General features: G+C 54.0%; 46 protein-coding genes and 1 tRNA gene (1 of these 47 running past the window's edge). 29 read left to right on the top strand and 18 right to left on the bottom strand.

All coding sequences use genetic code 11. The features are described from left to right. From WKJ04_RS10155 to vapC, 24 genes are all read left to right on the top strand, one after another. Positions 1 to 976, top strand: the 3' portion of a protein-coding gene (locus WKJ04_RS10155; RefSeq protein WP_337880323.1) for a GspE/PulE family protein. Its footprint begins 764 nt before the window's first position; the window shows 976 of its 1,740 coding nt (coding positions 765-1,740); its start codon lies beyond the left edge, outside the window; it ends in the stop codon at positions 974 to 976. Beyond that, positions 976 to 2,193: a type II secretion system F family protein gene (locus tag WKJ04_RS10150; protein ID WP_337880322.1), complete on the top strand. Its 1,218-nt coding sequence runs from the start codon at positions 976 to 978 to the stop codon at positions 2,191 to 2,193. The genes WKJ04_RS10155 and WKJ04_RS10150 overlap by 1 nt, the downstream gene beginning before the upstream one ends. A 103-nt stretch (positions 2,194 to 2,296) precedes the next feature. After that, positions 2,297 to 2,911 (top strand): prepilin-type N-terminal cleavage/methylation domain-containing protein, encoded by a 615-nt coding sequence (locus WKJ04_RS10145; RefSeq protein WP_337880321.1) that lies wholly within the window; start codon positions 2,297 to 2,299, stop codon positions 2,909 to 2,911. Between the two features lie 30 nt (positions 2,912 to 2,941). Further along, a complete protein-coding gene (locus WKJ04_RS10140) occupies positions 2,942 to 3,511 on the top strand; it encodes a prepilin-type N-terminal cleavage/methylation domain-containing protein (protein WP_337880320.1) in 570 nt (189 codons plus the stop codon). Between the two features lie 24 nt (positions 3,512 to 3,535). After that, positions 3,536 to 4,060, top strand: coding sequence for a type II secretion system protein (locus WKJ04_RS10135; protein WP_337880319.1), 525 nt, complete (start codon positions 3,536 to 3,538; stop codon positions 4,058 to 4,060). Next, positions 4,054 to 4,599, top strand: a complete 546-nt coding sequence (locus WKJ04_RS10130) for a type II secretion system protein (RefSeq protein WP_337880318.1) — start codon at positions 4,054 to 4,056, stop codon at positions 4,597 to 4,599. Before WKJ04_RS10135 ends, WKJ04_RS10130 begins: the two co-directional genes overlap by 7 nt. Then, on the top strand, positions 4,599 to 5,423 hold the full coding sequence (locus tag WKJ04_RS10125) for a type II secretion system protein (protein WP_337880317.1): 825 nt from the start codon (positions 4,599 to 4,601) through the stop codon (positions 5,421 to 5,423). Before WKJ04_RS10130 ends, WKJ04_RS10125 begins: the two co-directional genes overlap by 1 nt. Further along, positions 5,413 to 5,865 (top strand): hypothetical protein, encoded by a 453-nt coding sequence (locus WKJ04_RS10120; protein ID WP_337880316.1) that lies wholly within the window; start codon positions 5,413 to 5,415, stop codon positions 5,863 to 5,865. The genes WKJ04_RS10125 and WKJ04_RS10120 overlap by 11 nt, the downstream gene beginning before the upstream one ends. Before the next feature lie 13 nt (positions 5,866 to 5,878). Continuing rightward, entirely contained in the window at positions 5,879 to 10,732 is a 4,854-nt protein-coding gene (locus tag WKJ04_RS10115) for a DUF6701 domain-containing protein (protein ID WP_337880315.1), read from the top strand. Between the two features lie 228 nt (positions 10,733 to 10,960). After that, positions 10,961 to 12,004: a rod shape-determining protein gene (locus tag WKJ04_RS10110; protein WP_046521342.1), complete on the top strand. Its 1,044-nt coding sequence runs from the start codon at positions 10,961 to 10,963 to the stop codon at positions 12,002 to 12,004. A 19-nt stretch (positions 12,005 to 12,023) separates the two neighbouring features. Then, positions 12,024 to 12,911, top strand: coding sequence for a rod shape-determining protein MreC (mreC, locus tag WKJ04_RS10105; protein WP_337880314.1), 888 nt, complete (start codon positions 12,024 to 12,026; stop codon positions 12,909 to 12,911). Further along, on the top strand, positions 12,911 to 13,393 hold the full coding sequence (gene mreD / locus WKJ04_RS10100) for a rod shape-determining protein MreD (RefSeq protein ID WP_337841472.1): 483 nt from the start codon (positions 12,911 to 12,913) through the stop codon (positions 13,391 to 13,393). The genes mreC and mreD overlap by 1 nt, the downstream gene beginning before the upstream one ends. Before the next feature lie 8 nt (positions 13,394 to 13,401). Further along, positions 13,402 to 13,965 carry a Maf family protein gene (locus WKJ04_RS10095; protein WP_337880313.1) on the top strand — a complete coding sequence of 188 codons (564 nt, stop codon included), beginning with the start codon at positions 13,402 to 13,404 and terminating at the stop codon, positions 13,963 to 13,965. After that, positions 13,962 to 15,434, top strand: a complete 1,473-nt coding sequence (gene rng / locus WKJ04_RS10090) for a ribonuclease G (RefSeq protein ID WP_337841470.1) — start codon at positions 13,962 to 13,964, stop codon at positions 15,432 to 15,434. Before WKJ04_RS10095 ends, rng begins: the two co-directional genes overlap by 4 nt. 21 nt (positions 15,435 to 15,455) lie before the next feature. After that, positions 15,456 to 19,427, top strand: coding sequence for a YhdP family protein (locus tag WKJ04_RS10085; RefSeq protein ID WP_337880312.1), 3,972 nt, complete (start codon positions 15,456 to 15,458; stop codon positions 19,425 to 19,427). Continuing rightward, a complete protein-coding gene (locus tag WKJ04_RS10080; protein ID WP_337880311.1) occupies positions 19,420 to 20,256 on the top strand; it encodes a carbon-nitrogen hydrolase family protein in 837 nt (278 codons plus the stop codon). Before WKJ04_RS10085 ends, WKJ04_RS10080 begins: the two co-directional genes overlap by 8 nt. Further along, positions 20,253 to 21,692, top strand: a complete 1,440-nt coding sequence (gene tldD, locus WKJ04_RS10075) for a metalloprotease TldD (RefSeq protein ID WP_337880310.1) — start codon at positions 20,253 to 20,255, stop codon at positions 21,690 to 21,692. Before WKJ04_RS10080 ends, tldD begins: the two co-directional genes overlap by 4 nt. A gap of 99 nt (positions 21,693 to 21,791) precedes the next feature. Continuing rightward, the gene (gene pssA, locus WKJ04_RS10070) at positions 21,792 to 23,135 is read left to right on the top strand and encodes a CDP-diacylglycerol--serine O-phosphatidyltransferase (RefSeq protein WP_337880309.1); all 1,344 of its coding nucleotides are present in this window, start codon (positions 21,792 to 21,794) and stop codon (positions 23,133 to 23,135) included. Between the two features lie 898 nt (positions 23,136 to 24,033). Continuing rightward, on the top strand, positions 24,034 to 24,543 hold the full coding sequence (locus WKJ04_RS10065) for a hypothetical protein (protein ID WP_337880308.1): 510 nt from the start codon (positions 24,034 to 24,036) through the stop codon (positions 24,541 to 24,543). Positions 24,544 to 25,112: 569 nt separating this feature from the next. After that, entirely contained in the window at positions 25,113 to 25,469 is a 357-nt protein-coding gene (locus WKJ04_RS10060; protein ID WP_337880307.1) for a hypothetical protein, read from the top strand. A gap of 107 nt (positions 25,470 to 25,576) precedes the next feature. Beyond that, positions 25,577 to 25,885: a hypothetical protein gene (locus WKJ04_RS10055; protein WP_337880306.1), complete on the top strand. Its 309-nt coding sequence runs from the start codon at positions 25,577 to 25,579 to the stop codon at positions 25,883 to 25,885. Between the two features lie 72 nt (positions 25,886 to 25,957). Beyond that, positions 25,958 to 26,434 carry an NYN domain-containing protein gene (locus WKJ04_RS10050; protein ID WP_337880305.1) on the top strand — a complete coding sequence of 159 codons (477 nt, stop codon included), beginning with the start codon at positions 25,958 to 25,960 and terminating at the stop codon, positions 26,432 to 26,434. 167 nt (positions 26,435 to 26,601) lie between these two features. Next, positions 26,602 to 26,832, top strand: a complete 231-nt coding sequence (vapB, locus tag WKJ04_RS10045; protein WP_337841462.1) for a type II toxin-antitoxin system VapB family antitoxin — start codon at positions 26,602 to 26,604, stop codon at positions 26,830 to 26,832. Beyond that, a complete protein-coding gene (gene vapC / locus WKJ04_RS10040) occupies positions 26,832 to 27,239 on the top strand; it encodes a tRNA(fMet)-specific endonuclease VapC (protein ID WP_337880304.1) in 408 nt (135 codons plus the stop codon). The genes vapB and vapC overlap by 1 nt, the downstream gene beginning before the upstream one ends. 37 nt (positions 27,240 to 27,276) lie before the next feature. Here vapC and yjgA read toward each other — a convergent pair whose 3' ends face one another. Further along, positions 27,277 to 27,804 (bottom strand): ribosome biogenesis factor YjgA, encoded by a 528-nt coding sequence (gene yjgA, locus WKJ04_RS10035; RefSeq protein WP_337880303.1) that lies wholly within the window; start codon positions 27,802 to 27,804, stop codon positions 27,277 to 27,279. Between the two features lie 128 nt (positions 27,805 to 27,932). On the opposite strand from yjgA, the gene pmbA reads away from it, so the two are divergent. Further along, entirely contained in the window at positions 27,933 to 29,279 is a 1,347-nt protein-coding gene (gene pmbA / locus WKJ04_RS10030) for a metalloprotease PmbA (RefSeq protein ID WP_337880302.1), read from the top strand. Positions 29,280 to 29,320: 41 nt separating this feature from the next. On the opposite strand, the gene WKJ04_RS10025 is transcribed toward pmbA, so the two are convergent. Then, positions 29,321 to 29,773 carry a hypothetical protein gene (locus tag WKJ04_RS10025; RefSeq protein ID WP_337880301.1) on the bottom strand — a complete coding sequence of 151 codons (453 nt, stop codon included), beginning with the start codon at positions 29,771 to 29,773 and terminating at the stop codon, positions 29,321 to 29,323. A 171-nt stretch (positions 29,774 to 29,944) separates the two neighbouring features. After that, the gene (locus tag WKJ04_RS10020) at positions 29,945 to 30,829 is read right to left on the bottom strand and encodes an AraC family transcriptional regulator (protein WP_337880300.1); all 885 of its coding nucleotides are present in this window, start codon (positions 30,827 to 30,829) and stop codon (positions 29,945 to 29,947) included. A 145-nt stretch (positions 30,830 to 30,974) separates the two neighbouring features. Between WKJ04_RS10020 and WKJ04_RS10015 the strand changes: the two genes are divergently transcribed. Beyond that, positions 30,975 to 31,703 carry an SDR family oxidoreductase gene (locus WKJ04_RS10015; RefSeq protein WP_337880299.1) on the top strand — a complete coding sequence of 243 codons (729 nt, stop codon included), beginning with the start codon at positions 30,975 to 30,977 and terminating at the stop codon, positions 31,701 to 31,703. 91 nt (positions 31,704 to 31,794) lie between these two features. Here WKJ04_RS10015 and WKJ04_RS10010 read toward each other — a convergent pair whose 3' ends face one another. The 12 genes from WKJ04_RS10010 to agaR form a co-directional block, all read right to left on the bottom strand. Continuing rightward, entirely contained in the window at positions 31,795 to 32,910 is a 1,116-nt protein-coding gene (locus tag WKJ04_RS10010; protein ID WP_337880298.1) for a serine hydrolase, read from the bottom strand. Between the two features lie 74 nt (positions 32,911 to 32,984). Beyond that, on the bottom strand, positions 32,985 to 33,359 hold the full coding sequence (locus WKJ04_RS10005) for a VOC family protein (protein WP_337880297.1): 375 nt from the start codon (positions 33,357 to 33,359) through the stop codon (positions 32,985 to 32,987). 144 nt (positions 33,360 to 33,503) lie between these two features. After that, positions 33,504 to 35,681: a M3 family metallopeptidase gene (locus WKJ04_RS10000; protein WP_337880296.1), complete on the bottom strand. Its 2,178-nt coding sequence runs from the start codon at positions 35,679 to 35,681 to the stop codon at positions 33,504 to 33,506. Positions 35,682 to 35,853: 172 nt separating this feature from the next. Then, the gene (locus tag WKJ04_RS09995) at positions 35,854 to 37,362 is read right to left on the bottom strand and encodes an ATP-binding protein (RefSeq protein ID WP_337880295.1); all 1,509 of its coding nucleotides are present in this window, start codon (positions 37,360 to 37,362) and stop codon (positions 35,854 to 35,856) included. 2 nt (positions 37,363 to 37,364) lie between these two features. Then, complete coding sequence (locus WKJ04_RS09990; RefSeq protein ID WP_337880294.1) at positions 37,365 to 38,219, bottom strand: transporter substrate-binding domain-containing protein; 855 nt, start codon at positions 38,217 to 38,219, stop codon at positions 37,365 to 37,367. Between the two features lie 85 nt (positions 38,220 to 38,304). Beyond that, positions 38,305 to 39,603, bottom strand: coding sequence for a sugar MFS transporter (locus WKJ04_RS09985; protein WP_337880293.1), 1,299 nt, complete (start codon positions 39,601 to 39,603; stop codon positions 38,305 to 38,307). A 74-nt stretch (positions 39,604 to 39,677) separates the two neighbouring features. Beyond that, on the bottom strand, positions 39,678 to 40,811 hold the full coding sequence (gene nagA / locus WKJ04_RS09980; protein ID WP_337880292.1) for an N-acetylglucosamine-6-phosphate deacetylase: 1,134 nt from the start codon (positions 40,809 to 40,811) through the stop codon (positions 39,678 to 39,680). Then, the gene (locus tag WKJ04_RS09975) at positions 40,811 to 41,740 is read right to left on the bottom strand and encodes an ROK family protein (RefSeq protein WP_337880291.1); all 930 of its coding nucleotides are present in this window, start codon (positions 41,738 to 41,740) and stop codon (positions 40,811 to 40,813) included. The genes nagA and WKJ04_RS09975 overlap by 1 nt, the downstream gene beginning before the upstream one ends. A 2-nt stretch (positions 41,741 to 41,742) precedes the next feature. Continuing rightward, positions 41,743 to 42,882, bottom strand: coding sequence for an SIS domain-containing protein (locus WKJ04_RS09970; protein ID WP_337880290.1), 1,140 nt, complete (start codon positions 42,880 to 42,882; stop codon positions 41,743 to 41,745). An 8-nt stretch (positions 42,883 to 42,890) separates the two neighbouring features. After that, positions 42,891 to 44,147: a class II D-tagatose-bisphosphate aldolase, non-catalytic subunit gene (locus WKJ04_RS09965; RefSeq protein ID WP_337880289.1), complete on the bottom strand. Its 1,257-nt coding sequence runs from the start codon at positions 44,145 to 44,147 to the stop codon at positions 42,891 to 42,893. A 10-nt stretch (positions 44,148 to 44,157) separates the two neighbouring features. Continuing rightward, the gene (locus WKJ04_RS09960) at positions 44,158 to 45,531 is read right to left on the bottom strand and encodes a Gfo/Idh/MocA family oxidoreductase (protein WP_337880288.1); all 1,374 of its coding nucleotides are present in this window, start codon (positions 45,529 to 45,531) and stop codon (positions 44,158 to 44,160) included. A gap of 17 nt (positions 45,532 to 45,548) precedes the next feature. Then, positions 45,549 to 46,328: a transcriptional repressor AgaR gene (agaR, locus tag WKJ04_RS09955; RefSeq protein WP_337880287.1), complete on the bottom strand. Its 780-nt coding sequence runs from the start codon at positions 46,326 to 46,328 to the stop codon at positions 45,549 to 45,551. Positions 46,329 to 46,671: 343 nt separating this feature from the next. Here agaR and WKJ04_RS09950 point away from each other — a divergent pair, with 343 nt between their 5' ends. Further along, entirely contained in the window at positions 46,672 to 49,506 is a 2,835-nt protein-coding gene (locus WKJ04_RS09950; RefSeq protein WP_337880286.1) for a TonB-dependent receptor, read from the top strand. Positions 49,507 to 49,689: 183 nt separating this feature from the next. Here WKJ04_RS09950 and WKJ04_RS09945 read toward each other — a convergent pair whose 3' ends face one another. Next, positions 49,690 to 52,689, bottom strand: coding sequence for an ExeM/NucH family extracellular endonuclease (locus WKJ04_RS09945; RefSeq protein WP_337880285.1), 3,000 nt, complete (start codon positions 52,687 to 52,689; stop codon positions 49,690 to 49,692). A gap of 112 nt (positions 52,690 to 52,801) precedes the next feature. Continuing rightward, complete coding sequence (locus WKJ04_RS09940) at positions 52,802 to 53,617, bottom strand: hypothetical protein (RefSeq protein ID WP_337880284.1); 816 nt, start codon at positions 53,615 to 53,617, stop codon at positions 52,802 to 52,804. 115 nt (positions 53,618 to 53,732) lie between these two features. Here WKJ04_RS09940 and WKJ04_RS09935 point away from each other — a divergent pair, with 115 nt between their 5' ends. After that, a complete protein-coding gene (locus tag WKJ04_RS09935) occupies positions 53,733 to 55,709 on the top strand; it encodes a winged helix-turn-helix domain-containing protein (RefSeq protein WP_337880283.1) in 1,977 nt (658 codons plus the stop codon). On the opposite strand, the gene WKJ04_RS09930 is transcribed toward WKJ04_RS09935, so the two are convergent. Beyond that, the gene (locus WKJ04_RS09930; protein WP_337880282.1) at positions 55,689 to 57,263 is read right to left on the bottom strand and encodes an L-lactate permease; all 1,575 of its coding nucleotides are present in this window, start codon (positions 57,261 to 57,263) and stop codon (positions 55,689 to 55,691) included. The two genes, WKJ04_RS09935 and WKJ04_RS09930, sit on opposite strands and share 21 nt — an antisense overlap. A gap of 217 nt (positions 57,264 to 57,480) precedes the next feature. On the opposite strand from WKJ04_RS09930, the gene WKJ04_RS09925 reads away from it, so the two are divergent. Next, positions 57,481 to 57,557: transfer RNA gene (locus WKJ04_RS09925), tRNA-Arg, on the top strand. Positions 57,558 to 57,671: the final 114 nt, after the last annotated feature.

The raw sequence follows: 57,671 nt of genomic DNA, 5'->3' as shown, positions 1-57,671 counted from the left end.
CGGCCGTTTTCAGATCAAAATCAAAGGTCGCACCATCGACGTGCGGATGTCGACGATGCCGGTGCAATACGGTGAGTCGGTGGTGATGCGTTTGCTGGACCAGTCGGCCGGTCTGCTGACACTGGAACAAACCGGTATGCCGGAGCCGTTACTGAAAAGGCTGCGGCGTATTCTGAAAACACCACATGGCATGATCCTGGTGACAGGGCCCACAGGCTCGGGAAAAACCACCAGCCTGTATGGCATGCTCAGCGAACTGAATCAGTCCGGCAATAAAATTATTACAGTGGAAGATCCGGTGGAATACCGCCTGCCCCGCATCAACCAGGTGCAGGTAAACCACAAAATTGGCCTGACGTTCAGCCATGTTCTCCGAACCAGCCTGCGGCAAGACCCGGACATTATTATGGTCGGTGAGATGCGTGACCATGAAACGGCCGAAATTGGTTTGCGTGGCGCTTTAACAGGCCACCTGGTGTTGTCGACCTTACACACCAATGACGCTGTCAGCAGCACACTGCGTCTGATTGATATGGGGGCGGCGGATTATTTGGTAGCCAGTGCACTGCGCGCCATTCTGGCGCAGCGCCTGGTGCGGCGTTTGTGTCCTCATTGCAAAAAGCCGTACCTGCCGGATGCCGCTGAGCTGAGCTGGCTGGCGCACAAAACTATTGCTGCCAGCCAACAATTCTGGCGCGGTGAGGGGTGTCAGAGCTGCAATCACACCGGCTATTCAGGCCGGATTGGGGTGTTTGAACTGCTGGTGATGAACCGCGAGCTGGCGGATGCATTGCGGCGTCAGGATCTGGATGGCTTTGCGCAGGCGGCCCGTGCCAACGAAGGATTTAAACCTTTGGGGGACATGGCGCTGGAGTATGCCCTGGCGGGCCTGACCAGTCTGGAAGAAGTGATTAAAGTGTCCGAATACCTGGAACTGGATGATGGGCTTGCTGTGAACAGGCTGCAGGCTGACTGATGGCGACTTACAGCTACACAGCGCGGGACCGGCAAGGCCAGTCTGTCAGCGGCACTCTGGAAGCAGGCAGCGAAGCGGCGGCGGCGGATCTGTTGCTCAGACGCAGCCAAATTCCTGTCCGCATCCAGTTGCAGCAGGAAGAGCCAGAAAAAGCCGCCTTTGTCTGGCCCTGGCAGCGGGTCAGTCTGGCCGATTTGATTGTATTTGCCCGCCAGATGTATTCGCTGACCAAAGCCGGCATTCCCATTATTCGTGCCATAGTTGGCCTGGCCGAAAGCACCAGTTCGAAAGCCCTGAATAAGGTGTTATTCGATTTGGCCGAGCAGCTGGAAAAAGGCCGGACTCTGTCTGCAGCTATGGCGCTGCACCCGAAGATGTTCAGTCGCCTGGTGGTGTCGCTGGTGCACGTAGGGGAAAACACCGGCCGGCTGGATGAAGCTTTTTTGCAATTAGCCGGTTATTTCGAGCAGGAGCTGGAAACCCGCAAACAGATTAAGCAGGCCACCCGTTACCCAAGTTTTGTGTTATTCGCCATCGTCGTAGCTATGGTGCTGATGAATATTCTGGTGATCCCGCAGTTTGCAGCTATGTTTGCCCGCTTTGGCACTGAACTGCCCTGGGCCACCCGCTTGCTGCTGGCCAGCTCCGATATGTTTCTAAATTACTGGGAGCTGATGCTGGCTGCGCTGGCAGGCTCGGTGTGGGCACTGAAACTTTATTTGGCCAGTGCTCAGGGCAGTTATCAGTGGAGTTACTGGAAACTGCGGCTGCCACTGATGGGCTCCATTGTCAAACGGGCCACCTTAGGCCGTTTCAGTCGTAGTTTTGCCATGATGCTCAGGGCAGGTGTACCACTGACCTCGGCGTTAACCCTGGTGTCGGAAGCCGTGGACAATGATTATATGGCCGACAAAATCCGTGAGATGCGCAAAAACATTGAACGCGGCGAAAGCTTATTGCGGGTGTCGGTGCAAAGTGAGCTGTTTACGCCGCTGGTGTTGCAGATGCTGGCGGTGGGAGAAGAAACTGGCCAGGTCGATGACATGCTTAGCGAAGTGGCCAGTTTTTATGAGCGGGAAGTGGCGTATGATTTAAAAGGTCTGACGGCCAAAATTGAGCCAGTGCTGATCTGTATTGTGGCCGCCATGGTGCTGGTTTTGGCGCTGGGGATCTTTACGCCCATGTGGGACATGATGAACGCTTATAAAAAAGGTTAGAAAAGTTGCAATTGAATTGAAAGATTTATAACTTTGGTCACAAAGACCAGTTAGAATGCGCAAAAACCATAAATTTATAACCTAGGGGTGTGAAGTGAAAAAGATGAAACGTCAAAGTGGTTTCACTATTATCGAAATTATCATCGTAGTGATCATTCTGGGCTTGTTGGCGGTGACGGCGCTGCCACGTTTTTTAAATGTGACCGAACAGGCGGAAGATGCGTCTATCGACGGTATTGCCGGCGGTTTCGCCTCTGCGGTCGGCCTGGTGCGTGGCCAGTGGGAAGTGGCAGCTCGCCCCAATGGTAACTTTGATAACGGTGGCACTTTATCGCCCAATGGCACTTTTGTGACTGTGGATGGTGTGCAGGTGGCAGTCAATGCGGCATCTGGCACAGGGGTGGTCGCTGGTTTCCCTACGGGCACTCCAAGAGCGGACAGCCGTATCGGCAGCATGGATCATGATCAATGCCGCAATGTGCTGAATCTGATTATGCAAAATGCGCCAACTTCGGTGGCTCAAAACGCTGGCGGAACAGTCACTGTGGCCAATTTGGCGGGAGCCAGCCTCTTTGTACAGGTTGATTCCAGTCAGTGCTATTACTACCAGACCAATGGTTTGTCGGCGATTCCTGCTGCGGGTGATACCAACTTATTAAACGGCTTTATTTACAATCCGGCCACCGGGGCCGTGACAGTATTTAAAAACAAGGCATAACGGTTTTAGTTAATCAGAGGTAGAAGAAGTATGAAAACTATCAATAAAGCTCAACAAGGTTTCACACTGGTGGAACTGATTATTGTCATTGTGATCCTGGGTATTCTGGCCGTGACGGCAGCGCCGCGCTTTTTGAATTTCCAGGGTGATGCCAAAGTATCTGTATTACGTGGTATCGAAGGCAGTCTGCGTGCCGCAGTCAGCCTGGTGGAAGGCAAGGCCATTATTGCCGGCCAAAATACAGCGCCATTGTCTTGTTTTGTCACTGCAACTAATTCAGTGCGTGAGGCCACTACTGCTGAACTGGCTGCTAACCCTGCGACTTGTGCAGCAGGCAGCGTCAATGTAGTGTTTGGTGCTCCAGCTGCCAGTGTTGCGGCTTTGACGGCTGTGGCTGCATTGGATGGTGGCATTGTAGTGCATGACAACACGTCTGGCGCTGCTTTAACTCCAGCCTTAACTGTCACAACGGGCACAGCAATTTTAGGTAACAACCTGCAAGACTTACGTGCTGCCGGTGCAACCTGCCGGGTGACTTACACTGCGGCAACTTCTGCGACAGTGCGCCCAACAGTTGTGGTTGAGCCAACCTGTAGTTAATTAACAGGGGATTAAGGTGAGGGTATGCGAAGCCGGGCTTCGGGGTTCACCTTAATTGAACTGATTATTGTCACTGTAGTGCTGGCCATTTTGGCTGTTACGGCTTTACCGCGTTTTGGCGGTAAGGCCGATGTCGAAGAGCGCGCTGCACAAGACCAACTGATGGCTGCATTGCGTCTGATCCAAAACAGAGCCATGCAGCAAACCAGTGCTTCTTTTTGCCAGCAGGTACTGGTGACGGCCAAACAACTGGGGTCAGCTGCCACGAACCCCTGTACTGCAACTTCTGCGTTTTCAAGCCAACAGGTCAATGCGGCTGATCAGTTTGTGCTGGTAAGCAGCGGTGCCGTCTCCTTGCAGCTATACAATGCGGTCAGTGCCGGCACTGTGCAAAGCCTGCCTTATCGTTTTCGGTTTAATGCACTGGGCCGGCCAGTCACTGATGCTTCACCCGGAGTGCAGTTGTCCAATGGCTTAAGGCTGGTCTTGTCGGGCGCTTTAAATCTGGCAGTTTGTATTCAGGCGGAAGGCTATATTCATCCATGCTGACATACCAGCGCCGCCACTCCGGCTTCACTCTGATTGAAATTATTCTCGGCATTATTGTGCTGGCGACAGCACTGGTGGTGATCACCGGTGTACTCGCACCTTTGTATAAGCAATCGGCTGAGCCCTGGCAGCAGGTGCGGGCTGCTGAGCTGGGACAAAGCTTGCTGAATGAAATTATGGCCCGTTCCTTTGATGAAAACTCCGACCGTGCCGGTGGTCAGTTTCGCTGTGGTGAAAACAGCACCAGCTGCACCAGTTGTACTGCCTTAGGGCCGGAATCCGAGCTCAGGGCTGCTTTTGACGACGTAGACGATTTTCATGGCTTGACCCTTAGTGGCAGCGATATTGTTGGCAGTAGTGCTGCTTTGGCGTTAACCAGCCTGTATTTGGGTTACAACGCGTCGATAGCAGTGAATTGCGCCGAATTGAATGGCAGCAGCTCTACTGCAGCCACAGCTCCGCTAAAACGTATAGTGGTGACTGTTACCACCCCTAATGGTGTGCCTATCCAGTTTTCCGCCTACAGAGGGAATTGGTGATGGGAAAACAAAGCGCTGGTTTTACCCTGCTTGAGCTGATTTTTGTGGTGGTGCTGCTGGGTATCGTATCGGCAGCAACCTTCAGTTATCTGGGCACCGGGGCGAGAATGTATGCCGATGCGGCCGACAGAGAAGAGCTGTTGAGCAAAAGCCGCTTTGCTGTCGAGCGTTTAACCCGCGAACTGCGAAATGTGGTACCAAACAGTGTGAGGGTGTCAGATAACGGTTACTGCATCGAGTTTGCGCCTTTGGTGAAAGCCGGGCGTTACAGCAGCAGTCTGAACTCGGGGACCACCAGCCTGTTCAGCCCTGCCGGTTGGGGGGCTTTGTTTCCGAGCCCCCCACCTACCTTGTTTATGACGGTGTATCCATTGGACGCACAGGCCGACATTTACAACAGAGGCAAAGTGGTTTCTACCGGAGCTGGTCTTTCATTTGCCAGTTACACCCCGCCCAATCCGTCGGTCACAGTGAATTTCACGGCACCTGTGACAGCTTTGTCTTCTGCCAGTCAGCGCATGTACTTTTTTACCGCGCCCGTGGTCTATTGTGTACGGGGCACTGAATTGCACCGGTATCAGCGCACTGCTTTGGTCAGCTCTGCGGCCACGGCAGCCGCTTTAGGGGCAGGGATGCCGATGGCTGCCAACCTGAGCACAGCCAGTAATGGCTTTTACAACAGGAATTCGGTAGCACCTTTTAGCTATAACAACAGCGTAGTGCTGACCCGAAATGCCGTAGTTCAGATGCGGCTGGCTTTTGTTTCGGCACAAAATGACGAGTTGGTGTTTAATCAGGAGATCCATATTCCTAATGTCCCCTGAGCAAATCTCTGGTGTAAGCAAACAACAGGGCAGCAGCCTGATTGTGGCTATTTTCGTGATCGTGATTATGGGGTTGCTGGTGGCCGCACTCTCCCGTTTTCTGCAAAGCAGTGCTGCCGCTATCAGCTATGAAGTGCTGGGTACCCGCGCTTTTTTTGCGGCTCAAACGGGGCTGGAGCAAGGGCTGGTCCAGTTATTCCCGGTGAACAGTACCTCAAGCTATTGCGGTATGACAGGCTCTCAGCTGTCGGCCACTGCACCAGTGCAAAGCAGTCCGGCCAGCATGCAATTGCCTGGCTGCAGCTACAGCCTGAGCTGTATTTCAGGCCGGGAAAACGCGACAGCCACTGCTGTGGTGTATTACCAGTTAACCAGTGTGGGGACCTGTTCGGCGGGAACTGTGGTCAGCGAACGTACCCTCAGCATCGAAGTCTGGCAGTAGTGAGGCAGGAATTATGAAACATCAGGGTTGGCTGATTATTTTCTTGTTGCTGGTGTTGATGCTGACGACGCAAAGTCAGGCCGCTACCCTGAATTTCAATAACAATGGCAGCCTGTCAGCGCTGAACAGCAGCGGCAGTTGCAGCGGTAGCTGGTCACACAGCAACGGGGTTTTTAGCTGCAATGGCCAGGTAAGTTTTGCCAGTGGTGATTTGTTGCGAACTTCAGGTTCCAGTGTCACTATCAGTGCCAATGCCGGTATCAGCCTGAACAACAACTCAGTGGGCACTTCGGGCAACCGTATTAATCTGCAGGCCAGTTATGGTGCCATTCAGGTCAATGGTAGTTCCGCTGTGTTCGGCAATATTCAGAACAGCAGTGGTGGTATTACCGTGCTGGGAACCAGTTCGGCTGCCAGAGCCGCAGTAACGGGAACTATCAGCACCAATGCTGCTCTCAGCCTGACTAACCTGAACCTGACCGGGTCAGCTCAGGGGGATTATGGCGCAGTGACACTGACCAGTGTCAGCGTCAGCGGCAACCTGGCATCGTCCGGCACAGTGTCGTTAAGTGCCAGCGGTGTGACTGGGTCCATCACGACTTCCGGTTCCGGCTCCATCACCAATGGCAGCAGTGTCAATGCGGTCAGTTTTGGCGCCTCTCTCACCAGCAATGGTACAACCTTTAATGGCACTGTAACTGTAACCAACGGGGGCTTAAATACCGCCAACAGCACCTACAAAGGCAACGTCAGCATCAATAATGCTATTACTGCAAATAACGATGTGTTTATGGCTAACCTGACCAGCACCAATGGGTCGCTGGATCTGACTGGTGGTTCGGTCACAGGGCTGATTTATAGCCCTTGCTGTACTTTAACCACGAATAATACCAATCTGGCTGGTGGCGCTACGGTGAAGTCGGGTATCAGCATTACAGGTGGCACTATTTCCGGCGATTACACCATGACGTCTGCCAACCCCGCTGTGGTGAATAATGTCACCATGACCAGTGGTTCCATTACCAGTGCCAGTACTGTCACTATTAACAACAGTACCCTGGGTTCAGACACCTCGCCTGTACTGGTTACTTCCGTCTCTGGCCGGATTGAAGTGAATGACTCGACTGTTTTCGGTGATTTGATTACCCCGGATTACGACAAAGTGTATGTCAATGGCAGCAGTCAGGTAACAGGCTCCTGTATTCCTCTGGATGAGCCGCGGTATGCCTGCGGCGGTGTGGCGACTGTCACCCGCAATGCGTACTGGCGTTTCGATGAAACTTTGTGGAATGGTACTGCAGCCGAGGTCAAAGACTCATCAACCGATGGCCGGCATGGGCGAGCCATCAATGGTGCCGAGGTGGCTGTGCTGACGCCTTCACCTGCATCCTGCAGTTACGGGGATTTTCAGCGCGGCTCGTCTTCCTCGAACAATCCGCATGTTTTTATTGATCGCAACGCCTATTTCCACGATGCGGATAACTTTGGTTTTACGCTTTGGCTCCGAATGACTGCCTCGGCGCAGCCGTCCTCCGGCCGCCAGGTGATTATGGCCTATGGTGATGAAGAGGGGGTGGAGGAAGAAGACGAAGGCCGCTTTGAACTGGTCCGGACTTCGTCCGGCAGCTTAAGGTTTGCAGTCAGAATGCAAAATGAAAACCTGCGATATGTGGAAACCAGCGGCACCACTATCTTTAACGGTCAATGGCAACACATTGCGTTCAGCTACAGCAAAACCAACAGACGAATGCGGCTGTATGTCAACAATGTGCTGGTGACTGATACGCCCAACTCCAGCATTGGCAGTAGCAGCAGCCAGAACACACCGAACGATGGCAATACCGGATTGTCTATTGGTGCGTTGCCGGGCGGGGACTATGGGATCCGGGGTCAGATTGACGAGGTCAGATTTTTTAATTACGAACCTACCTCTGCTGACGTGAAAACCATGTATGAGCAGGCGGCCAGTTGTACCAATGAATGTTTTACCGAAACCTTTGTCAACGATACCAATTGGTACCTGACTCAACGTAACAGCACGCCGCCTTCGCTAAAGACCAGCCCAAGCCGGTTAAGGCTGACAGAAAACCTGACAAGGCAGGCAACGTCCATTACGTTTAAGCGCAGCTTCCCGGCCCTGAATAATAAGCTGGAGATCCAGTTTGATCATTATGCCTATGGTGGTAATGGGGCTGATGGGATAGGGCTGGTGTTATCCGACGCTACCGTAACACCGGTACCCGGCAGTTATGGCGGCAGTTTGGGGTATGCACAGCGCACCAATGTCAATCCCAGCCAGAGTGGCTTTGCCGGTGGTTGGTTGGGTATAGGTTTTGATGAATTTGGTAATTTCTCCCAGCAGTCTGAGGGACGCTCCGGTGGCAATTCGTATGCAACTGCAAACGCAATTGGGGTGCGGGCAGCGGCCAGTACCAATTACGGCTGGATTGGGGGGACAGGAAGCCTGAGCCCTGGCTTGTGGGTCAGCGGCAGCTCTTTGGGGCGTGGCGACAGGTACCGCATTACCCTGGATTCACGGGGCACGAACCCGCAGACGGTGTCGTTTAAACTGGAGCGCCGCCAGGCCGGCAGCAGCAGCTTTTCCACTTTGTTAACCTCGTCCAATTTGTTGAGCCTGGGTCAACCGGCACCGCCTCAGGATTTACTCCTGTCTTACACCGGGTCGACTGGCGATAACACCAATATCCATGAAATTACCAACGTGCAGGTGTGTACGGTAAAAGCCTCAGCTCCGGTGCAAATTGGCGGCCCCAGCGTGCATCATATTGAACTGAGTTATCCGCCTCAGGGCCTGACCTGTGAATCTTCAGCGGTCACAGTGAAAGCCTGTGCGGACGCGACCTGCTCCACGTTATTCAGTGGCGCCATGACAGTGACCTTAGCCGCGACCAATGGAGCGTCTTGGGTGGGGGGCAATCAGGTGACATTAAGTAACGGGCAGGCGACAAAGTACCTGAGTAAAACCAGCAGCGGTGATTCTGTCGTCAGTGTGACGTCGGCCAGCGTGGCATTGACCAACGCTGCAGCCGTCTGTAAAGAGGGCAGTGCGACAGATGCAGCATGCAGCATGAGCTTTCAGAATACTGGCCTGCGTTTCAGTACTATCCCAAATCAGGTTGCAGGGCTTACCAGCCCCAGCAAAGTGAAGCTGCAGGTTGTTCGTACCGATACCAATACCGGTGCTTGTGTGGCCAGAGTGACGCCGTCCAGCGCCGTGAAGTTTGCCTATCAATGTGTCAACCCAACCAGCTGTATTACCGGTCAGAGCTTTACACTGGACGGCAGTGCCGTCGCTGCCAATCCGTCCTCGGCCGTGACCCAATACAGCAGTCAGACCCGCATTTTTAACAGCAGTGCAGAAACTGAGTTTGAAATTAAGTACAGCGATGTCGGGCAACTGAAATTGTATGCCCAGCTGGACCTGGCGGCGTCCGGTAATGAGCCTGCCCTCAGTCTGAGTCAGGAGTCCAATGCCTTTGTGGTGAAACCTGACCGCATTGCAGTCACCGCAGTACAGCGTCCGGATGGCAGCAGTAACCCTGGAACCACTGAAACCGGAACTGGTTTTGTTCCGGCCGGGCAAATTTTCAGGGTGCAGCTTGATGTGCAGAACAGGGAAGGCAACCGTACACCGAATTTTGGCAAGGAGATAACACCGGAGCGGCTGGGGCTGCAAAATACACTGGCTTACCCCACCATCTCAGGTACCAATTGCCAAACAGGAACCAGCCCTTGCACACCAAACCCGGATGTTCAGCTGAGTGCCGCAGGTTTTACCGCGGTCAGCGGTGTAGCAGGACGTTTTGAGAATACGGAAGTCAGTTGGCTGCAGGCTGGGTCTATCAACTTGAGTGGCAAAATCAGTGACAATGATTATTTGGGAGCCGGCGACACGGCTTCAGCCAGCCCTGCTGTATTGGTTGGCCGCTTTTATCCGGACCGTTTTGTGTTGCAGTCCTCGGTCAGTGCAAACAGCTGCAGCGCAGGTAGTTTCAGTTATATGTCACAACCTGCAATAAGCGCCAGTGCAGAACTGCGTGCAGTGGCGACCAATGGCAGCACAGTGCTGACTAATTACAACAACCTTGCCAATAAGTCCTATGCAGGTACTGCTGTTATACAACTCAGAGCGGCCAATGGCGGCACAAGCACAGACTTGTCCGGCCGCCTGGCGGGCTATTCTGCCGCAAGCTGGCGGGATGGTGTCTGGTCCTGGTCACAAACGAACCTGAGTTTTACCAAACAAAGCAGCCTGGTGCCGGATGGCCCGTTGACCTTGTTGCAGCTTGGCTTGTCAGTACAGACTGAGGTGGATAACAGGGGCTTGGCATCTACTATGGCAATAGGTGCAGCTGCAGCAGGCAGCCCGCTCAACCTGAGATTTGGCCGGTTGGTGTTAAGGGGCGGTAATGTTGCTGATGCGGCAACATCAGGGTCCACTGCGGTACCGGTCTGGCTTGGCAGTGAGTATTGGAATGGCTCGGCTTTTGTCAGCAATACAGACGATCACTGCACAGCAATCAATGCAACAGCGCTGAGTTTTGACAGTTCAGGCGCCACGCTCACGGCGTCCGGTACAGCACATAACCTGAACGCAGGGCAGAGCATTGATTACTCCAATCAGAACCCGATAACCAACCCAAACTGGACGCAAGGTTTCCGTGTCAATGTGCCGGCCAACAACACAGGTGTCTGGCCGGTATTTTACACAGCACCAATTTGGCTGAAATACAACTGGCAGACGGAGTCTGGCACCGCGGTTGAAGACGATCCGTCCAGCGAAATCAGCGTTGGCCGCTACCGTGGCAATAAACGGCAAATCTACTGGCAGGAACAGCTGAACTAATGTGGGGTCAGAGTCGTACTCTGACCCCAATTCTTTTTTGGTGCCGACAAAACTTTAAACAACTTTCAGGGTCCATCCTTCGAAACAATTGGCTTTTCAGTGGCTTTGGTTTAATTTGGACAAAAGCAAAGATAAAGCTATGTTCCCGGCCAATTGTTACTTAAAATAAGCAGCATTTTTTGACCGCCTTTGCGTCACCACACCTAGTTAAAAGGATTAGTCTGTTCCATGTTAAACAAATTACGTGGCCTGTTTTCGAACGATCTGTCTATCGATCTGGGGACAGCCAACACCCTGATTTACGTTAAAGACCAAGGTATTGTATTAAATGAACCTTCTGTGGTGGCGATTCGTCAGGAGCGCACAGGGGGGCCGAAAAGCGTGGCTGCTGTAGGTCATGCCGCCAAACGTATGTTGGGTCGTACTCCAGGCAATATCAAAGCCATCCGTCCGATGAAAGACGGCGTGATCGCCGACTTTTACGTGACTGAAAAAATGCTGCAGCATTTTATCAAACAAGCCCACAGCAACAGCTTCTTACGCCCAAGCCCACGGGTACTGGTCTGTGTGCCTTGTGGTTCTACCCAGGTGGAACGCCGCGCTATCCGTGAGTCTGCTCAGGGCGCCGGAGCCCGTGAAGTCTACCTGATTGATGAACCTATGGCCGCCGCCATTGGTGCAGGTTTACCGGTATCGGAAGCCACAGGTTCGATGGTGGTGGATATTGGTGGTGGTACTACTGAGGTTGCCATTATTTCGTTAAACGGTGTGGTGTATTCCTCTTCTGTGCGTATCGGCGGTGACAAGTTTGACGACGCCATCATCAACTACATTCGCCGTAACTACGGCATCCTGATTGGTGAAGCCACCGCAGAACGTATTAAAACCGAAATCGGTTCAGCCTACCCAAGCGATGAAATTCTGGAAATTGAAGTACGTGGCCGTAACCTGGCTGAAGGGGTGCCTCGCAGCTTCACTATGACCAGCAACGAAATTCTGGAAGCGCTGCAGGAGCCACTGGCTGGTATTGTGTCTGCAGTCATGGTGGCGCTGGAGCAATCGCCTCCGGAGCTGGCGTCAGATATTTCTGAGCGTGGTATGGTGCTGACCGGTGGTGGTGCCTTATTGCGTGATTTAGACCGTCTGCTGATGGAAGAAACCGGTATTCCTGTGGTGGTTGCTGACGACCCGCTGACCTGCGTGGCGCGGGGTGGTGGTAAAGCCCTGGAAATGATCGATATGCATGGCGGTGATGTGTTTAGTTACGACTAAACAGCCCGGCGGCTTCTGAATGAAACCTATCTTTGAGCGTGGCCCCTCACTGCCGCTGCGATTGTTTTTTGCAGTGTTGTGCAGTGTCGGGCTGATGGCGCTGGATAAATTTACTGACAGTTCCACACAGCTGCGCAGTTATTTAACGGCGCTGGTCAGCCCGTTGTATTACGTGGCCAACCTGCCGCAGGCGCTGTTGTCAGATGCCTCAGCCCAGTTCAGCTCACACCAGCGCTTACTGGAAGAAAACCAGAAACTGCGCGAAACCCTGTTGCGGCAAAACACCCAGGTGCAACGTTTTCAGTTTCTGCAGCAAGAAAACGACAAACTGCGCTCCTTGCTTGGTTCTGTGCCTGTGACCGAAAGCAAGCGTCTGGTGGCCGAAGTGCTGGCGGTGTACAGCCATCCGTTCAGCAACCAGATCGTCATTAACAAAGGCAGTAACGACGGTGTAGTGGCCCAACAACCTTTGTTGGATGATTTAGGCGTACTGGGGCAAATTGTCAGTGTGGGGCCCACCAGCAGCCGTGCTTTACTGATTTCCGATACCACCCATGCTATTTCGATGCGCATTGAACGCAATGGTGACCATGTGGTGGCTGAAGGCATGGGCCAGTCAGAACAGCTGCGGCTGATCCATTTGCCACACAGTGCCGATATTCAGCAAGGCGACAAACTGATCACCTCTGGCCTGGATGGTATTTTCCCTGAAGGTTACCCTGTGGCCGAAGTGGTGCGCATTAACAAAGACGCCCAACAGCCGTTTTTACAGGTGTATGCCCGGCCTTATGCCCAGTTGGATCGTATCCGTTATGTGTTATTGGTCTGGCCTAAAGCCAAACCTGAAATTGACCAGCAGATAGCACCACCAGAAGTTGAGGCTGGTGCAGCGGCCGGAGGCCATTGATGGATAAGTCCAACCGTTTGTATCTGGTCTATGCCTCGCTGGTGTTTGCCCTGGTGTTGGCCGTGGTGCCTCTGCATTCTATCGTCAAACTATTCCGACCCGATTGGCCTTTACTGGTGTTGCTGTACTGGTCGCTGGCGCTGCCCTTACGGGTCACTATAGGCACGGCTTTTGTCACTGGCTTTGTGCTGGACGTGCTTGCGGGTACCGTGCTGGGGGTGAATGCACTGGCCTATTCGGTGATTATTTATTTCTGCTCGTCGCACCATCTGAAAATCCGTAACTTTTCGGTACTGCAACAAAGTCTGGTGGTTGCACTGTTTCTGGCCTTTAACCATCTGCTGGTATTCTGGCTCAGCCACTTCCTGACCGATGTCACCTTTAACCCAGCGTATTTGTGGCCCGTGCTGACCGGTGCTCTGGTCTGGCCCTGGCTGTTCTGGTTGCTGCGCCGTATCCGCCGGCAATTTAAAATCCACTGAGGTATTCCATGATTGCTCTGGCATCTGCCTCGCCGCGCCGGCGTGAATTATTAACCCAGTTGGGCCTGAATTTTGTGGTGGTCAAAGGCGATATTGACGAAAGTCAGCAACCAGATGAAAGCCCACAAGCTTACGTGACGCGGCTGGCCAAAGCTAAGGCGCAGGCCGGTTATGCCAACCAAAGCGTGCCTTTGCCAACCCTGGGTGCCGACACCATAGTGGAAGTGGACGGGCAGGTGCTGGGAAAACCCGTTGATTTTGCCGATTTTCAGCGCATGATGCAGTTGTTGTCCGGCCGTCAGCATCAGGTGCGTACCGCGGTCGCTTTGTGCACGGGCGCCGTCACTGCCGAAGTGCTGGTGACCACAGAGGTCTGGTTTAAAGCCTTGTCGGAGGAAGACATACGGCAGTACTGGCAAAGTGGTGAGCCGGCCGACAAAGCCGGTGGTTATGGCATTCAGGGCAAGGCAGGCCGTTTTGTCACCCGGCTTTGCGGCAGCTATTTTGCCGTGGTTGGGTTACCCTTGTTTGAAACTGAAACTTTGCTGGCGCAACAGGGAGTGACTGCATGAGCGCAGAATTACTGATTAACGTCACACCCAGTGAAACCCGGGTGGCGCTGATAGAAAACGGTGTGCTGCAGGAAGTGCATATTGAGCGTCAGGCCAAACATGGGTTGGTTGGCAATATTTATATGGGCAAAGTCAGCCGGGTGTTGCCAGGCATGCAGGCTGCTTTTGTCGATATTGGCCTGGACAAAGCGGCTTTTTTGCATGCATCCGACATTATCTCCAGTGAACTGCACATTGCTGAACCTGAGTCCGTCAAACCCAATGCCGTCAAAGATATCCGCCTGCTGGTGCATGAAGGCCAATACCTGCTGGTGCAGGTCGTGAAAGACCCGCTGGGCACCAAGGGCGCCCGCCTGACCACTGACATTACCTTGCCCAGCCGTCATCTGGTCTTTATGCCGGGTTCCGGCCATGTCGGCGTGTCGCAACGCATTGACAGCGAAACCGAACGGCAGCGCTTAAAAGACATTGTCAGCACCTGCCTGGATGATTCCGGTGGTTATATAGTACGGACCGCGGCGGAAGGGGCCGGTGAAGACGAACTGGTGCAAGACGCGCAGTTTCTGAAAAAACTCTGGGCCAAGGTGCAAAAGCGCAAAAAAAACGCCCGCAAAGAAACCATGTTGTACGAAGAGTTGACGCTGGCCTACCGTATTTTGCGTGATTTTGTCGGGTCGGACCTGGAGCGGGTACGGGTGGACAGCAAACTGACCTACCAGCAATTGCTGAGCTTTACCGAAGAGTTTGTGCCGCAAATGACGGACAAACTGGAGTATTACCCGGGCGAGCGGCCAGTGTTTGACCTGTTTGACGTCGAAAACGAAATTCAGCGTGCGCTGGAACGCAAAGTGATGCTGAAAAGTGGCGGTTACCTGATGATCGATCAGACCGAAGCCATGACCACCATAGACGTCAACACCGGCGCTTTTGTTGGCCACCGTAATCTCGAAGAAACTATTTTTAACACCAATATTGAGGCCACCCAGGCGATAGCACGGCAATTGAGGCTGCGGAACCTGGGCGGTATTATCATTATTGATTTCATCGACATGCAAAGCGAAGAGCACCAGAAACGGGTGCTGCACAGCCTGGAAGTGGCGCTGGGGCGCGATAAAACCAAAACCAATATTCATGGTTTTTCAGCCCTGGGTCTGGTGGAAATGACCCGTAAACGGACCCGCGAAAGCCTGGAGCATGTGCTCTGTGGGGAGTGTCCGGTTTGCAAAGGCCGTGGCAGCCTGAAAACGGTGGAAACCGTCTGTTTTGAAATTTTACGGGAAATTGTGCGGGTCAACCGGGCGTACGTGGCCGACAAGTTTATGGTCTATGTGTCGCCTTCAGTGCGCGATATGCTGACCAATGATGAATTTCACAGTCTGGCTGAACTCGAAGTCTTTATTGGCAAACAGATCAGTCTGGTGACTGAACCGGCGTACAGTCAGGAACAATTTGACGTCGTCATGATGTAACAGCGAACAAAGAGAGCCGCAGTGCGAAGTATCCGACAGGCCTTTTGGTATTGCCTGCACAAAGTCTGGATTGTTTTTGCTATCGGTGTGGTGCTGATGGCCGCACTGGTGTCTGCGCTGCGTTTGGGTCTGCCTTATGCGCCCGGCTATAAAACCGATATCGAACACTGGATACAAGCCGAATACGGCACTGAAGTGCGGATTGGTGCTTTGTCTGCAGGCTGGCAGGGCACAGGTCCGGCCTTGGTACTGCAACAGCTGCAGGTACTGGACAGTCAGCAGCAACCCCAGCTGACGGTGGATGAAATTGGTGTGCGGCTGGATTTCTGGCGCAGCCTGTCGAATATGAAACTGACCGCTGCTCATTTTGAGTTGTCCGGTCTGACCTACCATGTTGAAGCCCGCCGCTGGCTCGGGTCCGGTGTCAGCACTCCTGCTGACAACCAACAATTGTTTCAGGCGCTGCAGGATCTGTTTTTTAAACAACTGCGGCAGTTCTCCGTGATCCACAGCAAACTGGTGTTCAGCACAGAGCAGGACGAGGATATTGAGCTGGCTATCAAAGCGCTGAACTGGCAAAACGACTCCGACCGCCATCAGGGCTGGGGCGAAGTCTCTGTGGCCGGTGTGACCGCCAATACGCTGTCTTTTATTGTCGACCTGAATGGCGAAGCCCATGAAGCCAATGGCCAGCTGTATCTGGCCAGCCAGCAGCTCGACTTGCTGCCCTGGTTCCAGCAACTGATGCCACAAACCCGCAAGCTGAACAGCGCCAAGTTAAATTTTGCCGCCTGGGGCGACATTAAAATGGGCAAGCTGCAACAGATAGATGTGGCCTTGTCAGACAACAATGTCGGTTGGCTGAAAGAAGGCGTCTGGAACAAAGTGGCGCTGTCGGATGGTTACCTGCGCTGGAAACCGACCAAAGCCGGCTGGACTTTAACCTCCAGCCCCATGCAACTGAGTAATACCTCAGAGCAATGGCCAGACCTGCAGTTTCAGCTGAGCCGGACTCAGGACAATTACCATGCCTCCTTGCAAAACCTGCAGCTGGCGGTGGCGGAACCTTTACTTCAACTCTTTGCCGACGACTCAGAGCAGCTCAAACAACTACTTGAGTATCAGCTGGATGCCAAAGTCAACCGACTGGATTTACTGCTGGAAGGCGAACACTGGTATTTGTCCACCCACTTTGATGGCCTGACATCGGCCGCTGTGGCGGATGTACCAGGGGTGCGGGCGTTGGCCGGGCAATTGGTCGCGTCGGCTTATTTTGGCGCTTTGGAGTTGAAAGGCAAAGACGCGGAGTTGAGCTGGGGCAATGCCTTCAGTCAAAACTGGCCTTATCAGGGGCTGGAATTGTCGATGGCCTGGCGCAAAAGAGCAGGCCACTGGCAGCTGTTGTTGCCCTCACTGAGTTTATGGCGCGACAGCTTTGGTCTGGAAGCCGAAATGGTGCTGAACCTGGACGAACAGCCGGATATGGATTTAGTGGCCGAGCTGAAGAATGTGCCGGTGCTGGAGGCCGGGCACTTTTTCCCGCTGCGGCATATGCCGCAATCCGTCATTAGCTATTTAAAGCCCGCCTTGCTGTCCGGCGATGTCAGCTCAGGCAAAGTGCTCTGGTCCGGTGAGTTTGCCCAGTACCCCTATGCTGAGCGCAACGGTACTTTCCAGGCGCTGGCCTCTGTGGTGGGCGCTGAGTTTCAGTTTGATCCGGATTGGCCCAGCCTGACGGAGCTGTCGGCAGAACTCTTGTTTGAAAATGCCAGCATGACCATTCAGAGTGAAACCGGCTATCTGGTCGACGCACCAGTGCAGCAAGGCGTCACAGCGCGTATTCCAGACTTATTCAACGCCACAGATTTACTGATCGATATTAAACAGCAATTGCTGGCCGAACAGGTGACGACCCTGATGCAGGCGTCGCCTCTGCACGACTCGGTCGGCGAAACCCTGGCTTATCTGGGCGTGACCGGGCCCGTGAACGGCGATGTCACTTTGTCGATAGGGCTGGACCACCCCGGGGTACAGGTGAAAGGGGATATCGACTTTCAGCACAATGGCCTGAATTTATCCGGCCCAGCGCTGGTGGGGGAAAACCTGACCGGTCGTCTGAGTTTCGACAATGCCCGCATTGAAGCCAATGAGCTGAACATGTTTATTTCCGCCATTCCGGTGCAGTTCAGTCTGAGGGGCGAGCAGCAGGAACAGGGCTATCAGGTGTCGCTGCTCAGTCAGGGACTGCAAAACAGCCAGGAACTGCTGCTGGCACTGGCGCCTGAGTTTGATTCTTATGCGGTGGGGCCGCTGAGCTGGCAGTTCAAACTGGATTTGCAACTGGCCGGAGAAGGTTATCAGTATCAGTCTGATTTAGCGCTGGATTTTGTCGACACTGAACTGAAACTGCCCAGCCCGTTGGCGAAAACGCCTGGGCAGCCGGGGTCCATGTTCCTCTCCACATCCGGCAATCAGGACAGCAGTGTCATGACACTGAATTACCAGGACCTGCTGTTTTTTGATGCCAATTACCAGCATCAGCAAAATCAGGTCAGCCAGGCCCAGTTGAGTTTGGGGCAGCGAATAGAGCCAGGCTCAGCACCGGCCGGTTTCAGCATCAATGCCTCGCTGGCGCACACCGAATTTGTGCCCTGGCTGACGTTGATCCAGCAACAGATCAAAGCGGCCGCCACCGACGAGCCGTCGCCTATGCCAGCGCTGAGTCAGGTGACCGCCAAAGTGGCCACTTTGACTCTGACGGATGATATTCAACTGACCAATCTGCAACTGGAGATGACACCGGCGGATCAACACTGGCAGATGAAACTGCAGTCGGACCAGACCAAAGGCGTTGCTATGCTGGCCAAAGACCTGCAGCAGGGCGGCATTGCGGTAGAGCTGGAGTTTTTAAAGCTCTTCCCGTACGACGCGGCAGCCGCAGAAGCCAAAGCACTGGCTGAAGCAGAAGAGCTGCTGAAACTGAGTAAAGAACAGCAAATTGCCAAAGCGCTGGCCGAAGTGGTGCCGCCGGAGCCGATGCCCTGGCTGGCCGACTTGCCGCCGCTTAGCCTCCATTGTGCTTCCTGCGTGTTTGGCCCTTATGATTTAGGCCAACTGAAGTTGAAGACCCGTTCAGACGGCCAGAGCCTGAGCATCGACCAGTTTGAATCCCGCTATAAAAAGCATCAGCTGAACCTGACCGGCCGCTGGGTGAAAGACGAAGCGGCGGGACGCACCACTGTGGACGCGGAAATTAAAAGCCCGAATTTTGGCGAGCTGATGCAGGACTACGACCTGACGTCAGCCATAGCTGGCAGTGACGGTGAAATTCAGTTTAAACAAATGAGCTGGGCTGGCGGACCGACCCAATTTAACTACGCCACGCTGGGCGGTGATTTGCACTGGCGTTTAGGGGAAGGCTCTTTGTCGGAAGTCAGTGACAAAGGCGCCCGTTTATTGTCGGTGTTCAGCCTGGGTTCCCTGGTGCGTAAGCTGAAACTGGATTTCCGCGATATTTTCTCCAAAGGCTTTTTCTTTACCGAAATGACCGGCGACCTGAAGCTGGACAAAGGCGTAGCCCACACCAATAACAGCAAAGTGGAAGGCGCTGCCGGTAATATTGAAATTCAGGGCTACGCTGATTTAGTCACCCGCCAGCTGGATTACCAGATGGCCTTTTTACCCAAAGTAACGTCCAGCCTGCCGGTGTTGGTGGCGCTGCTGCAGTTTAACCCGGCTACAGGCCTGGCGGCGCTGGCGCTGGATGAGCTGGTGGAGTCGGCGGAAGTGGTGTCCAAAGTGAATTTTGCCGTCACCGGTAATTTTGCAGCCCCATTGGTGACTGAAGTGGCGCGTCACACCACAGAAATTGAAATTCCGCGTTCTGAGCTGTTAAAAGCGGAGCAGGAAAAACGCCGGCAGTTACAGGAGCAACAGCAGCAGAACCAGCCGCCTAAAGCCGACAGCACGAAAAAGGACAAAGCCAATGGCTGAGTGGCGTTTATCGGCGGTACAGCTGACCAGCGGCCCGGACTGGCAGCAGAACCTGGCCAAAGTGCGGGCCTTAATGGCGCAGTTGCCGCGGGCAGCACAGCATTTGGTGGCGCTGCCTGAAGGTGTGGCGCTGTTTGCCGGGCCAGATGGCCTGAACCTGCAGCTGGCCGAGCCGCTCGGCCTCGGGCCTATGCAGCAGGGCTATGCAGAGCTTGCGCGTGAATTTGGCTGTTATTTGCTGGTGGGCACCTTACCGACCCAAAGCGACGATCCACTGAAATTTGCCGCCAGCAGCCTGCTGTACAACCCGGCGGGTGAACTGGTGGCTGACTACCAGAAAATTCATTTGTTCGACGCGTTGGTCAACGACAGCAGCAAGCAGTATCAGGAATCCGCCAGCACGGCGGCTGGCCACAAGGTGACACTGGCCCGTTGCGGCGAGCTTAAGCTTGGCCTGATGATTTGTTACGATATGCGTTTTCCGGGCCTGGCCCAGCAACTGGCGCAGCAGGGCATGAATGTGCTGGCGGTGCCTTCTGCTTTTACCTTAGTGACAGGGCAGGCACACTGGGACCCTTTATTAAGGGCCAGAGCCATCGAGACCCAGAGTTTTGTGCTGGCGCCGGCGCAGGTGGGGACCCATGTCAATGGCCGCCAGACCTATGGCCACAGCCTGATTATCGACCCCTGGGGCACAGTTTTGGCGCAAGGCGATGGCGACAGCGAAATGGTGCTGTCTGTGCTGGTCGACCTGGAGCAATGCCGCCAACTGGCCGACAACATGCCGGTGCGGCAACACAACAGATTCAAAAGTGAGCTGATGAAATGAGCAATGTGGAATTTAACCTGTTAGAGGCCAGCGAGCTGAAAGCAGACGACTTACAGCAAACCTTGGGTTTTTTATTTGCCCATCAGCTGGATTACGCCGACTTGTATTTTCAGTCCAGCGTGCATGAATCCTGGGCGCTGGAAGACGGCCTGGTGAAAGAAGGCTCATTTAATATTGAACGTGGTGTGGGCGTGCGCGCTATCAGCGGTGAAAAAACCGGTTTTGCTTATGCCGACGCTATTTCACTGCAGGCATTAAACCAGGCGGCCAGTGCCGCCCGCGGTATTGCGGCGGCAGGCCAACAAGGCCAGGTAAAAGCCTTTAGCCGGGGCAACACGCCACAAATTTATTTACCGGTGGAGCCGTTACAAAGCCTGGATAACACCGCCAAGGTGGATTTGCTCAAACAAGTGGATGCCTTTATCCGCACTTTGGACAACCGCGCTGAGCAAGTCAGTGTCAGCTTAAGTGGTGTGTACGAAGAAATGCTGGTCGCCGCGTCAGACGGCACCTTCGCCACTGATATCCGGCCTTTGGTGCGGCTGAACTGCTCAGTGCTGTTGCAGCACAATGGCCGCCGCGAACGTGGCAATGCCGGTGGTGGTGCCCGGTTGGATTACCAGTATTTTTATGAAGAGGTAGACGGCGAACCGCGCTGGATGGGGTATGCCCGCGAAGCCGTGCGGATGGCGCAAGTGAATTTAACCGCGGTGGACGCACCGGCCGGCACTATGCCGGTGGTACTGGGCAGTGGTTGGCCCGGCGTGTTATTGCACGAAGCGGTAGGCCACGGCCTGGAAGGCGACTTTAACCGCAAAGGCTCGTCGACTTTTGCCGGCCGTATTGGCGAACAGGTGGCGTCCAGGCATTGCACTATTGTTGACGACGGTACCCTGGCGCACCGCCGTGGCTCACTGAATATTGACGATGAAGGCACGGCCAGCCAGTACAACGTTTTGATCGAAAACGGCATTTTAAAAGGCTACATTCAGGACAAACACAACGCGATGCTGATGGGCGTAGCACCCACAGGCAATGGCCGTCGTGAAACTTTTGCCCATTTGCCAATGCCACGTATGACCAACACTTATATGCTGGCGGGTGATTACGCGCCGGAAGAAATTATTGCGTCGGTGGAAAAAGGCATTTATGCGCCGAATTTTGGTGGTGGCCAGGTGGATATCACTTCCGGCAAGTTTGTGTTTTCGGCCAGCGAAGCTTACCTGATAGAAAACGGCAAAATTACCCAGCCAATTAAAGGCGCGACCCTGATAGGCAATGGCCCGCAGGCGATGCAGCAAGTGTCGATGGTGGGCAATGATTTGCGGCTGGACAGCGGCGTAGGCGTCTGTGGCAAACAAGGCCAGAGCGTACCAGTGGGGGTGGGCCAGCCGACCTTAAAACTGGACGCCATGACGGTGGGCGGCACCGCCTGACGAAAAAAAGCTGGGCCAAAGCGCCGTTTTACGGCAAGATCCTGGGGTCAGAGTACTACTCTGACCCCAAACTTTTTATGGAATGAGAACAGAGCCTGTATGTTACAGACCCTATTAAACCGTCGTCGTCTCGCCCGGTTAGCCAAAACCAATCTGGTGGCTGAAAGCGTTTCGGTGCTGAACTCGGCAGTGGACTACAAACAAAAAGTGCTGGAGCTGATTGGCAGCGCCCAGCAGCGTATTGTGATCACCGCTTTGTATTTGCAGGCCGATGAAGCAGGCGAAGAAGTGCTGCGCGCTTTATTCGAAGCCAAACAGCGCAACCCGCAGCTGGATGTGACTGTTTATGTGGATTACCACAGAGCCCGCCGTGGTTTGATAGGGCAGGAAGGCGCCCGCACCAATAACGATTTTTACCGCGATATAGCCAAAGACTACCCGCTGCCTATTCAAATCATTGGTGTGCCGGTAAAAAAGCGTGAGCTCTTTGGTGTGTTGCATTTAAAGGGGTTTGTGTTTGACCAGACGCTGCTGTACAGCGGCGCGTCGCTGAACAATGTGTACCTGGCGCAACAAGGCCGTTACCGCGCCGACCGTTATTTAGTGCTGAGCAATAAAGCCTTAACTGACGCTGTGGTGCACACCCATCAGCAGTTGTTTGGTGACGCCGAACAAACCCCCTTGTTGTTAAGCGATGAAAGCCTGTTAAAAGATGCGGCGAAAAAACAAAGCCGCAACTGGCTGAAACATGCCAAAACCATGCACTACGGCTTGCAGGACAATGCAGACGAACCGCTGCGCGCGGCCTTGTTAATGGGGCTGGGCCGGCGTGACAACGAACTGAACACCAGCATTCTGGCCATGCTGGCGCTGGCGCAGCGCGACGTGTTTATTTACACGCCTTACTTTAACCCGCCACTGGCTTTGTCCCGTGCGCTGCGTAAGTGCCTGAAGCGTGGGGTGCAGGTGACTATTGTGGTGGGCGACAAAACCGCCAACGATTTTTACATTCCGCCTGGCCAGCGTTTCAGCCGCATTGGTGCTTTGCCTTATCTGTACGAAACCATTTTGCGTAAGTTTCTGCGTGCCAATCAGAAGTTTATCGATGCCGGTTTGCTGACGGTGAAACTGTGGAAACACGAAGACAACAGTTACCATCTGAAGGGCCTGAGTGTGGACGGCGACAAACACCTGTTTACCGGCCACAACCTGAACCCACGCGCCTTCGCGCTGGATTTCGAAAACGGCATTTATGTGGAAGACGAGCTGCAGCAGTTAAAGCCGGTGCTGGAGCAGGAAAAAGCGGTGATTACCGCCCATGCCAAAGCGATCAGCCACTACCGTGAAATCGAAACCTTAAGTGATTACCCGGAAGCGGTACAAAAGCTGCTGGCCCGCATCGGCCGCATCGGTGGCACCCTGGTGGTGAAGCGGTTGATTTAGCGGTCTGCCGCGGTCGGCGGTAGGGGCGCAGTTGACTGCGCCCTTTACTCCCTTTAATGCAGTGCTTTAAACCCTGCACTGGTCGTTGTATTCCCCCATCAGGCGACTGATTTAACCGCCTGCTGACATCTGCGGTAGGGGCGTAGTTTACTGCGCCCTGTAATGCAGTGCTTTAAACCCTGCACTGGTCGTTGTATTCCCCCATCAGGCGACTGATTTAACCGCCTGCTGACATCTGCGGTAGGGGCGTAGTTTACTGCGCCCTTTAATCCAGTGCTTTAGACTGTGCTCTTACGGAAAAGCTTTCGCCTTTGGCGAGGCACTTTCTTTTGCGTCGCCAAAAGAAAGTACCCAAAGAAAAAGCGAGCCCGGTTCAGCTCGAAAGCCCGCTGAAAAATCAATGATTTGAGGCGCTGGAGGTGATTGCCGGTCTTTCAAGACGCAAAGAGTTTTGCGTCTTGCCGCAAGAACACCTTTTACTCTGTAAAAGGCAGGCTCGGCAACGCCTCGCTCAAACACCCTCCAGCTTAAAACCTCAAATCATCGTTTTTCATCGGCTCGCTTCTACGGGCGATTGGTTTTCTTAGCGGATCTTGATTTGGAGAAGAGCTAGTTTGTGCCAAAAGCAAACAGATGCAGATAGGCAATGGTTTCGATAAGGCCCAAAAGCCACTGGTGAAAAAACCAGCCAACCACCATGAGTTAAATTCCGGACAACTCGCGTACAGCGAGTACGTATTTTGCCCGGCTGGCTTTTAGCTGATTCGAAAAAACCGGTTGAAAAATAGGGACTTCGGAATTAACTTGGATTGAGTAAAAATCAGCAAAGAAGGCAAAAAAATTTCCTACTTGCGGGCGTTTTGCCTTTGAATAAGCGTTATGTAACTACGGAGAAGTTATGAATCGCATTCTGGATGGAATCAAATTCTTGATCGCAACAGGCTTTTTAGCGGCTGTGTTTGTTGCTATTTTTCAACATTATTCTACTGAATCTGCTAAACAGGCAGAATTTGAAAGAATTAAGAAAGAAGAGTCCTATAAAAAGCTTCTATATAGCTTAAGAGGGTTTTATCCAGAAATTGTTGGTTGTATGAAACCAAATGATATTAATAAACTTCGGTTAGATTTTTCTATTCAGATGGACTATTGCATGCTTTATTGTTCAGATGAGGTAGTACAAGCTACAAACGAATTAATGATTGCGGTATCAAACAAACAAGATTCAGATACTCAAACGGCAGCTAGGAATAAATTAATGATCGCAATTAGAGATGAGTTTTTACCTAATTCTCAAATTTCAGAAAAAGACTACATAGCCCTTAACCCAATAAATGAGAGTATGGCTTGCGATTTTACGTTACATAACAATCAAATTCATCCGACGCCAAAAAGCGGCGAGGCTGATTAGGGCGTTATGTGTCATGAGGCTAAGTAGGGCATTATGAGCGCAGGCATACCGCTACTGTTACTAAGCGTTCTATCCACAATCATTCTTATAGTTTGGTTGCGCAATGGTGCAGGGCATAAAACACATCGAGTTATTGCAGTAGGTGCTTTGCTAGTTATTTTGCATTTGTCTTGGGTGGCATTACTTTCATTTGGTGTTTTTCATCCTATTGGCTCATGGGGTATGGGCGTAGGTTTAATCGCGTCAATTTTCGCTTTTTTTGTTCCCATGCTTTACAACAAGTTGTGTAGTAATGAGCACACATAACAAGGCAAGTCAGCATCGCACCTTCTAAAACATCAGAAAAATCAGGGTCAGGTCTTGCGCCGTGCCCCAATTAAACTTCAGCATCGCCATTGAAATGTATTCATGAGAATTTCTGAGGGGAAAACCAGTCTTGCCAGAATGAAGCAAAACAGTTTAGTTATGACATACGAAAATACCATTAAGGGCACGAGGTAAGACCTGACCCTCAAATTTCGTCGCGCCTGTTACCCAAGGCGTTAAATCTAAAAACAGGAAATAATACCGTGAAATTATCGATCGTCGCATTGATGGCTCTGGCATTATTGGCTGGCTGCCAAACAGGAAATCAGACTAGGCCGTCTCCGTCAGGCAATGGCCTCGCTATATATGGCCTGATATTTGGCATCAAGAAGGACAAGGCCGGCGATGTCGAGGCCGTGAGACTGGCCAGAGTTGAAGATGTTCGTACAAAATCCCCTATCCAATTCGAACTCTCATCAAGCTTGATGGAGCAAGCCGAAACCAAGATCAAAAAGCAGCACCAGGGTATCGATGAGTACTCGAAAAGTGGCAAAGAATCATTTGTAATTTGTATCTACACCAATATTGATTCCGACGTTGTGAAGTGTGGTGAGGAGTAGTGATTTAACAAAGGCAAGCACCCGAGCCAATTTTGCTCCGGCTTTGCCTACACAACATTGGCTGGGTGTTGCCGACGTTATGTGTACTTAAAGGTTAAGCTTTGCAAATGAAGAAAAAATTAACCAAAGATGAAAAGAAGCTAATAAAGAGTCGTAGGCTTTATAAAATTAAAATTGGACACTTGGCTTATAAAACCTCACGAGGAGATGTTGTTGCTGAAGCTAAGCTTGAGCAAGAACTGAAGAACAATCCAGTAGCCAAACAGATATTAGAAAAAATTATCCGAACCAATACTTTAAACAAGTATGGTTCTAACTCCCAGCAGACAAAAATAAAATCAATTGGCATGCCAAATTACGGCAACGCATTTAGGCTGTATAGCGGAGGCTCTCCTGGACTCGGCAAAAAATCATAAGCATAACAAGTAAAATTAAAACTGACGCCTAAGGCGCAATTGCTTAAGCGTTACGCCAGATAGGAATACAAATTGAAGAAGATTGCCATTTTTGTCGATGTCCAGAATGTCTATTACACCACGCGACAGGCGTATGGGCGTAATTTCGATTACAACAAGTTTTGGGCTCAGGTCACTGAAAACCGGCAGGTTGTCAAGGCTATTGCTTACGCCATAGATAAAGGCGACAAGAAGCAGCGGGAGTTTCAGAATATTCTGCGGGCCATTGGCTTTGAGGTGAAATTAAAGCCATTTATTACCAGAGCAGACGGCTCAGCGAAGGGGGATTGGGATGTCGGTATCACTATCGATGTGCTCGATCACTCGGCGGCTGCAGATGTGGTGGTGCTGGTGTCCGGTGATGGCGACTTTGACTTGCTGGTTAACCGGGTGCGTGCAGACAGCAGCAAAGCGGTGGAGGTGTATGGCGTGCCAGCCTTAACAGCCACCTCATTGATAAACGCCGCCAGCCAGTTTATGCCCATTGAGCAGGCGCTTTTGTTAGGCTAGCCAGTTGTGGCGGGTGATAACTGCACCAGCTTGAACGGGCGAACACCGCCGTTGCCAGCCACCTGCTGTGCATTCCCAGTCACCTTTACAAGGTATATACCGTCGACATATCCCTGACTGGCTTCTAGCATGGGATATGTCAGTGGTATATACGGTGAGAGGGGTTTATGGAAAGGGCCAGTATTTTTAAAAGTAACAAAAGTCAGGCGTTGCGTTTGCCTAAACCTGTGGCTTATCCGGATTCGGTGAAGCAGGTAGATATTGTGATTCAGGGCCGTGCCCGCATTATCACCCCGGCAGGAGAATCCTGGGATAGCTGGTTTGATGGTGAAGGAGTGTCTGACGACTTTATGCTGGATAGGGAGCAAGCTGAAGCTCAGGAACGTGAGTCATTCTGATGCTGAAATATATGCTCGACACTAACATTGCTGTCTATACCATCAAAAATAAACCGCTCGAAGTCAGAGAGGCGTTTAAAGCCCATGATGGTCAGCTTTGTATTTCCTCAATTACCCTGATGGAGCTGATTTACGGTGCGGAAGAATCAGCAGCTGTTGCGCGTAACTTACGGGATATTGAAGGGTTTGCTGCCCGGTTGGAGGTGTTGCCGTATGACAATGCTGCTGCGGCATATACTGGGCAATTAAGAGCTGAATTGAAAAAAGCCGGCCGGCCAATTAGCCCTTACGATGAAATGATTGCAGGCCATGCCAGAGCCTTGGGGTTAATTCTGGTGACCAATAACACCAGACAGTTTGAACAGGTGCCAGGGCTTCGACTGGATAACTGGGTGAGTGCCAGTTAACAAAAGGCCGTCTGTGTAGACGGCCCTGTGCGTTTAATTACTCTTCCAGAATGGCGGGTTTAATCAGTTGGAACAGCTCGCGGTAGGCTTTGGGCGGCTGGTTTTTTTCCTGCTCTTTTTTCGCATTGCGAATTAAGGTGCGCAGCTGCTGAATATCCACTTGTGGGTATTGGGCAATAAAGTCGGTTACTGCATTGCTGTCGGCAATCAGCCTGTCGCGCCAGTCTTCCACCAGGTGAAACTTGCGGGTGGCGGCCTGGTTGGTGTTGCGGATCAGCGCCAACGCGCGTTCAATAGGCTCAATGTCGCGGGTGCGCATCAGGCGGCCAATAAACTGCACGTGGCGGCGCAGCGCTTCACGTTTTACTTTTAATTTATCGGCCAGTGCCAGCGCGTCTTTCAGCTCGTCGTCCATTTCAATTTTGGCGCGGGCGGCCGGGCTTAATGCAATCAGCTCTTCGCCCAAAGCCTGCAGCTGGTGCATCTCTTTTTTCACCTGGGTTTTGCTTTTGCCTTCTTCGACATCCCAGTCATCGCCATGGGTAAAGTCGGTCATATCTGCCATAAATCTTGCTCTGTCGCCGGTAAAATTGCGCTAAGTATACCGCAACGCCGTTCTGGCGGCGAGCAGGCAAATGACGGCCCGCAGGCGGCTGTGGTAAGCTTTGGCAAAATTTTTTCCGGGTGACCCCTATGAGTACGACAAGCACTGAAATTTGGCAGGAACTGGACGAAGTAAAAGCCGCAGTACAGCAGGTATTACAGCATGCCAAAACCTTAGGCGCCACCAGCGCCGAAGCCTCAATGAACCGCACCCGCGGTCTGAGTGTGGAAACCCGTCATGGCGAAGTGGAAACCGTCGAGTTTAACCAGGACGGTGGCCTGGGGGTCAGTGTTTATGTCGGGCAGCGCAAAGGCTCAGCCTCCACCGCCGATTTAAGCCCGGCCGCTTTAAAACGCACAGTGGAAGCCGCAGTGGATATTGCCCGTTACACCTCCGAAGACCCCTATGCCGGTTTGCCGGACGCGGCGGCGCTGGAGCATAATCCACCGGATCTGGACCTGTTCCACCCGGCGGCGGTCAGCACAGAACAAGCCATTGACTGGTGTAAAGCAGCCGAAGAAGCGGCTTTTGCGCTGGACAAGCGGATCACCAATTCGGAAGGGGCGTCTTTTACCTCGCACCAGGGCCTGAAAGTCTATGGCAACAGCCATGGCCAGATGGTCGGTTACCCGTCCAGCCGCCACAGCTTAAGCTGTGTGGTGATAGGCGAAGAAGGCGAGGATATGCAGCGCGACTACAGCTACAGTGTGGCGCGTGAGCTGGGTGAGCTGATGAGCCCGCAGCAGATTGGCCGTGAAGCGGCAGAAGAAACCGTCGCCCGCTTAAATGGCCGTAAACTGGGCACACAAAAAGTGCCGGTGATTTTCCGTGCCGACATTGCCAGCAGTCTGTTCGGCCATCTGGTGTCGGCCATCAGCGGTGGCGCCATTTACCGCAAATCCAGCTTTTTGCTGGATAAAGTTGGTCAGCCTGTGATGTCCGACAAAGTGACTATTCTGGAGCGGCCGCATATCCGGCGTGGCCTGGCGTCCAGCCCGTTCGACAGTGAAGGGGTGAAAACCACAGACCGCACTATTCTGGAGGCTGGGGTGCTGACAGGGTACCTGACCACCAGTTACTCCGGCCGCAAGCTGGGGTTGCCAAGCACAGGCCATGCCGGTGGTATTCATAACTGGCTGGTGCAGCATGGCGACGCCGATTTAGCCCAGCTGTGCCGTGATATGGGCACAGGCCTGTTGGTGACTGAGCTGATGGGCCAGGGCGTCAATACAGTGACGGGCGACTATTCGCGCGGTGCTGCTGGTTTCTGGGTGGAGAATGGCGTGATCACTTACCCTGTGTCGGAAATTACTATTGCCGGAACCTTGCAGCAAATGTTTATGGATATTCAGGCCATAGGCAAAGACGTGGACCCACGTGGTGGTGTGCTGACAGGTTCCGTCCTGCTGGGCCAGATGCAAATTGCCGGGCATTAATGCCGGCCGGGCTGGCTAAACCAGCCCGGAACATCAGGCACTCAGGCGGAAGCCGTGGCCGCTGCTTTCGGCTGATAAATATAGTGTTTCACGGCATAACCCCAGGGCATAGCGACAATAGCCAATACCACAGGGATAAAGACTTCCACCAGGCCTTCGGCTTCACTGCCGGCCAATTGGTCGCGGGACCAGAGTGGGTAAGCCACAGTGATCAGCCAGGTCACTTTGTAGACAATTTCCAGCAGCAACACAGGCAGCATTTTTAATGGCTTAAACAGCCCGAGAAATGCCATTATCGCGAATGCCCCCCACACGCTCCAAATGACGGCCTCACGTGGCCCTACGGTACTGATATCGTTCAGAATAAAAGACCAGGCAGTGTGGCCCATTACGGCAAACATCAGCAAATACAATAATCTGAGCAGATAAATATTAATGCGGCGAACCCCTTCATAGTGCACGTGGTCGCGGCGGAAAATATATAAGTAATCCATTGTGTGTCCTTTGGTTGGCTGTTGCTTTCAGCGCACGCTGAACAACCAATGTACAACGGCCGGTGCTGTTGTGGTGTGAATGCAATACTTTGTTACATTAAATTAACCTCGTTCCGGCTGGGCAATGTGGTGGTGTTGCCACGGACTCGGGGTTGCCCCAGGCCCAATCCGCTAGGGCCTGAGCTGGGCTATATCCCGAGCCGGAGGCTGGCCAAACATCCGGCTGTATTCGCGGCTGAACTGAGATGGGCTTTCATAGCCTACCTGGTAGGCGGTGCGGGTTGCGTCCAGGCGTTGACTCAGCATCAGGGTACGGGCTTCCATCAACCGCACAGATTTCTGAAACTGCAGCGGACTCATATGGGTAACCGCCTTAAAATGGGCATGAAAAGACGACACACTCATGCCGGCCTGGCTGGCCAGTGCCTCGATACGGATAGGCTGATGGTAGTCTTTGCGCAATTTCTGAATGGCTGCTGCAATGCGCTGGGTGGGCGTACCGTGCAGGGAAATCTGTGCTATGGCATGGCCATGTTCACTCTGCAGCATGCGGTAATGCAGTTCGCGCACCAGGGCGTCTCCCAGTATCGGAATATCTTCAGGCTGCCGGACCAGGCTGAACAGCCGTAGCAGGCTCTGCGTCATGGCCGGGCCTGCTTCGCCGATAAACAAGGCCGCCCCGGCTTTTTTGCTGGCCCTGGCCAGCTGTGGCAGCTGCAGCACCAGTTCAGACAGCAGGTGTATATCAATATTCAGTTGGATCACATAATAAGGCATGTCTGCAGACGCTTGGGTGACGGTGCCAATCACAGGCAGATCCATCGAGGCCACCAGAAACTGCAGGGGACCATAACTGAGTAGCTCAGGGCCGAGCATGACATCCTTCCGGCCCTGCACAATAATGCAAATACAAGGTTCATAGACAGCCGGCATCACAGTGCCGGGTGTGGATACCTTATAACAGAATAAGCCAGGCACCGGCGTGGCATTCAGTCCTTCCTGCACGGCAGCCTGCTGCACCAGATGCAGCAACTGCTGCAGTTCCGCAGAGTTCATCTGCTTTCTCCTGATTTTTGGAAAATCAGGCAATCATAACGCAGCTTTGGGTATCCGTCATCCGGCGCGTCGGGCGTAGCATAACAGCCATCGGGAAGCCCCTGGCTCACCCGGTTAACCAGCAAATTATCAAAGGAGCCTTGTTATGTCAGCTAATCAATCCAAAGTTATTCTGATCACTGGTGCCAGCAGCGGTATTGGTGAAGCCACAGCTCAGGTTCTGGCCCGCGCTGGCCATAAGGTGATGCTGGCCGCGCGCCGGACAGACCGTCTGGACGCCATAGTGCAGAGGATCAGGCAAGAAGGTGGCAGTGCCAGCGCTTATCGCCTGGATGTGGTATCACGCGACAACTTTAAGGCCGTTGTGGCGGCCATCCAGGCCGAACATGGCGCATTGGACGTACTGGTGAATAACGCCGGTATTATGCCGCTGGCCCCTATGGCAGCTCTGCATGCCGAAGAGTGGGATCAGATGATCGATGTGAATATCAAAGGGGTGCTCAACGGTATTGAAGCCGTGCTAGGGGAGATGGAGCAGCGTGGCGGCCATATTATCAATATCGCCTCTATTGCCGCGCATAATGTGTTTCCGACGGCGGCTGTTTATTGTGCCACCAAGTTTGCGGTGCGGGCTATTTCAACCGGGCTGCGGCTGGAGACGACTAAGGTGCGGGTGACCACAGTATCCCCTGGTGTGGTTGAAAGTGAGCTGGCGAAAACCACCACAGACCAAGCGACCAAAGCCTGGCTGGAGGAGTTTCGCAAAGTGGCGTTAAAACCTGAAGCCATTGCCAATGCAATTGCTTATGCAATAGCTCAACCGGCAGATGTCAATGTAGACGAGCTGATAGTGCAACCCATTCAGGGTCGTTAACAGGGGGTTGGATGGAGGCGGGTTTTGGGTCTCAGGACAGAGGACAAAACCCGCCTCCCAGGTCAGTTCACGCCGGAACAGCGCACCTGAATTACAAGGCCGCCTGAAGGACCAGTTCGGCCAAAGCGATGGCGTGCTGCTCCTGTGTGGCTGTGACATTCTGATGATTCTGCAAAATGGTCACCACCAGGTCTAAGTCCGGAGCCAGGATCACAAACTGTCCACCATGGCCCCAGGCTACCCGGACCTGTTGTCCAGCCAGTTGTCCAATCCACCACAGATACCCATAACCATGGAGCTGCATTGGCCCCAAAGTGCGCTGCAGTTGGACCTGAGCTGTGCTTGCGTCCGTCAGCCAGTAGGCTGGGATCAGCTGTTGCTGTTGCCAGCGGCCCTGCGTCAGCACCACCCCAAGTTTGGTAAGATCCCTGGCGTTCAGACTGAGCCCTGCACTGCCATTGTTATGGCCATCGGCAAAGGTTTCCCAAGTCCATTGACTGATGCCAAGGGGAGCAAACAAAAACTGTCTGGCATAGTCTGCAACCGGCCACCCGGTTTGTTGTTGCAATGCAACAGAAATCAGGTCACTGGCGCCGGAGTTGTAATTAAAACGGCTGCCTGCGGCACTGCTTTGCGGTCGTTGCAGCACATAAAGTACAGGCTCGGCGGCTAATACCCAGTTGTTGTAACCGGCCGCAGTACTTTCATCCCAATCCAGACCGCTGGTCATGGTCAGCAAGTGCCAGAGGCGGATATCGGCTTTATCGCTGAGTAACTGCAGGTAACGGGCTGGCATCAGTTCACTGAGCGGCTGTTGGACCGACTGCAGCTCCTGCCGTTCAATGGCAATTCCGGTTAATGCGCCCAGCAGGGTTTTGGTCACTGAGCGCAGCTGCAGCAGATCCTGCTGGGTTTTTCCGGCGAAATAGGCTTCGGCCACCAGGGCTCCACGTCGTGCAACCAGCATGGCGAAACAGGAAGGCAAGCCTGCGGCTTGCTGATAAGCCTGATGGAGCCGTGTTGGGTCCATTGCCGCCGATTGTGCGGACAGAACAGACCAGCCTGGTGGATCTTGTGTGACCTGCCAGTTGACCGTAGTCTGCACTGGAGGCGCTGTGGGGGAAGACGTGGCGTCTCCACCTCCACCGCAGCCAGCAAGGGCCCAAGTGATCCACGCGGTCAGTAAGCTAAAGCGTAATGTGTTCATCGCCGGACTCCGGTGTGTGCTCGAATTCAGTGTAGCGATGAAATCGAAACCCCGGCTGAACAAGCCCTACAGCCTCAGCGTTTTTCTTCCATCAGGCCAACCAGGTTGCCATCCGGGTCTTTCAGGAAACCAATCCAGAGTTCATGGTCTGGCATTTGGGCTGCCAGTTGGGGTTCACGGAAGGCTGTTGCGCCTTTGTCCACTGCCGTCTGATACACATGTTCCAGCGAGGTCACTGTAAAATACGGAATGGAATTTTTGCCGACTTCCCCAGCCCCTTGGGGTGTGCTTAGCATCAGGCGGGTGGCGCCACACTGCAAAAAAGCCAGGTTGTCGTTGGGCGCAAACAAAAAATCCAGGCCGAGCAGATCGCGATAAAAGCTCAGTGCTGTACTGACCTCGCTGACGGTGATCGCCAACTGGCCTAATCCGGTGATGTTGCTGGTCATGGGGTCTCTCTTAGACAGGGGAGTGGGTGGTTGCCTTATTCAATCATAAGCCTGAGAGGAGGCAAAGAAAAAGCCAGTCAGGTAAATGACTGGCTTGTCAGACCCAATCACCGGGGGCGCTTGCCCCTGGTGGTGAACCGGGCTTTAGTTAATGCCGGTTTTTAAACCACGGCGGATTAACAGTGCATCTGTGGTCGGTTCCTGGCCACGGAAGGCTTTGTACGCTTCCATGGGGTCTTTGGTGTCGCCAATCGACAGAATGTTTTTACGGAAGTTTTGTCCGTTTTCCAGCTTCAGACCACCTTGTTGCTGCACAAAAGCGTAAGCGTCAGCCGCCAGAATTTCGGACCACATATAGGCGTAGTAGCTGGCAGAATAACCGCCGGCAAACACATGGGCAAAATACGGCGACTTGTAGCGTGGTGGAACAGCCGGAATATCAATGCCGTGTTTTTTCAGTGCTGCGGCTTCAAACTGCTGTACGTCCTGCAGTGGTGCGTCGGCTGGCAAGGAGTGCCATTCCATATCCACTAAGGCAGCCGCCATATATTCCAGCGTGTCGAAACCCTGGTTGAAGCTGCGTGACTTGATGATTTTGGCCAGCAGTTCCGCCGGAATGGCTTCGCCGGTTTTGTAGTGTTTGGCGTAATTGCCAATGACGTCCGGGTGGGCCGCCCAGTCTTCCTGGAAGGTGGACGGGAATTCAACGAAGTCGCGTGATACTGAAGTGCCTGACTGTGAAGGGTATTTCACAGAAGAGAACAGGCCGTGCACGGCATGACCAAATTCGTGGAAGATGGTGGTGACGTTGTCATAGCTGACCAGGGTCGGTTCGCCGGCTGCGCCTTTAGGAATATTCATCACATTGACCACGACAGGCTTCTTGTTCAGCAGCTCGCTTTGATCCACGAAAGAACTCATCCAGGCACCACCACGTTTGCCTTCGCGGGCGAAGTAGTCGGCGTAGAAAATCGCCATGCTGGTGCCATCAGCGTCAAACACCTCATAGGCTTTTACATCCGGATGGTATACCGGCAGATCTGGCCGTGGTTTTAAGGTGATACCGAACAGCTTGTTCATGGTGAACAGCAGGCCGTCGTTAAAGACGCGGTCAAACTCAAAGTACTGACGCACTTCGTTTTCATCCAGGTCGTATTTGGCTTTACGCACTTTCTCCGCGTAGAACTCCCAGTCCCAGGGTTGCAGCTCAAAGTCACCACCGGTTTCTTTGATCATTTCCTGAATGGCCGCTGCTTCTTTTTTGGTGTTTTCCACTACGGCAGGCACCATAGAGCCCAGCATGTCATAGACAGCTTTTGGTGTTTTCGCCATGGTGGGTTCTAACTGATAGTCTGCCCAGCTGTTGAAGCCCAGGAGTTTGGCGCGTTCGGCACGCAGCTGAGCTAAACGGGCCACTATAGGTTGCTGGTCGGTTTCACCTGAAGTACCGCGGTTGGCAGAGGCCTCCCAGATTTTTTTCCGCAGTTCGCGGTTTTCCAGTTGAGCCAGTACCGGCTGACGGGTGGTGTTGGTCAGTTCGATAATGAATTTGCCTTCCTGACCACGGGCTTTGGCGCCTTCAGCTGCAGCGGCAATTTCTGCTTCAGACAAACCAGCCAGGTCTTCTTTTTTGTCGACAAAGACTGCGATGTCTTTGGTGATCTTCATCAGGTTTTGCTGATACTTGTTTGTCAGCTTGGATTGTTCTTCATTCAGGGCACGGATCTGGGTTTTTTGCTCTTCAGTCAGCAAAGCACCGGCGCGGACAAAACTCTCATAGCGGTCTTCCACCAGGCGGGTGGCGGCTTCGTCCAGGCTTAAAGTGGCACGGGCGTCATAAATGCTTTTGATACGGGCGAACAGTTTTGGGTTCAGGCTGATATTGTCTGAGTGCGCCGCCAGTTTGGGGGCCAGCTCAGCCTGAATTTTCTGAATTTCAGGGTTGCTGATCGTACCTGTCATATTAAAGAACACACCGGCAGCGCGGTTTAACAGTTCACCGCTTTTTTCCATCGCGACAATGGTATTTTCAAAAGTCGCCGCTTCAGTGCTGTTGGCAATGACTTCAATTTCAGCCAGGTGCTGCTTCATGCCTTCTTCAATGGCTGGCTGGTAGTGCTCCACTTTAATTTTATCGAATGGTGGTGCTTCATACTGCAGCGGGCTCATTGTCAGCAATGGATTGCTGCTGGTGGCCGCAGCGGCTTCCGGTGCTGGTGCTGCTTGTTCAGCCACAGTGGTGCTGGTTTGTTCTGGTTGTTTTGAGCAGGCGGCTAATACCACCGCAGCGCCAATGGCGCTGGCAATCAGAGTTTTGCGCATTTGAATTCTCCCTTTGGACCTTCACGAGGTTAAATTTTTTGTAATGGACGATCTGCAATAATGTAACACTATAACTGGTCGAGTATGCCAAAAGCTGCCCTGAAAAAACAGGTTTTGCAATAGACGGCTGACTTCGTGGGATAAAAGGGTCTCAGGACAAAAGCCTCTGTGCTCAGGCCTTGGGCAAACTGAACCAGAACAGGCTGCCTCCGCCAGGGGCGGATTCATAGCCGGCATCCCCTTTCAGTTTCAGCATAATGCGTTTCACGATAGATAAACCCAGACCATGGCTGCTGTGTGCACTGGACTGAAACTGGTTAAATTCAGTAAACAGATCTGCCACTTTCTCAGCCGGTACGCCACTGCCATAGTCCCGCACCCAATACTTCACCTGCGAGCCTGCAGCTGAAGCACCCAGTTCAATACGAGCTGAAGGGCCGGCATATTTAATCGCATTGGACAGGTAATTCACCCAAACTTCTTCCAGCCATTGGGCGTGGCCGAGGCACGAGGGTAATTCTGCAGTCAGCGACAGGCAGGCGTTTTCCTGGCTGGCAAAATCTGCCAGCCGTTGCATGGCTTCCTGAGCGCTGCGTTGCATATCGACCACAGTGGTTTCCAACTGGTGTTCACTGCGGATACTGGCCAGTTGCAACAGTGCATTGATAATGTCGTTCATCTTCATCGCTGAGTTTTTAATCTGCAGCAGAAACTGCTTTTGTTGTTCCAGTTGCAGCGTCAGTTCAGGTTGTGACAACAGGGTCGAAGCGCCGATCAGGCTGGTCAGCGGGTGTTTTAAATCGTGAGCGACGGTATGGGCATAAGCATTCAGTTCGGCGTTTTGTTCTTCCAGTTCCTGAGATTGGCGCTGCAACAGCTCGGTTTTTTGCTGCAAGAGTTGAGTGCGTTCCGCGACTAACTGCTCCAGATGGTGCTGATGTCGACGCAATTCATGTTCTACCTGCTCACGTTGGGTAAATTCCTGCGTAATACGGTGTTGCATCTGGTTAATGGCCTGCACCACCAAATCCAGTTCATCCGGTTTTTTGGGTGGTTCCCTGTCCAGTTTCAGTTCATGCTCAGGTTGATTCAGATCCAAATGCGCTGCGTAAGTGGCCACCTGATCCAGATGTTTGCTGATCCAGTGATGAAACAACCACCACAGCAGCAGTGCACCCAACACCATAGTGGTTAAGGTACTGACCGCCACAGCCAATGCATAACCCTGTATTTGGGCTGTCACTGCCTCTGAACTGAGCTGAACCTCAAGTTCTCCGACTTTATGGCGTTGCTGGCTGTCGTTGTCGGTGTAATACAACTGGTAATGGCGCTGGTTCAGTACTTCATCATCCGGAGTTTTCTGCAGCCTCAGCTGACGGCCCAGTTCGTCGCGCAGCGTCAGGCCGTTGACCTCGGGTAATCGTTGCAAACTTTGCAATTGAGACTGGATCCGGGTTTCATCTATGGTCCAGAGCGCTTCGGACAGCATTGGCACAAAGACTTGTTCCATTTCGACCAGCCGTTGTTCGGCTTGCTGTCGGGCGTTCTGATAATAAATTGAAAGTTGTAGTGCGGTGATCAGCACGGCAGTCACCAGTGTCCAAACCAGCACAGCCGACACCATGCGCGCACCCAGACTCTGGTTGGTGGCTTTGAAAGGTAAAAATCTGAACTGAGGCATCATCAGTAGCCCTGCTGTGGGTCAAACCATAACGCTCTGTCTTGCAGCGGCGTTTCCGGCGGTAATAAGGGGTTGGTCAGTGGCACAATAATCCGGTTTGCCAAATCGGCCTTTTGCAGGACCTCAGAGAAATGCTGCAGAAACAGCTGTTTCATACTGCCATCCTGCATCGCCAGCCGAAGCCCTTTTTCAATACTGTCTGCCAGCGCTTTATTGTCTTTTTGCACAAAGAAATACAAGGCAGCAGGGTAATACAGCACCAGCTGAGGGGCCACCTGCAAGTTCAGTTGGGGTCTGCTGTGCAGTTCAGGCCAAATCTCAGTCACGGAGCGGGGGAAATAATCGACCCGTTTTGCCTGCAACATATCAAACATACCGGCGAAGCTGTTGCTGTTAAATACTTTGAAGTGATTGCTTTTCAGAATGGCGTAGTCAGGCCAGTCCAGACCCTGCACAGTGGTTAACTCTTTCAGTTGCCAGGGTGGCAAGGCAGAAAAGCGTGTTTGATCCCCGGCCCGGATCAGTAACAGGCGCCAGCCAATCAGGCCCCGGTCTAATGGAATGCGAATGGCGCGCAGCTGCCGTTCCCGTTCAGGTGAGGTCATGGTCCAGACCACATCCACTCCCTGAGCCAGCTCCAGCTGGCGCAGGGTGCGGTATTGCGACATCAGAATCTCGGAGGGGACGGCCTGGTAGGGTTGACCGCTTTTGGCCAGCGCCAGCTGCAGTAAGGCAATGGGGTAATGGCCCCGCTCGTCAGCAGCCATGGCTTTGGGCCAGGCATACACGACCTTCTGCGCTGCGGCGAAGCAGTCAGCGCACAACCACCAACAACAGAACAGCCAGCACCAGCGCATCAGGTTAGCCTTAGATAAACCCTTACCCCTGTAGAAGAATTTATCAGAAGCCTGGCTGAAAATCAGCGCCTTTTATGACCTGCCTTCAGCGTTTTTTATGACCAAGAAGCGCGTAATAAAAAATCATCGCGTAGCAGGGCAACAGCAACCAATAGGCCGCCTGATTGCTGCTTTGTCCAGCCAGATAACCATAGAACAGCGGCAGCACGGCACCACCCGCTATGCCCATAATCAGCAGGGCCGAGGCGGTTGCGGTTAAGGCGCCTAAGCCCTGCAATGCCAGCGGCCAGACGGCGGGCCAGACTAGCGCATTGGCCAGGCCCAGCAGTGCCAGATAAAACACCGGGTCTGGAATGGCGGCAATGCTGAGCCAGCCAGTGAAGAGATCGGCCAGCAGGGTATGTTCTGGGCTGGAGTACAGTACACCGGCACTGAACAGCAAGCCCAACACCGCAGAGGCCAGCAGAGCCTGCGGCTGGCTGATCCATCGTGGGATCAAGGCGATGCCCAACAGATACCCCAACACCATAAAGGCCATGGTGTAGGAGGTCAGTACACCAAAGTTCGCCACCCCCAGCTGCTGGCCAAACAGGCCTATGCTGTCCCCTGCAATCACTTCCACCCCGACATAACAGAATAACGTCAGGGCGCCGAGCCAGACCTGCGGGTACTGCTTCAGCTCACGCCAATGCCGTTTTTGCTGCTGTTCAAAGTCCAGTTTAGGTAAGGGCGCCCACCAGACAAACAAGGTCAGGGCGCTCAGCACCAACGCCATCAGCAGGTAGGGTTGGATCAGCCGCTCCGACAATTCGGTCAGTTGCTGCAGTTTCTGTTCTGGCGTCATCGCCGCCAGGGCAGCGTCACTGTATGCCTCCATACCGGTCAGCACCCAGGCACTGAACAGCAGCGGCACAATAAAACCGACGCCTTTGTTCACTATACCCATGCAGCTGATCCGCATGGCGGCACTTTCGCGTGGGCCGACGCAGACAATGTACGGATTGCTGGCGGTTTGCAGTAAGGTCAGGCCGGTGCCGAGCACAAACAAGGCGAGCAAAAATAGTGGAAATGCCGCACTCAGCGCCGCCGGAATAAACAGCAGGGCGCCCAGCACCATCACGGCCAGACCCAGCACCATACCTTGTTTATAGCCATAACGGGCCAGCAGGCCAGAGACCGGCAGCGCCATCACAAAGTAGGCAATGTAAAACACAAAAGCCACCAACATGGCCTGAAACTCATTGAGCTGGCAGGCAATTTTCAGAAAAGGGATCAGGGCCCCGTTCAGCCAGGTGACAAAACCAAAGATAAAAAATAACGCCCCAATCAGCAGCATTGGCAGCAGGCTGCTGTGAGGCCGGCCGGATATAGCCTGCAGTTGCATAAGGTTCTCCCTGTAAAATGATAAAATGTGCAGCTAAAAATTGGGGTCAGAGTACTACTCTGACCCCAATTTTTTTAACCCCCGGTCTGGCCGGCAATCCAGCTTTGTTGTACCTGGTACTGCTCATTCAGCCACAGCAGATCCGCCACAGCGCCTGGTTGCAGCAGGCCGCGATTGGTTTGTTGCAGCCACTGAGCGGGCGTGAGGCTGGCCATCTGCAACGCCTGAACCGGTGGGACTGCCAGCTGGGTGATGGCGTAAATCACCGCTGCCTGCATATCCAGCACTGAACCGGCCAGCGAACCTGCCGCATTGGTCAGTTTCATGCCCTGACGGCTGACCCGGCCACCGGCAAACACAAATTCGCTTTGGTTGGTGCCGACAGGCGACATGGCATCTGTAACCAGCACCAGTCGTTCAGCGCCTTTGGCCTGATAGGCCAGCCGGGCCGACAGCGGGTGCAGATGCTCGCCATCGAGGATCAGTCCACAATAAGCGCGGCCGTCGGCCAACGCGGTGCCGACCATACCCGGTTCCCGCGACGTCAGGTTGGACATACCGTTATACAAATGGGTAAAACCGCTGGCACCTGCATCCAACGCGGCCAGCACCTGAGCTGATGTGGCATTGGAATGACCCAAAGCCACAATGACTCCGGCATCCACCAGCTGGCGGATTTGCTCAGCAGGCACAGCTTCGGGCGCCAGCGTCAGCATCACCACCCCTAAATCCTGTCGGCTGTACAAGGCCAGTTCGGCGTCCGACAGCGGCCGTAAAAAGGGCAGCGGGTGGCAGCCACGTTTGGCTTCGGATAAATGCGGCCCTTCAAAATGAATACCGAGAATACCGGGTTCGTTCAGCCGGATGGCCTCTGCCACTGCATCAGCTGCCTGTTGCATGACGGCCAGGTCGTCGGTGATCACAGTTGGCAACATGGCTGTGGTGCCATAAGGCCGGTGTGCAGCCATCATCTGGCGCAGGCAAGCCAGGCTGGGGTTGGTATTAAACAGCTCACCGCCGCCACCGTTTACCTGCACGTCAATAAAACCAGGGCACAACAGGCCAGATGGCAGCTGGATCTGTGGCAAATCCGCCTTTGGGTTGGCCTCAATTGCGGCGATGCGGCCTTGTTCAATTCGCAGCCAGCCAGTGCTGAACCCTGTTGGCCGCAGCAACTTGGGCGCTGTGAGATAAAAGGCATCCGTCATCAGCACTGTCCTGTGAATGGGGCTGACAACTGCAGCGCTAAAATGGCGGCACCGCGCACGCCGCTGGCATCGCCGCCTTCGGCGCTGAAGACAGGCGGTACAAATGCCCCGGCAAACAGGTGTTGTTGCATCACGGCGGGCAAAGCCTCCAGCAGTTCAGGGATTTGTGAAATACCCCCACCCAGCACAATACAGTCGGGCTCCAGCGCCAGCACCAGGCTGGCCAGGTGAGCGGCCAAAGCATCCAGATAGACCAGAAAGGTGGTTTTGGCTTGTTGGTCGCCAGCGCGGTAGGCTTGCAGCCAATCGTGGCTGTTGCCTGCAGTCTGACTGTAATGCTGGTAGAGCCGGGCCAGGCCCGAGCCTGAGATATAAGGTTCGACACAACCGGTCAGGCCACAGCCGCAGTGGTACAGCGGCAGTTGATGCTGCAATGCCACTTTGGCCGACAGTGCCATATGGCCATATTCCCCGGCCAGCCGGCCAGCCAATAACTGACCATTGAGGCAAAATCCGCCGCCGGCGCCAGTGCCAAGAATATAGCCGAGCACTTTGTTTTGGCCTTTGCCTGCACCGGCGATGGCTTCCGACAAGGCAAAGCAGCGGCAGTCATTGCCAATGGCGACAGGACGTTTCAGCAATGCCGTCAGATCGGCGGCAACCTGCTGTCCGGTCAGGCAAGGCACATTGCTGGAAATCACTGTATTGTCTTCGCGCAGCACACCGGGTAAGGCTATGCCCAGCCGCGCCTGGTGGCCGCTGAGCCGGTCGGCCTGTTCAATTTGTGCCACCACAGTGGCTAAGAAATCGCCATAGTGACGGGTGGGGGTACTGACCCGCCATTTTTGTTGCAGCGCAAGCTGGTCGTTAAAAATGGCCAGTTCCATTTTGCTGCCACCAATATCCAGGCCATAACAGAGCTGTTGCATCATCAGGCCTTAACATAAGGATACAAAGTGACACCCTGCACCACCCGGTTCACCTGGCCGCCCGGGCAGGGATTGTCTGGGGATATGCCCAGTTGCATCGATTTAAAGCAGGCCAGTGCCTGGCACCAGAGGATCAGCAGCAAGCCGAGCCAGGCGTCCGGCAGCGAGCTGCTGCCGAGCAGTTGCTGCTCAGACAGCCGATCCAGCCGCAGTGCTTTCTGGTCGCGTTGCAGTTCGGCCAGTAAATCCAAATCGTAGCGGCTGGTGTAGGCATCTGAGCTTTGTAACACCAGCACCTGAGTGCCGGCGTCCACCAGTGATTTGGGGCCATGGCGGAAACCCAACGGGCTTTCGTAATGGCTGAGGATCTGGCCGGACGTCAGTTCCAGATACTTTAACGCGGCTTCGCGCGCTATAGCCTGCAAAGGCCCGCTGCCTAAAAACACCATACGGCGGCACGGCGTTTCGGCTTGCTGTTTAATCTCGGCCAGCCTGTGCTGCAACAGCTGCTCAGCGCCGCTGATCAGCTGCTGTAAATACGTGTTGTCCGGGGCAAAAGTCAGCAAGGTCGCCAGATACATAGAGCTGAAGCTGCTGGTCATGGCAAAACTCTGGTCGTGTGTAGCGTCTGGCAAGGCATACAGATAACAACGCTCTGGATCTTGCTGGCTGAACTGCGCCAGTTTGCCTTGTGAATTACAGGTGATCAGCAGGTGCCGGCAACCCGGAACTAACTGCTCGGCCAGTTCGACGGCGGCCACACTTTCCGGGCTGTTGCCGGAGCGGCCATAAGACACCAGCAAGGTCGGCAGCGCTGGGTCCAGATACAGGCCGGGGTTGCTGACTAAATCTGTGGTGGCAATGGCCTCCACCCGTTGGCCCGGTTGCAATTGTTGCTGCAAATGGGCTGCCAAGGCCTGGCCTATATAAGCCGAAGTGCCGGCACCGGTCAGAATAATGCGCAGCAGCGGCGTTGCCAGCAACGGCTGTAAAAACTGTTGCAATGCTGCGCATCTTGGCTGGTGCTCAGCCGTCACTTGCCGCCAGATCTGCGGCTGCTGACTGATTTCACGGGCTGTCCAATAACCGCCTGCTTGTTTCAGTGCTGCCACCGGCAGGGTTAAATAAGAGTCAACTGACATAGGTATCCTTAATGAAAACCACAGGCTGTGGCGTAACTGCCGAGCACTGCATCCAACCGGGCGAGCAGCAGGGCCTTGGCCTGCGCCGGAATTTGCCCCAGTTTAACCGCTGGGTACAGGTCCGGCATAAACTGGCGAATAAGAGGCAAGGGCACCGGCTGCGCCAGATTGTTCAGCAATTGCTGCACCGCCTGTTGCATCGGCTGTTCTGGCCAGTAATAACGGATCCGGTCGCTGTAGCTGTACAGCAACTGCCAGTCTGGCTTGCTGTAAAAACTTTGCCAGTAGCCGGGCGAGGCCAGCATCTGCGCTTTACAAACCGCCCGCAAATTTGAAGGGACAGCAGGTTGCAGCTCTTCTTCCATCAGGTTTAAGCAAAACAGCGCTTCGCGCAGGGCCAGCGTCAGCTCAGGACCAACTTTTAAAATGGCAAACTGGTCCTGCACCAGCTGGCGTAACAGGGCGCTGTTCTGGTAATCGGTGGAGTGGGCTTCAAACACCAGACCTGGCTGGGCCTTAATAAAGTGGCTCAGTTCAACCGCCTGCTGCGGCTGATACAAATGCACCGACTGGTTATCAAACTCCACGCCGGGCTGGACCACCAGGGCTATCACTTTGTGCCAGACCTCTGTTGTTAAACCTGCGGCAGCAAAGGCCTGCTGGTGGCTGTCCAGTGTCTGCTGCACATTGGCCACAGGGGTTGGTTCAAGCTGGTGCTCCAGCTCTGCCACGCCGCCTGGTGCCGGCACTTCGGTGCCAATCACATAACACAAGGTCTGACCGGGGCGGGCGCTGCGTTCTGCCACAGCACACAAGCGGGCCGCGCGCTCTGCTATCACTTCGTCCGGCAGCGCCGCCGGGTCGTCGGCGCAGGCCATGCTGGTGTCGAGGTGAATTTTTTCAAAACCGGCTTCGACAAAAGCCGCAATCAGCGCTTCGGCTTTTTGCATTGCCTGTTCAGCTGGTTCTTTACGCCAGACCACAGGGCCTAAATGGTCACCGCCAAATATCAGCTGCTCAGTGGCCAGGCCCAGACCGGCCGCCTGCGCCTGCACTTTGGCAATAAACTGGGCCGGTGTCTGGCCTGTGTAGCCGCCAAACTGGTTCACCTGGTTGGCGGTGGCTTCAATCAGCAGCAGCGACTGATCGGCTTTGGCCCGCCGGATGGCGGCTTCCAGCACCAAAGGGTGGGCCGAACAGACCGAATAAATTCCGCTGGGCTGGCCTGCTTTGGCGCTGGCAATCAGTTGATGGATACGGCTCATCCGGGACCCCTTAGCGCACTATGCCCAGTGGTTTACCGGTTTGCCAGGCGCCACGGGTAAAGTCAGGGAAATCTTTGGAGTTGCTGCGGTCGGCCACAGAGGCCACAGACAAAGGCAATACGGCGGACCAGGCGGCGCCGTCATACACATCCTGATCCAGCGGCTCAGCATTGCGCAGGCAATAAATCATGCGCCAGCACATCAGGAAATCCATACCGCCGTGGCCGCCATTTTTTTCGGCTTCCTGACCCATCCGGGTCCACAGCGGGTGGTCGTATTGCTTAAACCATTTGTCCATATCGTAATCCCAGTCGTGGTAAGACCCTGAGCCGCCCTGTTCCAGCGCAATACGGTTGGGGAAGCCGGCGAATACCCCGTTGGTGCCCTGGATCAGGTTATGGCGGCTGTATGGACGCGGCGTGGTGGTGTCGTGCTGCACCATAATGGTCCGGCCTTTTACTGTTTTGATAATGCTGGTATTGATGTCGCCGTGAATGTACTTCAGTTGGTTGCGTTCATGGTCAGCCGGGAACTCACGTTGGGCATAGGCCGCGCGGCCAAGTGCCGGTGAGCTGGCGCTGGTCAGGTAATCAAAACGATCCCCTCTGTTGATATTCATATACTGCGACACCGGGCCCAGGCCATGGGTCGGGTAGATATTGCCGTTGTATCTGGTGTGCATATAAGTGCGCCAGGAGCCGGTTTTGCGCTCAATTTCTTTCATCTGCCAGCGCAGTTCATGGATATAAGCCGCTTCGGCGTGCAGCAGTTCACCAAAGAGGCCCTGACGCACCATATTCAGCACCATCAGCTCTTCGCGGCCGTAGTTGACGTTTTCCATCATCATGCAGTTGCGTTGGGTGGCTTCGGCGGTGTTCACCAGGTCCCACAAATGCTCCACCGTCAGCGCCATGGGTACTTCGACAAAGGCGTGTTTACCGGCCAGCATGGCGGCTTTGGCCATAGGGTGGTGCCAGTCCCATGGCGTGGCGATCACCACAATATCGACGTCCGGGCGGGCCAGCAGCTCCTGGTAGGACTCCTTATTCTGGCCATAAAAAGCCACATCGGTGCGGCCCAGTTTGGCCAGCAGGCCTTTGGCGCGTTCAATGGTCAGCGGGTCTGTGTCGCAAATGGCGGTAATGCGGGCGCCTTCAATATTGCTGAAGTGGCTGATATAACCTGTGCCGCGTTCACCCACCCCAATCAGGCCGACTCTGACCTCGTCCATTTTTGGCACTACCAGCCCCATCACCGATTGGCCTTTGGCTTTGGTGGTGAGGCCTGTACTGCTGTTATTCGCCTGAGCGCAGGCTGAGATAGCGCCTAAAGCGGCAGCACCCATGGATGCTTTTAAAAATGAACGACGATCAAAACCAGACATAAGTCCCCCGTTGTCTTTTATGTTTTTTCAATAAGATGCAGCTGCACCCCTTGTTTGGTTAAGGTTTCGGCATAGGCATCCGGTATGCCTGTGTCGGTCACCAGCGCATGGATAGCGCTGCTGGCGCAGATTACGTGAAAGGCCTTCTGGTCAAATTTCGACGAGTCTGTCACCACAATAATTTCACTGGCGATGTCACACATCAGCCGGTTTAAGCTGGCTTCCTTTTCGAAGTGAGTGGTTAAACCTGCTTTTAAATCAAAGCCGTCTACCCCCAGAATCAGCTTGTTAAAGTTGTAATCCCGCAGGCTTTTTTCAGCGATATTGCCGTAAAAGGACATCGACTTTTTGCGTAATAAGCCGCCGGTCAGCATCACTTCCACTTCATCGCTTTGCGCCAGCTCCATCGCGATATTCAGACCATTGGTCATCACAATCAGGTCTTTATGGCCGGTTAAACTGGCCGCCACCTGCTGGGTGGTGGTGCCTGAATCCAGGATCACCCGGTCGCCGTCCCGCACCAGGGCCGCCGCGGCTTCCCCCAACTGTTGTTTCAGTGCGGAATAACAGCTGCGTTTTTCTTTTAACGACAACTCGCGGCTCAGCTCCGAATTCACCATGGCGCCGCCGCGGGAGCGCACCAGCAGTTTTTTCTGATCCAGCATCGCCAGATCGCTGCGAATAGTGACTTCCGATACCAAAAAGCGGTCAGCCAGTTCTTTCACTGACACTTTGCCCTGCTGCTGGGTCAGCCGCACTATTTCCTGTTGTCGTTCAATGGTGTTCAGGTGGTCCATAGCTAGTTCCGTTTTGTTCAGATGCGCTGAACATACCACGCTGCCTGTGCTTTCGAAAGCTTTCGAAAGTGACCGGCTGTACCCAATATTCTTTGTTTTCAGTGTTGGCGCGCTTTGCAGCCCGAAACCAGTGACGGCGCCCGACTTCAGTTTTAAACAGCATGGCAGATATTGAAAATAAATAAAAGTTTTTTTGTGCTTCGTTATTGATCATTGTTTGAAATTAACGCTATAAGTAAATAATCGAAAGTTTCCAATGTTGTGAATTCTTTCGGTTAGTCGCAAATAAAAAAGCGGTCACGCACAGCGAACCAGCACAGAACAGCAGAGAATGGGGAGAGTCATGAACACAAAATTACAGCCAGCTTTAGTCAGCCTGGCCATCGCAACCGCCTTAGCGGCAGTGCCAGCCTGGGCACAGCAGGACAGCACGGCAGCAACCAGTGCCGAACAGAAAAAAAAGCAGGCCGACGACAAAGAGGTGGAAGTGATCCAGGTCTCTGGCATTCGCAGCAGTATTAAAGAGTCGTTGTTCCAGAAGCAGAACGCGACCAGCGTGGTGGATCTGGTGGTGTCGGACGATATTGGCAAATTCCCGGATGAAAACCTGGCGGAAGCGCTGCAGCGTATTCCGGGCATTACCATTACCCGCAATGGCGGTGAGGGCCAGAATATTCTGGTGCGGGGCTTAGGCGGCGGTTATAACGTGACCACACTGAATGGCCGCAAGCTGGCGTCTGAATACGCGGGGCGGGATTTTAACTTTGACACCATCGCCTCTGAGCTGGTGAACGTATTGAAAGTCTACAAGTCGCCGGAAGCCCAGCTGCCGGAGGGCGGTATTGGTGCGGTGATCGACATTGAAACCCGCAAACCTTTGGATCAGGATGGCCTGACCTTGTCGGCGTCGGCCAAAGGCATTTATGAAAGCCGCACTGAAGACACCCACCCGCATGCCTCATTTATCATTGGCCAGAACAATGACGACAACACCTTTGGCGCCTTGTTTTCGGCCGTCTATTCGAAGAAAACCCTGAGGGCAGATACCTATTCAGCCGACGGCTTTTTTGACGAAGACGAAGGCTGGGGCGTCGACAGCGCCGGTGTGCCTGTGGATCAAAATGGCAACGGCGTGATCGATGAGGGCGAAATTTTTGCGTCCAAGATCCCCAGTTATATGTATTTTGCCAATGCGCAGGACGTGCGTGAGCGTTTGGGCGGCACCCTGGCACTGCAATGGCGGCCCACTGAGCAGCTGGATATTAACTTTGACGCGCTGTACTCGCGGTACAACACTGACGGTCACCGCTATCAGATTGGTTTTGTCAATTACGGCGAAGAATGGACACCGGGCACTCCTGTGTTCAGCGATGCGCTATTCGACGAGATGGACAGGGTGGTGAAGATGCGCCAGACCGGTGAAAACACCATGGTCGAACTGCTCAATATCAGTACACCACGCAAAACCGACACTTATCAGCTGGGCCTGAATACCAAATACCAGCTTACCCATGAATGGACCCTGTTGCTGGACGCGGCGCATTCGCAGGCCAAAGATAAAAACGCCGGCGATAACCGCTTTATTGTGGCCCGCGGTTTTGTCGATTCCATCGACATTGACTACAGCACAGGCCATAAATTACCGGACGTGGTGATTGGCCCGGGCCTGACCGCCGAACAGGATTACGGCGCGCATTACAGCTACAACTCCGGCACCGGCGTGAAAGACGAAATCAACGATTTGAAACTGTTCGCCGACTACCAGCCCGAACAAAGCTGGTTCAGCAAACTGAGCACTGGCGTGCAGTATGTGGAGCAAAGCAAAGGCCAAAACCAGTTTGCGTCCGCCAACCCCAGCCAGTTCAGCCGCGGTGGTTTTTACCTGACCCGCGACGGCTACAGCTTTGACAACAGCACTGTGTTTACCAAAGGCGAATTTGAACTGTTTAAGATCCCTTCGTCTGTGTTTGTACCAGCCAACTTTGATAACTTTCTCGATGGCGAAGACAGTATTTCCCCCGAGCCTTGGCCAAGTTTTGATTACGACAAGCTGATGGAGTACTACCGCAGCCTGAACGCCGCCGCGGCCGACAAGTCGATTGTGGCCGTGCAAAACAAAGCGGGCAGCTACGAAGTGAAAGAAGCCGTCAGCACAGCTTATGTTGCTTTGACGCTGGAACCTGAGCTGTGGGGCATGCCGTCTAAGCTGAACCTGGGGTTGCGTGGCAGCCGTACTGACGTGACCTCCAGTGGTTTTGGTTACGACTTAAGCAAGGTGCAGCTGGACAGCACTGGTCAGCCCATCAATAACGACTGGCGTGCCGTCACTGCCGTCAGCTTTAAGGACAGCTACAGCGATATTCTGCCCAGCCTGAACTTTAAGCTGAACCTGCAGGACGACCTGATCTTCCGCTTCTCCGCTGCCGAAGTGTTAAGCCGTCCGTCTTTGTATTACCTGCGCTCCTGGATGGCGCCGAACTTCACCACCCGCGAACAAAACCTGCCAACGCTGGCAATGGGCAACCCAGGGGTGGAGCCGGAAAAAGCCCGCCAGGCCGACATCACGCTGGAATGGTACTATGCCGACAGCAGCGCCCTGAGCGGCGGGATTTTTATCAAGGATATTCAGTCCTTTATTTCCGAGCAGAAGTTTGCCGCCAATGTGATGGGCACAGACTACCTGGTGACCACAGCAGTGAACGAAGGTTATGGCGCCAAAGTGACAGGGTATGAAACGGCCTGGCAACAGTCGCTGGATGAATTATTGCCAGAACCCTGGAATGGTTTTGGCTGGCAGCTGAACTACACCTATGTCGACAGCAGCTATGACGACCCGGAGCTGAAGGCGAAAAACCTGCCGTTCCAGGGCATGTCAAAAACCAGCTACAACGCCGTGCTGTATTACGAGCAGTATGGTCTGCAGGCCCGCTTAGCTTACAACTGGCGTTCGAAGTTTGTGTCCAACCCGGAAGCCTGGGGTGGCGCCGCCTGGGTGGCAGATTATGGCCAGCTGGACGCCAGTGCCAGCTATGACCTGATGCCCAACCTGACGGTGTTCCTTGAAGCAACCAACCTGACCAACAGCCGGTATTGGGGCTATATCAAACGGGATGACCAGGTGAACTACCTGGAACGTTTTGGTACCCAAGTGGCTTTTGGGGTACGGGGTAGCTTCTAACCCGGTTGGGGGGCAACCAAATTGGGGCCAGAGTCGTACTCTGACCCCAATTTTTTTGAAATGGGCCCAGGCGGCCGCTGTTGAATTTGCCAAATGGCTTTAGCGACTTTTTCGGCAAGCCCTAAAAAAAATGCCAGTCAGCTGTACTGACTGGCATGGAGTTTTTTAGGCTGTTGGTTGTGATCAGGCCTTGCGGCGTCTGAATGCCAGCAGGCCAAGCAGGGTTGTCCACAGCAACGGCATACTGCCGGAATCCTTTTTCGCGGTCACTTCCAGGTTAAAACTGACACTGCTGCTGGCGCCAAGGCTGTCCGTCACAGTCAGTACCAATTCGTACTGTCCTGCGTCCATTCCTTCTGCGGTGATAATGTCGGCTGCACCTGTGCTCTGCACATCTCCGACCGCCAGCAACTGAGCGCCGCCATTAAGGGTGACAGATTTCACTGTGGCACCTTCGCCCAATACTGAGGTCGTAAAGCTGGCGATGGTGGCCACTTTATCCTGTTCCACAGTGGTCAGATGCTGAGTGAAATTGATCTGCGGCAGTTCCGCTTCATTGGTCAGATTGACTGTGATTTGAACAGGCTCAGAGGTGACACCACCTTCCTGCTCAGCAACCACCGTCAGGCTCAGTACCGGGGCGGTTTCAAAATCAGGATTGGCCTGGGCCGTCAACCGTAATTCTCCGGCTGGCGACAGGCTGAACCAACTGGCTGCCGGGCCAGACAACTGATAAACCACCACAGGACGTAATGCATTGGCCTGCACAGTGCCTACCAGGGTGTTGGCGCCAGCATTTTCAGAGATGACAAAATGTTGCGCTGACACTTGAGGTTTGACATAACGCACCGCCACCACTAATGGGTCATGGTCAGAAGAGCGATACGGCGTTGGTGCAAAGAAGTTGGCTTTGGCCTGCTCTGATTTGTACTCTTCGTTGTAATCCAGAATGGTTGGTTCGTCGGCGTTGATATGCCACTCGGTAATATCGGCAACCAGGTCCTGCAAGGCGGCATTGGCAAAAGCATGATCCAGACTGCCCGCTTCGCCGTCATACGAATAGGAGTACTGGTTTGTACCGTGGAACGCCTGGCTCAGTTCAGTAAAACCTGCGTCAGCAAAGGCGTGGATCGGGTCTTCCTGCAGGTAGGCGTTGATATCACCCAGCAGCAGTGTGGGTAACGACGCTGCGCTTTGGCCCTGTGCTAATGTGGCCTGGGTGGGGTTACCGCTTAACCACTGGCTCAGCTGTTGTGCCGCCAGCACCCGGTAGGCATTCCAGCAGCCCTGACCATCGCCGCTGTCGGCATTGGCTGCATCAGTTTGCGCATTGGGGCAACTGCCTTTGGACCGCAAGTGGGCCACCACCAGTTGAATGGTCTGGGCGGACACCTTATGCCGGAAGCTCTGCGCCAGTGGAGGCCTGTTGCCGTAGTGGAAGGGTTCAGCAGTGGTAAAAGCGGCAGTGCCGGTTTCTTCGACTTTATCTTTGCGGTAAATAATGGCAGAGGTAATGGCGTCAGTGCCAATTTGCTCGGCGTCAACAGCCACATAAGCCCATTGCTCAGCACCGGCTTTGTCGTTCAGGCCTTTGACTAAATCAGCCAATGCACTGAACTCGCCAAAACCATCGTTTTCAATTTCCAGCAAACCGACAATATCGGCATTCAGCGCGGTTAAAGCGGCAATAATTTTGCTGCGTTGTTTGTCGAACTCCACCGCAGTGCTGGCACCACGGGACGTTGGGAAACCACCGCCCTGACCGTCACCATTAAAGTAATTCAGCACGTTAAAGCTGGCCAGCCGGAAGTCGCCTTCCTGGCTGAACACAGGGTGTTCTGTGCGCAGGTTTTTGGCTTCAAAAGTCAGGGGGCTGACCGGAAACAGACGATAGGCGCTGAAACCGTACCCCAGCACCGCCGTCAGCGGCTGCACCTGATCACCGGTACGCAAGGTGTTGTGAGCGGTTAAGCCTGGTGCAGGGTAAGGCTGGTCTATATTCTGCAGGTTGGAACCATCGTCCAGCACCAGCCGGTCCAGCGCATTGGCGGCTTGTACGGCTTTGGCGGCGTCGCCAGGAGCGGCAACCTGGGTTGGAGTCATCAGGCGTTTGCTGGATAAGGTCACTTCGTTGTAGCGGCCCAGACCATAGTTGTCACTGATTACCAGCGACTGCGAAGTACGGACCAACATGCCTTCCAGTGCCTCAAAGCTGTTGGCGCTGGTCTGAGGCAGGCTGATGGCTACGGCGTCCGGTACTGTCGCAGTGCCGCAACTGCTGATGGCTTCCAGTTTGCCCAACTGGGTCTGCCCATAACTTTCTTCGACCACACCGCTGACCCGCACGAACTGGCCTGGCTGAACCTCAGTCGTCAGGCTATTGGCAATAAACATACCTTCCGAGGTGGAGGCATCGGCGTCGTAACGGGCTGGATCCTGCTGCAGATAAAAGCCACCTAAACCTGCGCTGCCTGGCATGGCTGCCGTGACAATACCTTCAACACTCAGGGTGGTACCCACCAGAGGGGAAGCCATGCCGCTGCCTTGCACGGCGGAAATCAATGTGACCGCGTCACCGCAATTTCCATGTGCATAAGGGGGTTCGACGCTGCCGCCACCGCCAACACCGTTATAGAGGCCAAGATCAGAAAAATCATCAATAGGGTAAGCATCATAGGACAGCGCGACATCAAAGGCATCATCAACAAGGGTATCGCCTGTGGTGATCGAGGATTTGCGTCTTAATGTCATATTGACGGTGGAGACTGAACCTGAGGTCCAGGCTGAAGTTGGCCGTTCACCAACCCGGCCCAGACTGTCGACCACTGTGCCATTGGCTTTTAATACCAGGGCGTCATCGCCGTTGTAGTTCAGCGCTTTTAAGCTGTCCGCTTTGGCTTTTAAAGCGTCGTTGGCTGAAGTGTGGGCAATGACGTGTAAAGCAGCGGGTGCCAGAGTGCCACTCAGGCTAATGGCCGGGCTCAGGGCTGTGGTGGAGCCATTGGCATAAAGCTCCAGTGTGTAGCCGGATAAATCAACGGCTGTGCTGCCAAGGTTAACCAGCTCAACAGCTTTGTTGTTGCTGGAGCCTTCCACATACTCAGAAATAATGACTTGCGCCACAACGGGCAAAGAAAGTGCCTGTGCCACTGCAATAGCAGCCAGGGTAATAGGTTTGTGCATGGGTACGCCTGTAACTCTATTGTTAAAAGTGGGCGAAATACATTACACAGATTGTGTTTAATTACAATGAGTTCATGGTGAAGTTTTGGTTAATATTTTGATGTTTTTTAGCTTATTCAAAAGGGCAACTTTGTTTGCTACTCAGTAACTGAGCTGTGATCTGTTGCAGCTTTGCCTGCTCTGCAGTTGAGCCGGGCAAGCTGCTCTGTTCTGGCAGCAGTTCGGCACTTTGTCCTGTGATGACCTGATACAACACATAAGCGCTGAGTAAAGAACCCAACGCATTGGCGTGATTGCCGTCATTGCTGTGCAGTCGCGGCACACCGGGCTGAAGCAGGGCCAGATCCCAGACCGGGCCTACCGGAGCCACACAGCTCGATTGCTGCCGGGCTATGCCCAGATGCAACTGATAGACCCGTTGACCCTCTGCGGTGTCACCATACTGTGGGTGCTCGGGAAACAGAATGGTCTGGCTGTTGGCGGCTTTGCCTCTGTGCAGCAACAACTCCGTTTCGCCGGTCGGGTAATCAACAGTGCCGGATTGCGAGTATTTTTGCCCTTGCAGGATTAAGTGAGTCCAGCCACCCTGGTCAATCTGTTGCAAGGCGCTGCTGCTGGCTGCTGCACTGTCCAGAAACACAAAACCGATAAAACTCAGTTCGTTGTCAGTTCCCGGTAACCCCAGTTGCAACAGGCGGCTCAGCTGCGGCGCCACACCAGACGCATGGCTGTTACCAATCAGCAGTACCCGGATTGGCCGTGCCTGCCGTCTGTCCGGCACGCTCAGATTTCCGGCCGCAGGTGGAATCTCCCCTGTATCAGGCACAGGCAGCTGACCTGTTCCGGCAGACGGACTGCTGCCACCACAAGCCGACAACACCAAAGCGGATAATCCCAGCACCCACTGCCGTAACTCATCACCTTGCATACACACATCTCCAGTCAACACCTGATTGCAGACTAAACTGCGGTTGCAAAGCGTCGACAATAAAGTAACAATCTTTTAATAATGAAATGGCAATTTCAAATAAAATCATAGGTTTATGATGGACTATCAGATAGGTGCTGTCCGGCTGCATCAGCGCAGCGCACAGTTATACAAAGAGGGACAGCGGCTGCACTGTGAACCCAAAATTTATGCGCTGCTGTTGTATCTTTGTCAGCAGCCCGACAGGGCTGTCAGCCGGCAAGAGCTGATGGAGCAGGTCTGGCAAGGCCGTATTGTCAGTGACGCGGCGGTCAACCGGGCTGTCGCCGAACTGCGCAAACTGCTGGAAGCCGACCCGAAACATCCTGTGTATCTGCACACTGTCAGTAAGCTGGGTTATCAGCTGACTGGGGTTCAGCCCTGCCACGAACGACCGCCACAGGTTATAACGCCAGTCAGAACACCGTTCATTGGACGGGGGATGGTGCTGCTCATGGGGTTGCTTTTGCTGGTGCTGCTGATTGGGTTCTGGCCCCGCCAGACCCAGCAGTACAGGCTTTTTGGGGCTGAACCTGTCACCCGTCTTGGGGGCGAAAGCTTTAAAGCGGCCCTTCAGGGGCGGGAGCGACTGTTTTTTTTACACAGAGCGGCGGCAGACAGGCCGTCACAACTGTGGGTACAGCAGGGGACTGAGGCCAAGGCGCTGACGTCTGACGCTTACCTTTATCTGGATTTTGCGCTGATCAGTGAGCAGCAGGCAGTCGCGTTGCGCTGGTCAAATGAAGAAGAGCGTGACTGCGAGCTGGTCAGGCTGGAGCTGACCACAGGTCACAGCCAGCCGTTGAGCCCTTGCCCTCGGGCGTCCGCAAACCAGCTGGCTTATGCAAAAAAATCGGGGTGGCTGTTTTTTAATGAAAGACCCGATATTTCAGCACCTTATGCCATGCATGCGCTGCATCTGGAAACGGGGCAGCGTCGCCAGCTCACCCAGCCCGTTGTGGCAGGCAATGGCCTGGGCGATTACCTGTTTGCCTTGTCGGCGGCAGAAAACGAGCTGCTGGTGCTGGAATACCTTGACGGCCAGACGGTGGTGCTGAAACAGCTGGATGTGCAGGGGCGGCTGGTGCGGCAAATGCCTGAGGCGCTGGCTCCCACGTCGATGCACTGGGTTTTGCCGGATCAGGTGCTGCTCACCACGGCGCAGGCTGTGTATTTGCTTGGCCTGAACGATGGCGGGTTGCAGCTGTTGACGCAGGAGGCCGGCTGGTCGAGGTTTCGAAGTGCCGGGCCGGATCTGTTGCTGGCAGAGCGTTTTGATTACCTGAGTCAGATAGTGGCCCAGACATTCAGTGGGGATGTGCTGCCGCTGTACCCGCAAGGGGCGGGACGTTACGGCAACCCGGCGCTGAGCCCGCAAGGAACGCTGGCCTATGTGGCCAGCGACAGCCAGGGCCTGCGCCTGCTGCGACAACCTCAGGGAGACACTGCAGTGCCCTGGCCCGCACCGGAGCCTTTGCATTTTGTGTCAGCGCTCAGCTGGTCTGCCGACGGTGAGCAATTACTGATGGCCGCCAATGACAAATTGTTTCTCTGGCAACAAGAACGCTGGCAACAACTGGGTGCACAGTTCAGTCAGGTGCATTACGCGGCTTTTTCTTCTGACGGCGCTGTGCTGTTCAGCGCATTGCAGCAGGGCATCTGGCGTTTATTCCGGCTGGAGTCTGCGGCTCATCAGCCAAAACTGTTAGCTCCTCCTGAGGGGTACAGTGTGCAGGGGCCGGACCACCAAGGCTATTACTACTACAGCACTTTTTCGAAACCAGGCCTGTTTCGCTGGCGCCAGGGCCACGACGCTGAACTGATGGTGGCGGATTTTCCAGTGCATGGCTGGCGTCACTGGCAGCTGCAGGGGCAGCAGCTGTTGGCGCAGTACCAGGGAAGCTGGTGGCTGCAACAGCTGGATAAAGGCGCACCGCAGCGGCTGCATGCACAAGGCAAACAGTGCCGCCTGCTGGGTTCAGAGCAGCTGGTCTGTGAACAAAGCAGCCACCAGCAAAGGGCGATTTGGTCCTTAAAACTGGGTGCTGAGTGATAAAGCGGCCAGGGGGGACTGGTGTTGGGCCACCATGCCAACCAGGGCTGTGTACAGCAGCATAGGCAGCAGGGTGTAACGCAGTATTTTGCCTTCCTGCTGCTGCAATTTCACCACGGCACAGGCCGCCACTATATTCACCACACAAATCATATTGCCGGCATTGGCGCCCAGCATTTGCAGCGCCAGCACCAGATTGGCTTCCAGCCCGGCCTGTTGGGCTATTCCCAGCTGCAACTGAGCAAACATCAGGTTGGAAAATGTGGCGGAGCCAGCAATAAAAGAGCCCAAAGCACCAAGTACCGGAGCGCACCAAAGCCAGAGCTGCTGCAGGTGCGCTGCAGCCCAGTCGGCCAGATAAAGTGGCATGGCGGGCAAACCGGCCAGGTTCTGATCGGAATGAATAAAGATCCGCACCATAGGCACGGCGGTGGCCAGGGTGAGGGCCGCTGGGCCAATTTTTTGCAGGCTCTGCCAGCCTAAGGTGGCAAACTGAGGCAAGGCAGCGCGGTTTTTCGGTAAAAACACCAGCACTGTGAGAACAAACAAAGTGCCGGGCAAATACAAGGGCTGCAGACTGGTGGAGATGGCAGTGCCAAGAATGGTGTCAAACTGCCACTGATAGCTTTGCAGCCAGTTTTTCAACGGCAACTCGGGCAAGCGGCTTGCGATCAGCAGGCTGATCAGGCACAGATAAGGCAACCAGGCCGTCAATAACTGGCGTGATGTGGTGTTGCTGGTGTTGTGCTTCGGCTGGCCTGTTTTAAAGGCGAGCGCCAGCAACAGCATGGTGCTGAAGGACGCCAGTACGGTCGGAAACTCAGGCCCCAGAGTGCGGGCGGCCAGCCAGGCACTGAACGCATAAAGCACACCGCAGGCCAGCGCCCAGGGCAAGGCCGGCCAGAAATAGCGCCAGCTTTTTTCAGCACTGAAACAGCGGCAATAGAGCGCCAGCATATAGACAGGGATCAGCGGGGCCGCCAGCAAATCAATAGCAGCGGCCTGTACTGCAATGGCATTGACGGCCAGCGGAGCGTCCATGCCCTGGGCAATACCCACCAGCACCGGGGTGCCTATGGCGCCAAAGGATACCGGCACTGAATCGGCAATCAGCGCCAGAATGACGGCGGCCAGAGGCTGAAACCCAAGGCTGATCAATAAAGGGGCCGCTATGGCGGCTGGCGTACCAAAACCTGCGACCCCCTCCAGAAAGGCGACCAGCAAAAAACCAACCAACAGCAGTTGTTTTCTCGGGTCTGGCGTCAGTTGGCAAAAACTCTGCCGTATCAGTTCAAAGCGGCCCTGCAGCTGCAACTGATGCAACAGCAACATGGCGCCAAAGACTATCCATAACACCGACAGGGCGATCAGCCAGCCTTCCAGCACCGCAGCGGCCAGCTGCAACCAGGGCATCTGCCAGACCAGAACGGCCAGCAACGCCGTTCCCAGCAAACCAATACACATGGCAAGACGGGCAGAAAGCTGCAACAGCGCCAGCAATAGCAGAATGCTCAGCACAGGAAAAAGCGCAGTGGCCAATTGCAGGGCAGACATAGAAAATCCTTTTCCCGGGGGTTTTCATTAAGGTAACGGCAGGAAAAGCCTGTGGAAAGTGCTTTGTGTGTTTTTTATGCACCGCATTGAGCCTGATCAAGCACAGACGCGGCGGGCCAGTTGCTGCTTTTTTGTGCCATCACACCCAGCCGACCAGATTAAACTAATCTGCTGGCTGGACATTAACAACAAAGCTCCATAAAATGCCCAGCGTCGCGCACCCATAGCTCAGCTGGATAGAGCGCTGCCCTCCGGAGGCAGAGGTCTCAGGTTCGAATCCTGATGGGTGCGCCAAACAATCAAACCGCCATTCGGCGGTTTTTTTGTTTGTTGTATCCACAGATTTGAACCTTTTTCGACAAAAACGCTGGGAGCGTTTTTGGACAGCTTTAGCTGGCCTGCGAAGCA

It is taken from the genome of Rheinheimera sp. (assembly GCF_037442345.1).
Taxonomy (GTDB): Bacteria; Pseudomonadota; Gammaproteobacteria; order Enterobacterales; family Alteromonadaceae; genus Pararheinheimera.
The sequence above is the reverse complement of the archived record's forward strand: the minus strand, read 5'-3'. Positions and strand labels throughout refer to the sequence as shown.

Coding starts and splice junctions, on each gene's coding strand:
- WKJ04_RS10150 (WP_337880322.1), top strand. CDS start 976: ATGGCGACTTACAGCTACACAGCGCGGGACCGGCAAGGCCAGTCTGTC.
- WKJ04_RS10145 (WP_337880321.1), top strand. CDS start 2,297: ATGAAACGTCAAAGTGGTTTCACTATTATCGAAATTATCATCGTAGTG.
- WKJ04_RS10140 (WP_337880320.1), top strand. CDS start 2,942: ATGAAAACTATCAATAAAGCTCAACAAGGTTTCACACTGGTGGAACTG.
- WKJ04_RS10135 (WP_337880319.1), top strand. CDS start 3,536: ATGCGAAGCCGGGCTTCGGGGTTCACCTTAATTGAACTGATTATTGTC.
- WKJ04_RS10130 (WP_337880318.1), top strand. CDS start 4,054: ATGCTGACATACCAGCGCCGCCACTCCGGCTTCACTCTGATTGAAATT.
- WKJ04_RS10125 (WP_337880317.1), top strand. CDS start 4,599: ATGGGAAAACAAAGCGCTGGTTTTACCCTGCTTGAGCTGATTTTTGTG.
- WKJ04_RS10120 (WP_337880316.1), top strand. CDS start 5,413: ATGTCCCCTGAGCAAATCTCTGGTGTAAGCAAACAACAGGGCAGCAGC.
- WKJ04_RS10115 (WP_337880315.1), top strand. CDS start 5,879: ATGAAACATCAGGGTTGGCTGATTATTTTCTTGTTGCTGGTGTTGATG.
- WKJ04_RS10110 (WP_046521342.1), top strand. CDS start 10,961: ATGTTAAACAAATTACGTGGCCTGTTTTCGAACGATCTGTCTATCGAT.
- mreC (WP_337880314.1), top strand. CDS start 12,024: ATGAAACCTATCTTTGAGCGTGGCCCCTCACTGCCGCTGCGATTGTTT.
- mreD (WP_337841472.1), top strand. CDS start 12,911: ATGGATAAGTCCAACCGTTTGTATCTGGTCTATGCCTCGCTGGTGTTT.
- WKJ04_RS10095 (WP_337880313.1), top strand. CDS start 13,402: ATGATTGCTCTGGCATCTGCCTCGCCGCGCCGGCGTGAATTATTAACC.
- rng (WP_337841470.1), top strand. CDS start 13,962: ATGAGCGCAGAATTACTGATTAACGTCACACCCAGTGAAACCCGGGTG.
- WKJ04_RS10080 (WP_337880311.1), top strand. CDS start 19,420: ATGGCTGAGTGGCGTTTATCGGCGGTACAGCTGACCAGCGGCCCGGAC.
- tldD (WP_337880310.1), top strand. CDS start 20,253: ATGAGCAATGTGGAATTTAACCTGTTAGAGGCCAGCGAGCTGAAAGCA.
- pssA (WP_337880309.1), top strand. CDS start 21,792: ATGTTACAGACCCTATTAAACCGTCGTCGTCTCGCCCGGTTAGCCAAA.
- WKJ04_RS10065 (WP_337880308.1), top strand. CDS start 24,034: ATGAATCGCATTCTGGATGGAATCAAATTCTTGATCGCAACAGGCTTT.
- WKJ04_RS10055 (WP_337880306.1), top strand. CDS start 25,577: ATGAAGAAAAAATTAACCAAAGATGAAAAGAAGCTAATAAAGAGTCGT.
- vapB (WP_337841462.1), top strand. CDS start 26,602: ATGGAAAGGGCCAGTATTTTTAAAAGTAACAAAAGTCAGGCGTTGCGT.
- vapC (WP_337880304.1), top strand. CDS start 26,832: ATGCTGAAATATATGCTCGACACTAACATTGCTGTCTATACCATCAAA.
- yjgA (WP_337880303.1), bottom strand. CDS start 27,804: ATGGCAGATATGACCGACTTTACCCATGGCGATGACTGGGATGTCGAA.
- pmbA (WP_337880302.1), top strand. CDS start 27,933: ATGAGTACGACAAGCACTGAAATTTGGCAGGAACTGGACGAAGTAAAA.
- WKJ04_RS10025 (WP_337880301.1), bottom strand. CDS start 29,773: ATGGATTACTTATATATTTTCCGCCGCGACCACGTGCACTATGAAGGG.
- WKJ04_RS10020 (WP_337880300.1), bottom strand. CDS start 30,829: ATGAACTCTGCGGAACTGCAGCAGTTGCTGCATCTGGTGCAGCAGGCT.
- WKJ04_RS10015 (WP_337880299.1), top strand. CDS start 30,975: ATGTCAGCTAATCAATCCAAAGTTATTCTGATCACTGGTGCCAGCAGC.
- WKJ04_RS10010 (WP_337880298.1), bottom strand. CDS start 32,910: ATGAACACATTACGCTTTAGCTTACTGACCGCGTGGATCACTTGGGCC.
- WKJ04_RS10005 (WP_337880297.1), bottom strand. CDS start 33,359: ATGACCAGCAACATCACCGGATTAGGCCAGTTGGCGATCACCGTCAGC.
- WKJ04_RS10000 (WP_337880296.1), bottom strand. CDS start 35,681: ATGCGCAAAACTCTGATTGCCAGCGCCATTGGCGCTGCGGTGGTATTA.
- WKJ04_RS09995 (WP_337880295.1), bottom strand. CDS start 37,362: ATGCCTCAGTTCAGATTTTTACCTTTCAAAGCCACCAACCAGAGTCTG.
- WKJ04_RS09990 (WP_337880294.1), bottom strand. CDS start 38,219: ATGCGCTGGTGCTGGCTGTTCTGTTGTTGGTGGTTGTGCGCTGACTGC.
- WKJ04_RS09985 (WP_337880293.1), bottom strand. CDS start 39,603: ATGCAACTGCAGGCTATATCCGGCCGGCCTCACAGCAGCCTGCTGCCA.
- nagA (WP_337880292.1), bottom strand. CDS start 40,811: ATGACGGATGCCTTTTATCTCACAGCGCCCAAGTTGCTGCGGCCAACA.
- WKJ04_RS09975 (WP_337880291.1), bottom strand. CDS start 41,740: ATGCAACAGCTCTGTTATGGCCTGGATATTGGTGGCAGCAAAATGGAA.
- WKJ04_RS09970 (WP_337880290.1), bottom strand. CDS start 42,882: ATGTCAGTTGACTCTTATTTAACCCTGCCGGTGGCAGCACTGAAACAA.
- WKJ04_RS09965 (WP_337880289.1), bottom strand. CDS start 44,147: ATGAGCCGTATCCATCAACTGATTGCCAGCGCCAAAGCAGGCCAGCCC.
- WKJ04_RS09960 (WP_337880288.1), bottom strand. CDS start 45,531: ATGTCTGGTTTTGATCGTCGTTCATTTTTAAAAGCATCCATGGGTGCT.
- agaR (WP_337880287.1), bottom strand. CDS start 46,328: ATGGACCACCTGAACACCATTGAACGACAACAGGAAATAGTGCGGCTG.
- WKJ04_RS09950 (WP_337880286.1), top strand. CDS start 46,672: ATGAACACAAAATTACAGCCAGCTTTAGTCAGCCTGGCCATCGCAACC.
- WKJ04_RS09945 (WP_337880285.1), bottom strand. CDS start 52,689: ATGCACAAACCTATTACCCTGGCTGCTATTGCAGTGGCACAGGCACTT.
- WKJ04_RS09940 (WP_337880284.1), bottom strand. CDS start 53,617: ATGCAAGGTGATGAGTTACGGCAGTGGGTGCTGGGATTATCCGCTTTG.
- WKJ04_RS09935 (WP_337880283.1), top strand. CDS start 53,733: ATGATGGACTATCAGATAGGTGCTGTCCGGCTGCATCAGCGCAGCGCA.
- WKJ04_RS09930 (WP_337880282.1), bottom strand. CDS start 57,263: ATGTCTGCCCTGCAATTGGCCACTGCGCTTTTTCCTGTGCTGAGCATT.